This window comes from Micromonospora sp. NPDC049801, from assembly GCF_040656575.1.
Classification (GTDB): Bacteria; Actinomycetota; Actinomycetes; order Mycobacteriales; family Micromonosporaceae; genus Micromonospora.
The window spans coordinates 158,334-216,004 of the sequence record NZ_JBFAMS010000010.1 but is presented as its reverse complement, the minus strand read 5'-3'; the positions used below and the strand labels follow the sequence as shown (position 1 = coordinate 216,004).

Genomic DNA, 57,671 nt, shown 5'->3' with positions numbered 1-57,671 from the left:
TCACGACGGACCCGATCGGCCAGTTCGGGTACGTCGTCGATCAATCGCTGTTGGGCCGCCGCCAGACTGTCGACACTTATCCCGTCGGACGCATAGCGGACGACGACCCGGCGGAACCGCCGCGACGGCCCGTCCCGCAGATCCTGCAGGAATAGATCGACCTCCGGCGGCTCCAGATAGCGCATACGGTGGTCACTCCCCCTCGGCGATGCGGTCCGACGCGGTGGCCGGCGGTCGCTGCTGAAGCCGTCCCACCGACACCACGACCGTCACGACTGTTGTACGAACCATGGCTTTCGCCGGGCTTCCGCCTCGGTCGACCGTCGGCCTGCGATCGCGTCCTCATGACGGCACGAGCCGACAGCACGCCGATAGGCCCGGCAGTGAGTATCGGTGCTGCACCACCCACCGGCTGGTGTGAACCGGCTTGTCGAGAGGGCGGCGGATAGACATGTTCACTATGGCGGCAGCAGCACCAACGCCGTTGTCGGTCTGCGTACTCGGCGGCGCGAACAGCAGTCAGGACCGCAGCGCGCCCGCCGCCGCCGACCGATTCGGGCGCCGGTCGGGTGGACGCGGTCACCGCATCACCTGTGGCGGCAGGTCCGGGCTGACGGATCTCGTGGCGTGGTCCGCGCACCTGGCCGGCCCCGACACCACCTCCGCGCTGACCGCGGTCGAGGGAGTCCAGGCGGCTGGAGGTGCACGGTGCTGAAACTCAACCAGACGGCTTCCATGATCGACCGTCGGCGGTTCCTGTCCCACCTGGCGGAGCTGGCCCGATTCGGCGCGGACGAGCTGGGCGGAGTGTCTCGGACCGGCTTCAGCGAGGCGGATCACGCCGCCCGGCGATACCTCTGCGAGCGCTCGCGGATGCTCCGGTTGCGCGCCACCGTCGACGCGGCCGGGAACCTCTTCATCGGACGCCGGGAGGCGGACCGGGACCGGCCGGTCCTGCTGTTCGGATCGCATCTCGACAGCGTGGTGCACGGCGGCCGGCTCGACGGGGCATACGGCGTCGTGGCCGCCCTGGAGACCTTGGCACGGCTGGACGAACGAGACGGCTCCTTTGCGTACGAGCCGGTGGCGGTCGCCTTCGCCAACGAGGAGGGCGCCGAGTTCGGGTACCCCTTCTTCGGATCGAAGGCGATGGTCGGTCCCATCGAACATGCCGAGCGTCTGGTGGACAGCGCCGGGCTTCCCCTGCGCGACGCCTTGCGGGCTGCCGGGGGCGATATCGACGCCCTGTCCTCGGCCGTGTGGCCGACCGGCCGGCTCGGCGGCTTCCTCGAGCTGCACATCGAACAGGGCCCGGTGCTGCAACGGGCCGGTGTCCCGCTCGGATTGGTCGAGGCGATCACCGGGCGCCACATCTTCGAGATCACGGTCACCGGCGAGCAGAATCATGCCGGAACCACCCCGATGGACGATCGGCACGACGCGCTCGTAGCCGGTGCCCGCCTGACGCTCGCCATCGAGGACATCGCCCGGGTGCGCCGGCTCTGCGCCGTCTCGACGGTGGGCCGTTTCGATGTCCGGCCGAACGTGACCAACGTGATCCCGGGCGCCGTCACCTTGACCGTGGAGATCCGGGACGGCTCACTCGATCGGCTGGCGAACGCCGAACGCGCCGTCCTGGCGGCGGTGGCCGCGCTGGGACCCGGCATCGACGCGCGGGTGGACGTCCGCATGCGCGCCGCTCCCGTCCGCACCGACCACCGGCTCAGCGCCGCGATCACCGACGCCGCGGCCGAGCACGGACTTCCCGTGCTGACGATGCACAGCGGCGCCGGTCACGACGCGCAGATCGTCGCTGCGGCGGGCCCGGTCGGAATGATCTTCGTACCCAGTCGGGACGGGATCAGCCACTCCCCCCGTGAGCACACCGAGCCGGAACATCTGCTGGCCGGGGCGGACGTACTCCTGACCACGGTGCGTCGCCTGTTGGAGGGGGCGGACCGGTGAGGTTCACCGGGCGTGTCGACGCTCCCCCGGCCGACGTCCTGCACGAAGAGATCCTGCGCCCGCAGTTCGAGAAGGAAGCCCGCACGCTCCTGCCCTGGTACGTGCTGATCGAAAAGGTCCTGTTGCTGGAGTACCGGCGAATGGGGTTGATCGACGACACCCAGTCGGCCGCGCTGGTCTCTCGGCTGAACGAGCTGACCCCGGAACAGATCACCGCCGATCCGGAGGGCAACATGTCCGACCTCGCGTTCGCCATCGAACGGTACGTCCAGGGCGGACCGGAACCTGTGCCGGCCGCATGGCACGTCGACCGCAGCCGCAACGATCTCCAGGCCTGCGCCCAACTGCTGTACGGCCGATCGCAGCTCGCCGCGCTCATTGAGAGTCTGGTCGGTCTGGCTCGGGCCGCCGCCGACCGCGCGGCGGCCGGCGTCGACCTGCCGATGCCCGGATACACACACCTGCAGGCCGCTCAGGTCGTCACGCCCGGCTTCTACCTTGCCGCCCTGGTCGAGGAGTCGCTGCGGACCATCCGGCAGATGCGTGCGACCTACGACGCGGTCGACGAGTGCCCGCTCGGCGCCGGTGCGATGGCCGGTCAACAGCTGGACTGGGACCTGCCCCGCATGGCGACGCTCCTGGGTTTCGATCGGCCGACCCGGCACGCCCTGATGGCGGTGGCCTCCCGTGGGTGGGCGCTGCGTGTAAGCGGGGATCTGTCCGCCTACGGGGTGGTCCTCAGCCGCTTCGCCACCGACCTGATGGCGTGGGCCAGCGGCGCCTACCGCCTGGTGGACCTTCCGGACTCGATGGTGGGCATCTCCTCGTCCATGCCGCAGAAGCGCAACTTCCCGGTGCTCGAACGGATCCGTGGCCGGAGCGCACACCTGACGGCGCTGCACCTCGATGTGGCCATGGTCCAGCGCGCGACTCCGTACGCCAACATGGTCGAGGTTTCCAAGGAGGCTGGTAGTCACCTGAATGCGCTGTTCGCCCAGGCTGGATCGGTGTTCCGGCTGACCAGCACCGTGCTCGCCGAGCTCCGCTTCCGGCCCGAGCAGATGCGGGATGCGTGCGCCGGTGACCACCTCGGCGGCTTCCGGCTGGCCAATCTGCTCACCCTGAGAGCGGGACTGCCATGGCGGCACGCGCAGGTGGTGGCCGGCCGGTACATCGCGGCGGCCGTCGACGCGGGCCGCTCCCCCGGCGAGCCCGACGGGCCGCTGTTGCGCAGGCTGGCCGCCGGCTACCCGGTGACGGAGCCGACGGACCTGCTGACCGAGGCGTTCGACGTGGACGCCGACCTGGCGTCACGGACGTCCGACGGATCAACCGGTCCGGACGCGGTACGTCGCCTCCTGGCCGTCCAGTGCGCCGAACTCGACGAGCACGCGGCATGGGGACGGCACCGCCGCTCCGCGACGACCTCTGCGGTGAACGCCGTGGAAGACCAACTGCGAGGACACCATGTTGTTTGACTCGGTGACGGCGGCGATCGGACATACCCCGCTGGTCCGGCTGCGGATTCCGGCAGCCCCCGGGGTGCGGGCGTACGCCAAGCTCGAGATGCAGAACCTGATGGCGATGAAGGACCGGGTGGCCAAGGAGGTCGTCCTGCGCGCACGCGAGGCCGGCACGCTGGTCGACGGCGCGCCGATCGTGGAGAGCTCGTCCGGCACCATGGCGCTGGGGCTGGCGCTGGTGGGCAACCATCTCGGTCATCCGGTCCACATCGTCACCGATCCCCGGATCGATCCGATCACCCTGACCAAGCTCGAGGCGCTGGGCTGCGCGGTGCACGTCGTCGAGGCGATGACCGGAGCGGGCTGGCAGAGTGCCCGGCTGGAACGCCTCGCTCACCTGATGGACGACCTGCCCGGTGCCTTCTGGCCGCAGCAGTACCACAACCCGCACAACCCGCTGGCGTACCGCGCCCTGGCGGACGAGCTCCTGGAGGACATCGATGGCCTCGATGTGCTCGTCGGCGCGGTGGGCAGCGGCGGTTCGCTGTGCGGGACCACGGCGGCGCTGCGCGCCGACCGGCCGGAGCTGACCTCCGTCGGCGTCGACGCCGTCGGCAGCATGCTGTTCGCCCAACCGGACCGTCCCGAGCGCCTGCAGAGCGGACTGGGCAACAGCCTGCAACCGGACAACATCGACTACGCCGTGCTCGACGAGGTGCACTGGCTGTCCGATGACGAGGCGTTCGCCGCGACCCGGGCGCTGGCCCGGGAGCAGCAGATCTTCGCCGGCAACACTTCTGGTTCGGTGTACCGGGTCCTCACCCACCTGGCCCGGCAGGCCGCCGAAGGGACGACGCTGGTGGGCATCTTCCCCGACCGCGGCGACCGGTACGTGGAGTCGGTCTATCGGCACCGGCCGGAGACGCAGCCTCGTAGCCACCCGGTGCAGGTTCCGTACGGCACCGTGGTGACCGCCTGGTCGTTCGCCGAACTCGGGCGGAACCACCGCCGTCAGCTCGGCTTCATCGAGGCGAACACCACGGGCACCGGCATGACGGCCATTCGGACGGCCGCCCGCCTCGACGTGGAGCCGGTGTTGTTCACCAGCTCGCCCCAGCGTTACCGCGGGCTGCCCGACGTCCGCGTCCGCACCGTGGTCTGCGACACCGACGACACTGCGGAGCTGGCCCGGACGATCAAGGCGAACCTCTCGTCGCCCGCCGGCATCGCGACCACCAGCGACTTCTACCTGCCGCAGGTCAGCGAGCTGACCGCCTCGTTCGACCTGCCGGGCAACCCGCCGGAGGCGATCGCCGTGTGCCGCGACAAGGCGGCGACACGGCGGATGCTGAGCGCGGCCGAGGTGCGCCAGCCCGGGTACGCCGTGGTCGCCGCCACCGACGAGATCCCGGCCGCGATCGCCGTGACCGGCCTGCCGTGCGTGGTGAAGCCGATCGACGACTCCGGCTCGAACAACGTCCGGCTCTGCCACGACCTCGCCGAGACGGCGGACCAGGTCGAGTGCATCCTGGCGGTCACCACGAACGTGCGCGGCCAGGCGACCGCCAGGCTGGCACTGATCGAGGAGTACGTGGCGGGGCCGGAGGTGTCGGTGGAGATGTTCAGCCACGACGCCACGGTCACCTGTCTCGGCGTCACGGCGAAGTCCACGCTCGCACCGCCGCACTTCGTCGAGGCACGGCACGTCTTCCCCGCGGCTCTTCCGCCGGCCCTGCACGCCGAGGTGCTGACCTTGGTCACCCGTGCCCTGTCCGCGGCGGGTATCCGGGAAGGCGCGACGCACACCGAGGTACGGCTCGGCTCGGCAGGCCCGTCCATCGTCGAGATCAACGCGCGCCCCGCCGGCGGCATGATCCCCGAGCTCGTGCGGCTGGCCACCGGGGTGGACATCGTCGAGCAACACCTGCGCGCGGCGTGCCGGCTCCCGGTCCAGCTCAGTCCGGCACGGGACCGCACCGCCGGGATCGCGTTCCTCACCGCCGGTCGCACCGGCCGGCTCACCGCCGTCGAGGGCACTACTGCGGCCCGCCGGACGCCGGGCGTGGTCGACGTGGCGGTGACGGCCGCACCCGGGACCGCCGTTCGTCCGCCGCGTAACGCCTATGACCGGCTCGGGCACGTCATTGCGGTGGGCAGCTCCGGCCACGAGGTCAGCAAGGCGCTGGACGCCGCACTCGGATATCTGCGAATCGAGGTCAACCATGATCGAACTGCGTAGTGACACCTTCACGCTGCCCTCTGCCGCGATGCGCTCGGCGATGGCCACCGCCCCGCTCGGTGACGACGTCTACGGCGAGGACCCCACCGTGCTGCGACTGGAGCGACTGGCCGCCGACCGCCTCGGCAAGGCAGCCGCCTGTTTGATGCCGAGCGGGACGATGGCCAATCTGGCTGCGCTGATGGCTCACGCCCCGCGCGGGGCCAAGGCGATCGTCGGGTCGGAATCCGATATCTATCTGTACGAGGCGGCCGGCGCGACGGTATGCGGTGGCATCTCCTACGAGCCGATCCGCAACCTTCCCGACGGCACTCTGCCACTGGCCTCGATCGCCGCGGCGTTCCCGGAGGACGACGAGGATCCACAGTTCGCCCCGGCGGCGGTCATCTGTCTGGAGAACACGCAGAATCGCTGCGGCGGGGTGGTGCTACCGGACGGGTACGCGGCCGAGGTCGCCGCGCTGGCCCGGACCCGCGGCGTCGCGGTGCACCTGGACGGTGCCCGGATCTTCAATGCCGCGGTGGCGCGCGGCGTACCGCCGGCCGAGCTGGCCCAGCACGCCGACACGGTGCAGTTCTGCCTGTCCAAGGGGCTCGCCGCACCCATCGGTTCAATGGTGGCCGGCGACGAGGCCACGCTGCTGCGGGTCCGCCGGATCCGCAAGATGCTCGGCGGCGGAATGCGACAGGCGGGCGTGATCGCCGCTGCCGGCATCCTGGCGATCGACGAGGCGGCCGAGCGCCTGAGCACGGACCACGCCCACGCGCGGCTGATGGCCGAGGGGCTGGCCGCGATCCCGGGTGTCACGCTGGACCCACCACAGACCAACAGCATTCTTTTCCGGGTCGCGGGACGGGACCCGGAAGAGGTCGTGCGGATGGCCGCCAGTGCCGGCGTCGCCGTCAACACCTTCGGGCACGGCCGGATCCGCGCGGTCATCCACTGCGGCGTCACCACCGGTGACGTGCACGAGGCGGTGAGCCGCCTCGCCAAGGTGATCACCCATTCCGAGCCGAGGCTGAACGGCGCCGGGAGCCCACGGTAGACAGTCGTGCGATCACACCGCCCCACCCGTCGAGGAGTGACGACCATGTACTCGATCCCGAACACCCCGGCCCGCTCGCACCACGCCACCGCCCCGGGCCGCACTGACACCAACTGGGGGTGACCGCAGATCTGCCCGGCCCCGCCGGACCGCTCAGGAGGCCTCGCCGACCTGGAACGCCAAGGAGGCCGAGGTGAGCCTGCGTACCAGTTCCTCGGCGAGGTCACGGGCATCTTGTGAATCGACCTTACCGAGTATGGTCAGCGCCTCCCGCCAGGCCGCCATCGCCGTCGCGGTGTCCGCGATGGTGTCGCCGAGCAGGCGCAAACCTCGGGCCTGCCACACCTGGTCGCCCAACTGACGGAAGCTCTGCAGCGCGGCGCCGGCCAGGCGCGCGGCCATGTCCCGCGAACCGATCGCGTACTCGGCCTCTGCCCAGGCGAGCTGGATGCGGGCACTCACCATCCGGTCGCCGCTCTCCGCGGCGACCTTGCCCGCCTGGCGCAGCGTGCCGACGGCACGATCCGCATCGCCGGCCGCGGTCTGCGCCAGGCCCTGGCCGTAGCGCGCGTAGGCCTCGCCGATCCGGTCGCCGTACTCGACGACGATCTCCAGGACATCGTGAAAGCAGTCGAGCGCGGTGCCGATGTCGTCACCCTTCAGGGCCACCTCGCCGAGGCGGTACCGCAACTGTGCCTCCATCCGGCGGCTCCGTCCCTCGGTGAGCCGGATCGCCTCGGTGAGATGCCCGAGCGCAGCACGCCGGTCGTGGGCGATGACGGCCAGCTGGGCCAACCCGGACAAGACGTGGGCCTCCCCGATCACGTCACCGGCGAACCTGAACCACTCACGCGCCTGCTCGTACTTGCGCCGGGCCTCCTCGTGGCGGCCTTGCGCCCGATCGATGAAGGCCAGGTTGCGCAGGACGAGCGCCCGGCCGTACAGCACCCGTTGGTCGACGAAGAGCTCGTCGGCGGCACGGGACAACCGGGCCGCGTCGTCCAGGCGGTACTCCGCGGCAGCCAGGGCGCCCATGGAGTAGAGGACCGCGGCCTCGCCGTACTTGTTGCCCGATCGCCGCACCGCGGCGAGCGCGCTGTCGTGCGTGGCCCGCCACTCGACGAATTCCGACCGCACCTCGAAAATGGTCACCAGCGTCACCGCGAGGTCCCAGCAGAGGTCGTCGGCGCCGAGGTCAGCGGCCTGACCGACCATCGCCACCAGGGCATCCTTCTCGACCGCGAACCATTCGAGCGGGTCGGCCAGTAGTTCTTCGCAGAGAGTCTCATCGACCTTCCAGCGAACCGCGTCACTGTGCAGGACGGTGTGGTCGCCTCCGTACTCGCTGCGGTGGGCCTTTTCCGCGACATACAGCCACGCGCCCAGAGCCCGGCGCAGCGCCTCGGCCCCATCCTCGGCTCGGTCCTCCGCGTCGTGGCGTTCTGCGGCGAAGATCCGGATCAGGCCGTGCATCCGGAACCGGGCTCGGCCGCCGACCGGGGTCTCGACCTCCAGCAGCTGCGCCGTCACCAGCTCGCTGAGCGCCTCCGCACCTGCGTCGTCGTCCGAGCCGAGCAGGGGTGCGCAGATCCATTCCGGGAAATCGCGTGCCTCCAGCACGCCGAGCAGCCGAAGCAGTCGGCGTGCCGGGTCGCTGAGCCACTCGTAGCTGGGAGCGATGTTGGCCCGGAGGCTCTGTTCGCCATGCGACAGTTCGTCGAGGCGCCGGCTCGTGTCGGCGAATCGCTCGGCCATCCGAGCCACTGTCCAGTGGGGCCGGATGAGGAGTCGCCCGCCTGCCGCGCGCAGCGCCAGCGGCAGGTGGCCGCACATACTGCTCAGTCGCAGCGCCTGGGTCGGCTCGGCATAGATCCGACCGGGCCCCGCGATCTGTGCCAGCAACTCGACCGAGTCGCTGGGTTCGAGCAAGGGACATTCCACGTGGTGAGCCGCCGGCAAGGCGGTGAGCCGGCGGCGGCTGGTCAGGATGACCACGCTGGGGGCGGAGTTGGGCACCAGCATGCGGACCTGCTCCTCGTCCGCGACCTCGTCGAGAACCATGAGCACGCGCCGCCCGGAGAGCAGGGCTCGCAATGTCTCGGCACGCTCCTCGATGCCGCCGGGGATCATCACGTGCGGTACGCCGAGGGCACGCAGGAACCGCTCCAGGACCTGGGCGGCGCCCAGCGGGGTGTTGTTGCCGTTGAGCCGGGCGTAGAGCTGCCCGTCGGGAAAGAAGTCCTTCGTCGCGTGTGCCACCCGGATCGCCAGGGCGGACTTGCCGACACCGCCGGTGCCGGAGACCGAGATGATCCGGGGCGCCGCGTTCCCGTCATCCGGTTCCGCGGTGACTATCTCCTGGAGCCGGTCGAGCAACGGCCGGTTGCCCGTGTAGTCACCGATGTCGGGCGGGAGCAGCCGGGCCGGGCGGTAGTCGGCCGGCGTGACGTCGGCAGGCTGGGTCGCGGCCCTCGGATCCAGCTCATAGTCGGTTTCACCGCCCAGGACCGCACGTTCGACCTCGCGCAGCTCGGCGCTCGGCTCGATGCCCAGCTCGTCGACGAGTGTCTGGCGACCGTCGCGGTAGCAGGCCAGGGCCTCCCCCTGGCGACCGCTGCGAAACAGCGCGAGCATCAATTGCGCCCGCAGGTGTTCGCGCAGCGGGTTGGACGCCACCAGGTCGGCGAGTTCGGCGATCATCTCCTGGTGGCCGCTCTGGCGCAGTCTCAGGTCCATGAACTCCTCGACCGCCCGCAACCGCATCTCTTCCAGGCGAGCGCCGGCAGCTGCCACCAGCCGGCTCTCCACCCCGGCCAGCGCGTCGCCCCGCCAGAGCTTCAACGCGCGTTCGTAGCGGCCGATCGCCTCATCGAGCCGCTGCTCCTCGGCGCTCTGTCGGCCCTCTGCCACGAGCCGCTCGAAGACGAGCAGGTCGACCTCGTCGGGCCCGGCGTGGATCAGGTAGCCCGGAGCGCAGGTCTCCAGCCGGTCCGGCAGGCCGACGTCGGCGAGCGCCCGCCGCAGCGCGGAGACGCAGATCTGGATCTGTCCTCGCGCGGTCTGCGGTGGGGCGTCGTCCCAGATGGCTGTGGACAGCCGGTCGACCGGGACGACCCGGCCCGCCTCGAGCAGCAGCATCACCAGGACGATGCGCTGCCGCGCCGCTCGGATGGTGGCTGTGCCTGTCGGGCCTTTCACCCCCAGCGTGCCGAGGATCTCGAAGTTCATCACAGCCGCAGTCCCCCGTGGTCTCGGCTCCGTCTGTTACACCTTGCGACGCGCGGCGAAATCGCCCTCGCACCCCTGGCGATGGGCAAGGGCATTGCCGTTGATCACTGTCCGAATCGTGAGCGTAACAGCTCGGAGCGGGGCCGTCGAGCGTTCAACAATCCGCTGTGTAGGACCAGCGATCACTCTCGGTCCGAATATGAGCCCTGACTACGCGGCGGCGTTATGTATTTTGAGCGGCCGGTATGCCGACCCGAAGATTCGCTTTCCAGAAACCGGGGAGGCTGAGTAGACCCATAGCGATCACCGACCTGACCGGACGACATCGGGCGGCGGACCGACCGGCGAACCGTCAACGGGCTCCCGGCCCAGAGCGGGACCCGGTGGGAAGATCGGTCGACTGCGGCATCGTCGGCATGGATCGGTCGACCCAGGCCCGGCCGGCCAGGGCGCGGCAGCCGTACCGTACCCGGGCGAGCTTGTCCGGGTAGTCGGGGTCGTCGTCGGCGAGCAACAGGCCGAGGATCGTTCCGCTGTGCGCGGCGACCACCCCGAGGGCGCCCGTCGCGGCCGAGAGGGCCACCAGGTCGCCGAGCATCGACTTGGGACGAAGCCGCTGGTTGAGCAGCGCGCTCCGGGTGGCCACGGCGCCGACCGTCGCGAGATCCCCCTTGCCGATCGCCACCGTGATCTCATCGAGCAGGCTGCGGTACTCCCGCCGCTCGGCGCGGCCGAACGGTTTGGGAATGCGGTTGAAGTCGACCGTGTCGACCTGGCCACCCTCGTCCACGCCCACGATCGTCGTTGCCGGCAAATGACCCAGCATCGCTTGCAGCCGGACCTGCCGGTGCAGGAAGGCCACCACACCGGGATACATCACCCCGTCGGTGGGCTCGATCGGGCGCAGCAGTGACTCGATGTCGGCCGGGGTGAGCGTCACCCCGATCGCCTCGCTCACCGCCCGCACGGTGGCCACCAGATCGGCCGAGGAACTCGCCTGGCCCTTGCCCTCGGTGAGATCGCCGTCGAGGGTGAGCCGACCACCGCCCCACACGCCGTACCGGCGCAGCATGGCCTCGGCCACTGCCCGTGATTTCGTCTTGCTCCGTGGTGCGACTTCGACCCTCGATGCGCCTGGGTGTAACTCGAAGTACGCCGAACATCCCCGCCTGATCGGCAGCGTTACCAGGAAATCCGTACCCGGTTCCGGCAACACGCCCTGAAGCAGCTCACCGAAGGTGCCATAGGCCCAGCCACGGCCGACCTGCACCGGCCGGCCATCGAACGCGGCGCGGGCCGATCCCGATGCGATGATCATTTTTCTCCCTTGGTCGGCGCGTTACCGGATCGTTGGTCACAGCGTCGGCGGCATGGGGAATTCCAGTTCCGCGAACAGATCGGCCAGGAATGGCCTCCCCCCGATGTTCGAGAGGACGACCAGACCCGCTCCGTCGTCGAGATCCGTCGCGGTCATGCACTGGAAGCTGTGCCGATCGCCGGGATGACCGAACCACCGGTGACCGTCGACGACCTTGCTGACGCAGCCCAGGCCGTACCGACCGCCCGGCACCTCCGGCGTGATCATGGCTTGCGCGGACGCCCGGTCGAGCACCCGCGACGGTTCGCCGGTGGCAGCTGCCCGGATCTCCACCGCTACCTTGGCCAGATCGGCGGCGGTCGTCCACAGGCCACTCGCGGCCTGCTGGGGGAAGACTCGCCAGCCGCCGGGCAGGTGCGTGCCGTCGTCCCGGTGGCCGTGCGCCACACGGCCCGGCCGCAGGTGCGGGAACGCCTGGTCGAAGCTGCTGTCACGCATGCCGAGCGGATCGAGCACCAACCGTCGCATCGTCTCGGCGAACGGCTCGCCGGTGACCGCCTGGAGGACGCTCTGCACCACGGTGAAGTTCGCTCCGGAATAGCCGAACGTCCCTGCCGCGCCCGTCATCTCGATCGGCGGTGTCGCGGCCGGCGGCCGACCCAGGATCATGTCGGCGAGGGTGGGCAGCGGGTCCGCCTGCTCATGGCCCGGGTGGCCGTACTGCACCAGCCCTGCCACGTGGCCCAGCAGGCCCCGCAGGGTGACCGGTCCCGACGCGCCGCGCAACCCGCCTGTCAGGTGGGTACGCACGTCCGCGTCCAGGTCCAGCACGCCGTCCATGGCCAGCCGCAGCACGCCCACCGTGGTGACGTGTTTGCTCACCGAACAGGCCTGGAAGATCGTTTCGGCATCGACCGCCGCACCCCCACGGGCGTCGGTTGTTCCCTCACCCCAGGCCCGGGCGACCTGCCCGTCGGCGATCACCGCGACACTCACCGCCGGCGCCTGACACCGCCGACGCGCGGCGGCCATCAGTGCCGAGCCCGGCTCGAGGCGCTGCCAGGACGCCGGAACCGGCCGGTCGGCCGGTGCCGCCAGCTTGCGAAGTCGCTGCAGGTGCTCCTGAAGACGCCGGCGGCCCACCCGCTCCTCGACGTTTCCGGCCGGGAAGGTCCAGTCGACGTGCAGCCGGCCGTCTCGCACCCACGACCTGACGTCCAGGAGGTAGCGGCGCTCACCGGCGGGGGCCCGGGCCGTCGAGTCGTCGTCCACGCCGTGGAACAGGCCCGCACCGTCGCCCTGGTCGAGCAGATGACCGAAGTGGGTCAGGCTGACCCACGACCTGGATGCCAGATCGGCCTGGCCCGCCAGGTGACGCAACAGTCCATGTCCGATCCCATGGTGCGGAATCGCCGCCAGGGTGTCGGCCAGGGCGTCCACCGCCGTGTCGACGCCACCCCGGCCGACCGGCCGGACGACCACCGGGTACCTGGCGGTGAACCAGCCGACGGTGCGGGAGAGATCCACATCATCGAACAGCGGCTCGCGGCCGTGGCCCTCGATGTCGACCGAGACCGGGAGGCCGCCGCCGGCCCATTCCACCAGCACGTCCCCGAGAGCGGCCAGCACCAGCGTCTGCATCGGCACCCCGTGCGCCGCCCTGCGGGTCAGCCGGCTCGTGTCCGCTTCATCGAGCACCGCCTCGACCGTGCGGGTCGCCGACTCACGATTGATGCCGCCTACATCAACTGCGGGCGGTGGCGCCACCGGCTCGCGAGCCACCGCCTGCCACAACTCGCGTTCCTCGTCCAGCTTCCCGCTGCTCGCGTACGCGGCGAGCCGCGTGGCCCACTGCCCGAACGAGGTCGGGACCGGCGTGAGCGCGGCGGGATCGTCGGTTCGGTACACGGTGGCGAGGTCGTCGAGCAGGATGCGCCAGGAATACGTGTCCACGGCCCAGTGGTGGACCACCACCACGACGCGGTCGTCGAATCCGTCGGCCCGGATCAGTGCCGCCCTGAGCAGGGGGCCGTCGGCCAGGTCGAGACCGGTGTGCAGCCGATCGGCGATGGCCCGGATCTCGTCCCGTCGCTCATCGGCTGTCCGGGTGCCGAGATCGACCACCCGTAGCGGATTGGTGTCCGACACCGGCGCGACCCGCTGGCGCCGGTCGGGCGCGGCGCGGTCGAGACGCAACCGCAGCGCGTCGTGCTGGGCGGTCAGCGCCCGCAGAGCCCGTCCCAGGCGGCCCGGATCGGCGGCGCCGTGCCAGTCCACCTGCACCGACTGGTTGTAGTGGTCGTGCGGCACACGTTGGTCGAGCAGACGATGCTGCGCCGGAGTGAGCGGTACCGCCGACCAGGGGTCCGGGTGCTCGGCACGCGGGGCCGCCACCTCCACCGCCGCGCCCGGCGCCACGGTGGCGGCCAGGTCTCGCAGCCTGGTGTCGCGCAGCACGTCCTGCACAGTGATCGACAGGCCGGCACGCCGCCCCAGGGTGACAACCTGGAAGGCGAGGACCGAATCGCCACCGAGGGCGAAATAGTCGTCCTCTGGCCCCACCCGGTCGAGGCGCAGCACGCCCTTCCAGATCTCCGCGAGCACCCGCTCGGCCTCCGTGACGGCGGCGGCGAGCCCCGTCCCGGCCGGCCCGGCGGCGCCCGACGACGCGGCCGGAGCCGGTTCCGGAACGACCGGCGCGGGTACGACTTCGCGCCACGCGGCGACCGGGTCGTCGGCGGGCGCAACGGTGACGGCCTCGAGCAGCATTCGGTAGTGCCCGAGGAGTTCCGCGACCGCGTCCCGGTCATAGACTGCGTGCTCGAACTTCAGTCCGAGCTCGAGGTGACCGGCGACGCTCACGGTGAGCACCAACGGGAACGCGGTCTCGCCCGGAGCGCCGTCGCTCTGGTCGACCCGCAGGCCGGCCCACTCGCCCTCCTCCTCGTCGGCGGCGCGCTCCAGGACGAACAGGTTGGTGAACAGCCGTTCTCCGCGGGGCACATCGACGCATCGGGCAATCTCCACCAGGGATGCGCCGGCATGCTCCTGTTGGGTCAGGCGGCCTCGGTGCACCTCGGTGAGCCAGTCGCCGATCGACATGTCCGGGGACACGCCGATCCGGGTGGGCAGGGTGTTCATCAGCATCCCGACCATGCGGTCGATGCCGGGCACGTCGGCGGACCGGCCGGCCAGCGTGGTGCCGAAGACGACGTCATCGGTGCCGCAATGCCGGCTCAGGAGCAACGCCCACGCCCCCTGCAACAGATTCGGCAGGCTGATCCGGTAACGAGCTGCGGTGTCGCGCAGAGCCTGGAACAGCGAATCGGCGAGAGTGCTCTCCTCGACGCCGATGCCGGTTCCCGGGCGTCGACCCGCTGCGACGGCGGGTAGCGGCGTGGGACCGCGCAGGCCGGCCAACGTTCGCCGCCAGTAACCCATGTCCCGGTTCGCCGGGTGGCGGTCGAGCCAGGACAGGTAGTCACGGAACGGTGCCGGCGGATCGGCCGGCAGGGCACCGCCGGTACGCATAGCGGCGTATGTCTCCAGCACCTCACGGCTCACGATCGACCGGCTCCAGCCGTCCAGCACCAGGTGGTGGACGTTCCACAGCAGGCGGTGGCGCGTCGAACCGGTTCGGATCAGAACCAGCCGCATCGGCGGTCCGGCGGTGAGGTCGATCCCGCGCTCCCGTTCGTCCGCGGCCAGCCGCTCCAGCCAGCCCACGCGCTCGCCGTCAGGAGTGGAACGGCAGTCCCAGCGTTCGACCACGATCGGCTGGGCGCGGACGACGACCTGCACCGGGTGCGGCAGGTCCTGCCAGATGAACCGGGTCCGCAGGGCCGCATGCCGGTCGATGACCCGCTGCCACGCCGTCACGAACGTTCCCACGTCGAGATCGCCGTCGAGGTCCCAGATGAACTGGCGGAAGTACTCGTCCCGCTGCGGGTCGGCGAGCCGGTGCAGCAGCATGCCGGTCTGCAGGTGGGTGAGCCGGTACACCTCGGCCGTGTCCAACTCCCTCAGCTGGGTACGCAGGACGGCGGCAGCCTCGTCGTCCAGCCCGGTGAGCGGGTCGGGCCCGGCCACCGGTGGCTCCGCAGCCGATCGCTCCGGAGCGGGCTCCGCCGCTGCCGGCTCCGCGAGGGTCACCACGGCCGCGAGACCGGCGACGGTCGGATGGCGGAACACGTCACGCGGGTTGACGGCGAGACCGTACTCCTGTGCCAGAGCGACCAACCGCACCGAGACGATGGAGTCGCCACCGAGCCCGAAGAAGTCGTCGTGCACGCCGACCCCGGTCACACCGAGCGCCTGTTCCCAGACACTGACCAGGCGTCGCTCGGTCTCGGTGCGGGCAGCGACGTACCCGGCTTCCTCATCCCGGGTGACCGGGCCCGGTGCCGGCAGCCGGCTGCGGTCGACCTTGCCGGCCGCCGTGAGCGGCAGCTCCGGCAGACAGACGAACTGTGCGGGACGCATGTAGGTGGGCAGGTCGCGGGCCAGCCATTCCTGCAGGTCAACGGCGCTCGGCAGCTGCCCATCGGGGCGGGGCACCAGGTACGCGACCAGCCGACGATCGCCTGACTCGTGGGCGAAGGCGGCGACCGCACCCTCGACGATGTCGGGATGAGCCAGCAGCCGGGCCTCGATCTCCCCCAGTTCGACCCGGTATCCGCGGATCTTCACCTGATCGTCGCAACGGCCCAGGAAGTCGAGGTTCCCGTCGGCGCGCCACCGGGCCAGATCCCCGGTCCGGTAGAACCGGGCGCCCGGCTCCGACGCGTACGGATCCGGCAGGAACCGCTCCGCCGTGACCGACGGCCTGCGATGGTAACCACGGGCGACACCGTCACCGCCGATGAACAACTCCCCCGTCACACCGATCGGTACCGGGGAGAGGTGACGGTCGAGCACGTACATCCGGATGTTGGCGATGGGCCGGCCGATCGGGAGCGGCAGCTCCGGATCGACTTCGTCCGGCAGGACATAGGTCGAGCAGCCGACCACCGTCTCGGTCGGGCCGTACTCGTTGATGATCCGTGCCCGTGGAGCCGCCTTACGCCAGCCCAGGGCGGTTTCCGTACGCACCTCGTCGGCGCCCACCACGAAGGTGCGCACCGAATGGACGCTGTCGGGCTGCACCATCCGACGCAGCACGTCGAGATGCCCCGGCGTGATCTTGAGCAGACTGAAGTCGGCCGGCTCGGTGAGCAGGTCGGCGAGATTTCCGAGGCCCTCGTCGGGCGGCAACAGTGTCACGCTCAGCCCGGCCGTCAGCGGCAGGAAGAAATTGGGAACGGAGAGGTCGAACGCGATGGAGCCGACCATCGGAGCGCCGTCCGCGCCGTCGATCCCATAGCCGGAACGCGCCCACCACAGATAGTTGATCAGACCTCGATGGTCGATCAGCACGCCCTTCGGCCGTCCGGTCGAGCCGGAGGTGTACATGATGTAGACCAGGTTGCGCGCCGTGACACCCGTCTGGGGCGACGTGGCCGGTCGCTCTGCGATCTGCGCGGCCTCGGCGTCGAGCAGCACCGCGGGCAGGTTCTCGCCGTCGGTGGCCAGCGCCGCGAGGTCGGCCCGGGTCACCACGAGCCGGGCACCGCTGTCCCGCAGGTAGTACTTCAGCCGGTCACTTGGATGGCCGGGGTCTAGGGGGAGATAGGCGCCGCCGGCCTTGAGCACGCCGAGCAGGGCCACGAACATCTCGACGGAATGGTCCAGGAGCACGCCGACGATCTGCTCGGGGCCGACGCCTCGGGCACGCAGGTGGTGCGCCAGCCTGTTCGCGGACTCGTCCAGGTCGGCGTAGGAGACCGAGGATCCGTCGACATCGACGATCGCCGTAGCGGCGGGATTCTCGCGAGCCGCCTGCTCGAACAACTCGTGCAGGCACGTCTCCGACGGGTACCACGCGTCGGTGTCGTTCCATGTCCGGAGCACACGTTCGCGCTCGACGTCGGGCAACGCGTCGAGCGTGTCGATCGAGCCGGACCGGTCATCGGCGATCGCGGCGAGGATGATCGCCAGGTGCGCGAGCAGCCGCCGGATGGTCTCCGCCTCGCCGCAGGTGCGTTGGTACGCCAGTTGCAGGCACAGCCCGTCCCCCGCCGTCACGTCCAGCACCAGCGGGTAGCCACTGTCCAGCGCGGTGCTACCGGGCACCGGGGACACTTCCGGCGGCAGCGCCGGTTCGCGCTCCTCGTGCTGGAACACCACGATGCTGTCGAACAGGCGCTCGTCCGCCCGCACCGCGCTCTGCCGCTTGGCGTCGACCAGCGAGCAGTGGACGTGCTCGTGCAACTCGGCCATCTGATCCTGGACTGCGCGGGCCACCGCGCCGGCGGTGATCCCCTCTTCGATCCGCATCCGGACCGGGAGGGTGTTCATCAGCAGGCCGACGACCTGTTCGATCCGAGGGAAGTCCCCGGACCGCCCGTTGACGGTGACCCCGACGACCACGTCGTCCCCGCCACCGAACCGACGCAGCAGCAGTCCCCAGGCCGCGGTCACCAGCGAGCCCAGCGACACCCGCCAGCGGCGCGACACCTCGGTCAACCGATCCAGCTGGCCCCGGTCCAGGTTCAGCAGTTCGAGCGCCGTACCCGCCCGGCCGCCTTCCTCCGTCGGCAACCGGTTGACCGGTAGCGCGGTCGGCGTGGTGAATCCGCCGAGCACCTTCTGCCAGTGCACGGCGTCCGCGTCGCGGTCGCGTCCGGCGAGCCACGCCCGATGTGCTGCCGCCGGCACCGGGTCGGGGAGGTCGACGGACGTGCCGTTGCGGAGGCCTCCGACGATCTGGAACAGTTCCCGGACCACTATCTCGGTGCTCCATCCGTCGAGCAGGATGTGGTGGGTCCGCCACACCAGCCGGTAGGACGAGTCACCGGTGCGCAGCGCGGTGAATCGGTTGATCGGACCGGTCAGCTCGATCGGTTCGGCCCGGTCCTCGGCGAGGAAGTCCTCGTACCGCCGCGGAGACGCGTCGGCGCGCCAGTCGAGGACGACCAGTTCCGGCTCTGCGCGACAGTGCACCTCCTGGACCGGATGTGGCCGCCCGCGCCAGGCGAACCGGCTGCGCAGCGCGGGGTGCCGGGCGCAGACCTCGCGCAGCGCCGAGGCCAGCGCCTCCTCGTCGAGCGGCTGGTCCACATCGAAGGCGTGGTACTGCGCGTACCGGTTCTCCGCCGGGAAGGCGATCGTCTCGAACAGCATCCCTTCTTGGAGGGCGGAGAGCCGGTGCACGGACTCCACGCCGTCCGGTAGCGGTTCGGCAGCGCGGGCCGGGGCGGCGCCGTGGCCGTCAGCGGCCGGGCCGTCCGTGGCGCGGAGCGCCGCCACCACCTCGGCCACCGTCTGGTGCCGTAGCAGCAGACGCGGGGTCACCGGCAGGCCGGCGGCGCGAGCCCGGTTGGCGATCCGCACCGCCAGGATCGAGTCGCCACCGATGTCGAAGAAGTTGTCCCGCACGCCACAGAAGTCGAGATCGAGCAGCTCGGCCCAGATCGCGGCCAGCACCCGCTCGGTCTCGTCGCGTGGCCTGGTCGGCTCCGCTCGCGATGCGGCTGCCGGTGACACGTCCGGCAGCGCCTTCCGGTTCACCTTGCCGCTCGAGGTCAGCGGCAGCGCGTCCAGGGGCACGTACGTGGCCGGGACCATGTACTCCGGCAGCGTGCCGCGCAGATGGGCCGTCAGATCGCTCGCCGACAGCACGTGCCCGGGCGTCGGCACCACATAGGCGACCAGCCGCAGAGCGCCGGCCGAGGTCTGCTGTGGCACCACTGCGGCCTGCGCGATGTCGGGGCGGGCCAGCAGGGTCGAAACGATCTCATCGAGCTCGATGCGGTGGCCGTGTACCTTGACCTGATCGTCGATCCGTCCGAGGAATTCGAGGGATCCGTCGGTACGCCACCGCGCGACGTCGCCCGTCCGGTACATCCGGCCGCCGTGGAACGGGTCGGGCACGAAGGAGCCAGCGGTCAGTACGGGCCGGCCGACGTATCCGCGGGCGAGGCCGACACCACCGATGAACAGCTCGCCGGGCACCCCGACGGGCATCGGGCGCAGGGCGTCGTTCAGGACGTACAGCCGCGTGTTGTCGATCGGCCTGCCGATCGGGACGGTCGCCTCGCCCGGCGCAGACACACAGGTGTACGCGGACACGTCGATCGACGCCTCGGTCGGGCCGTACAGGTTGTGCAACTCGGCCGTGAGCCGGGAGCGAGCCTGATCCGCCAGCCCGGCCGGAAGGGCTTCGCCGCTGCAGATGACGTGGCGCAGGCTGGGAAGGTCGTCGACCGTGGGATCGGCGAGGAACTCCGCGAGCATCGAGGGCACGAAGTGCACGACGGTCGCGGCGCTGCGGCGGATGAGGTCCGCCAGGTACGCCGGGTCCTGATGTCCACCAGGCTCGGCGACCACCAGACGCGCGCCGACGGTCAGCGGCCAGAAGAACTCCCACACCGACACGTCAAAGCTGAACGGCGTCTTCTGGACGACAGTGTCGCCGGTGCCGATCGGGTAGGCCTTCTGCATCCACTGCAGCCGGTTGACCACACCCCGGTGCGGTACACAGACGCCCTTGGGCCGCCCGGTCGAGCCGGAGGTGAAGATGATGTATGCGAGGTCGTCCGGTGACACTGCCGTCAGGCCGGAAGTGCCGTCGTCGGTGATCGCCGCCTGCCGGTCCACGTCCAGCACGACGACCTCGTCGCCGGTCCAACGACCGGCGGTCTCCTGGTCGACCAGGACGACGGACATCCCGGTGTCGGCGACGATCATCGCGTGTCGGCCGTCGGGATGATCGGGATCGAGCGGCACGTACGCGCCACCTGCCCACTCGACAGCAAGCAGCGCGGTCACCAGCCTGAACGAGCGCTGCAGGCAGACCCCGACCGGCACATCGGGTCCTACCCCGGCTCGCCGCAGCCCCGCGGCTACCCGGCTCACTCGGTGCGCCAGTTCCGCGTACGTGAGCGTCTCCTGGTCGTCGACGACGGCGCAGGCATCCGGGGTCCGGGCCGCCTGCTCGGCGAACAGGGACGCCAGGGTCGTCTCGCGCAGCGGCACCTCGGTGTCGTTCCAGGACCGGAGCTGCCGGTGCAGGTCGTCGGCCCCCAGCAGATCAAGGTCGCCGGTCCGGCGTGCGGGATCGGCGGCCATCTGCTCCAGGACGGCAACCAGACTGCGCAGCAGCCGCCGTGCGGTATCGGCCTCGAACAGATCCGTGGCGTACCGGAGCTCCAGGCGGATCGCGCCGTCGTCGTCGCGCGCCACCAGCGTGAGTTCGAACTTCTCGGTGGCCTCGTCGAGGTCGACCGGCTCGGTGGTGATACCCGGAAGGTCCCACCAGTCCTCGTGGTCGTCCAGGTATTGGAACAACACCTGGAACAGCGGGTTGCGATCCGGCGCGCGTCGCACGTTCAGCGCGCGGACCACCTCCTCGATGCTGACGTCGGCATGGTCCAGCGCCCCGGCCACGGTCCGGCGCAGGCGGATCATGAGGTCACGCAGCTCCGGCCCGTCAGCCAGATCGACCGGAACGGCGACGGTGTTGACGAAGAGCCCGACAGTCTCGTCGGTGCCGGCCGTGCCACGGCGCGACATGGGCGTCCCCACCGCGAAACGCGTTTGCCCGCTGTAGCCACCAAGGGTGGCCGCGAGCCCCGCCAGCACCGCGACGAAGGGCGTCACGCCGGCCTCGGCAGCGACCTGCCGTAGCCGGTTCGCCGTGTTCGGGGGCACGGTCATCACGACCCCGTCGCCGCGGTATGTCGGTTCGGGCGGGTGCGGCCGGTCGATGGGAAGTTCCAGGTACGGGTCGACATCCGAGAGGGCCCGGCGCCAATGGTCCAGGTGGGTCTGCCGGCCGTCGGCAGCGCCTTCGAGGGCCCGGCGCGCGTAGTCGGTGTAGCGACCCGGCGCCGCGACGTCCGCGACGCCGCGATAGAGCCGGCTGAGGTCGGTGGCCAGGATCTGGCAGGACCATTCGTCGGCGATCAGGTGGTGCAGGTGCAGCACCAGGAGGTGATCGCCGTCCGCCTCGACGAGAGCAGCGCGGAACAGCGGTCCCGCCTCGAGGTCGAAGCGCCGCGCCAGCTCGGCCCGGACCGAGGCCATCGGGTCGCCTCCGTGCTCGGTCCGGTCCACCACGGTGAAGGCGGCCGGCCCCGGGGCGCGGACGATTTGCATCGGTCCGTCCTCGGTCTCGACGACGACGGTACGTAACGCCTCGTGCCGGGCCACCAGACGATCCAGCGCGGTCCGCAATCTGCTGACCTCTACGGCCCCGTGCAGTCGCACGACCTCATGCACGCTGTAGAGCCCCTCGTGTGCGCCGAGCATCTCTCCGACGAGCCACAGAGAATGCTGCTCCGGCGACAGCGGGACGGGCTCCTCGGGCGACCGTGCGGCGTCCGGTGTCTGCACCGGGCTCGCGGTCGGCGCGGCTCCGCGCAGCAGCCGTTCCGTGACACTGCGCCGTGCCGCGGCCAGCAGATCCTCGCGCTCGTCAGGAGTGATGGTCATGGGCCGACTCTCGGCCGGTCGCCTATCGGCCCGCTGTCCCGCCGTTACCGGTTGGAGGCGCCGGTCCGGGATACGTGGACGATAGGGGGTGTCCACCGCGCTCAGGCCGTAGACTCTGGTCGATGCTCGCGACTCTGCTCCCGGCCGCCGTACGCACCGCTGAGGCGTTCTCCGACATACCCGGCGAGCCGGTGTTCCCTGGCGAGGAGGACCTGGTGGCGAACGTCGTCGACCTCCGGCGCCGGGAGTTCGTCACCGCCCGCCGCTGCGCGCGCGAAGCCCTGCGGCGGCTCGGTGTGGCTCCGGCACCGATCCGGATCGGTGCCGAACGGGCGCCGGTCTGGCCGACCGGGGTGGTCGGCAGCATCACGCACTGCACCGGCTACCGAGCGGCCGCCGTCGCGCGCTCGGCCGACCTGATGTCGGTTGGCATCGACGCCGAGCCGCACCAGACACTGCCGGCCGGAACCCAGGACTACATCGTCGCGCCCGGCGAGGCCGACATGCTGCGCGACCTGCGCAGTGCCCATCCTCGGACGCATTGGGACCGGCTGCTGTTCAGCGCGAAGGAAGCGGTGTACAAGGCGTGGTTTCCGCTGACCGGACGGTGGCTCGGACTGCCGGACGCCCGGCTGACCATCGACCCCACTGCGGGCCGGTTCAGCGCGCAACTGCTCGTCGACGGACCGCGGTCCCGGTTCTCCGGACGCTTCCTGGCGACCGACCGGTTGATCCTGACCGCGGTGGCGGTCGGGTCAGGCGATTGACAAGCCCACCCCGCCCGCTCGACGGACGCCCCGAACGGGCGGCCGGTCGACCTCTGAACGCTCCGGTACGCATTGATCGACAGTGGGCGCCGGCGGCGGACGTCCGTTGAACAGACACCCTGGGCCGACCCGGCGGCTGCCCGTGACACGGCCCTCGCGGCAGGTGACCTGGCGGCGGCCGAGGTGCCGCCGGGCGGCCACCCGAGCGGTCGGTCGCACCTCGGTCGGCGGTGTCGCTGTCGTGCAGCATGCGCGGACCGTCGAGGTACGAAGAGTGGGTCACGACCCGCCTATGGGACTCGGCAACCGATGAACTCGGCTCAGAGCCGCTCCGCGTCGACGGCGGCCAGTCCCGCGGTGTGGTTCGCGTGCCTCTCCACGCACCGCAGCGCGTCCTCCGTGGTGCCGGTCACCGAGCAGAGCGAGCCGAGGTCGGGATCGGTGAAGCCCCAGTCGGTCAGCTCCTGCGCCATTCCGAGGAACCGAGCCCAGAACCCGTCGGTGTTGACCAGCACGATCGGCTTGGTCAACACTTTCAGCTGGTTGAGGCTTATCACCTCCAGCACCTCGTCGAGAGTCCCGAACCCGCCGGGCAGGGCGACGAACGCGTCGGCCTGGGTGAGGAACGCCACCTTGCGCTCGCCCAGCGTCGAGGTGACCACCGTCTGCTGCGGTGGTGCCGCGATGCCTCGCTCCTTCTCGACCAGGAACGTGGGAATGACCCCGGTCACGGGCGCACCGTGCCGCTGCGCGGACCACGCCACCTCGCCCATGAGCCCCGAACCACCACCGCCGTAGAGCAACCGGTGACCGCGTCGGCCGATCAGCAGACCCAGGTGCCGGGCCGCCTCGGTGTCGGCCGCCCGCCGGCCCGGCCGGGCGCCGCAGAAGACACAGATGGTCAGGGGACGCGCCGCAGCGCCTCGGGGATCAGGCTCGGTCGGCGCCGCCGACATGACTCGCAGGCTCATGACACTGCATTGGGGACGCCGCGTCTATCACCAAGATATCGACGGCGAGCAGGACGACAAGAGATCGCCGATAGGGCGGCGACAGGTCAGCGGTGGACGGTGATCCCACGATGAAGGAAACCCGACGTCCACGAGCCCCGTCCCTCTCGGGCGCGGTGGAGATCCACTTGGGGATCGCCTCGACTCCTACGCGTTGGCCCTGCCTCGTTGCCGTCGGCATCAGCACGAGACGGGATCCGGCGGCTCGCACCCGATCCGCGCCCCGGGTGGGGAGCTGATCGGGGACGGCCACCGGCTGGACGGCCACCACGATGCGGACATCGACAGGACGACCGACCGACACGTAGGAGGGACGTCATGGGTACCGTGCTCAGCTTCGACCAGTACGGCAAGGCCGAGAACCGCGTCGTGCGCATCTACCGGGACAACCCGCGACACGAGATCTGGGATCTGAACGTCTCCACGGCGTTACGCGGTGACTTCGCCGCGGCGCACGTCGAGGGAGACCAGCGGGATGTGCTACCGACCGACACCCAGAAGAACACCGCCTTCGTGTACGCCAAGAAGCACGGCGTCACGTCTCCCGAGGACTACGCGATCGCGGTCGGCCAACGGCTGATCGAGGCGTCCCCCAAGGCGTCCGGCGCCCAGGTCCGCGTCGAGCAGTACGCCTGGGACCGAATCGACGTCGACGGGGCCGGCCACGACCACGCGTTCCTCCGCCGCGGCGGAGCCGTCCGGACGACCGTGGTCACGCTCTCCGGGCGGAACGCCGAGCAGCTGGTCCGCGTGGTTTCCGGCCTACGTGACCTGGTCCTGCTCAAGTCGACCGGTTCGGAGTTCAAGGGTTTCCTCCGGGACGAATACACGACGTTGCAGGAGACCGACGACCGCATCCTCGCCACCTCGCTCGTCGCGAGGTGGCGGTACGCGGGTACCGAGGTCGACTGGAACTCGACGTACGGCGCCATCAGTGCGTCGCTGCTGGAGACCTTCGCCACCACCTACAGCCGGGCGCTACAGGAGACCCTCTATCTGATGGGAGCGCACGTGCTCAAGGCTCACGAAGAGGTGGCCGAGATCCGCTTCTCCGCACCCAACAAGCATCACTTCCCCGTTGACCTCGCCCGATTCGGCCTGGAGAACAGCGGCGAGGTGTTCACCGCCACCGACCGGCCGTACGGGCTCATCGAGGCCGCCGTGACCCGCGACGACGCGCCCGAGCCGGGCGACGCCTGGCTCGCCGTGCCGTCCTTCCTGTGAACTGACGAGCGACATGGCCGACTCCGGGCGTCACCGCCTCGCCATCTGTTGTCCGCTGATCGCCGGACGGCCCGACGAGGCGCGATCATGATGCTGGATCTCGTCCTTCGCAGTCGACGCGTGGTCATCGAGGGCACCGAGACCGCGGGTGTGATCGGTGTGCGTGACGGGCGCATCGCCGTCGTGGCACCACTCGACGCGAAGCTGGAAGCCCAGGAGTCGATCACTCTCGCTGATGACGAGGTGCTTCTGCCCGGCCTGGTCGACACCCATGTGCACGTCAACGAGCCCGGTCGTACCGAGTGGGAAGGCTATGCCAGCGCGACCCGGGCAGCCGCAGCCGGCGGAGTGACCACCATCGTGGACATGCCGCTCAACAGCATTCCACCGACGACCACGCCCACCGCGCTGGCCACCAAGCAGGGCTGCGCCCGCGGCCAGACCTACGTCGACGTGGGCTTCTGGGGCGGGGCAGTGCCGGGCAACATCACCGATCTGGCGGCCCTGCACGACGGCGGAGTCTTCGGCTTCAAGTGCTTCCTGCTCGACTCCGGGGTGCCGGAGTTTCCACCGCTGGACGCTGCGGAGTTCGTCGCGACGATGGCAGAGACGGCTCGCCTCGGTGCGATGCTGATCGTGCACGCCGAGGACGCCGAGGTGGTCGCACTGGCGCCACGCCCCACCGGGCCGGAGTACGCGGCCTTCCTGCGTTCCCGCCCGCACCAGGCCGAGGATCGCGCGATCGACCAGGTGATCAACGCCGCGCGCGCGACCGGTGGCCGGGCCCACGTCCTGCACCTGTCCAGCGCCCACGCGCTGTCAGGGCTCACCGCAGCCAGGGCTGCCGGTGTCGATGTCTCGGTGGAGACCTGCCCGCACTACCTGACGTTGTCCGATACCGATATCCCGGATGGAGCGACCCAGTTCAAGTGCTGCCCGCCGATCCGCGACGGCGGCAACCAGGACCGGTTGTGGCAGGCGCTCGCCGCCGGAGACATCGACATGGTCGTCTCGGACCACTCACCCTGTACGCCCGAGCTCAAGCTGCTCGAACACGGCGACTTCGGCAAAGCGTGGGGTGGCATCGCGGGCCTGCAGCTGGGACTGCCGGTGGTATGGACGGCGGCCCGCTCGCGCGGGCACTCGCTGGCCGACGTGACGCGTTGGATGGCGCAGCGCCCAGCCGAGCGCGTCGGGCTGCCGTACAAGGGTCGCATCGCCGCCGGCGCCGACGCGGATCTGTGTGTTTTCGCCCCGGACGCCGATTTCGTGGTCGATCCGGCGAGCCTACTGCACCGTCACCAGCTGACGGCGTACTCGGGTCGACGGCTGGCCGGCATCGTCCGGCAGACCTGGCTTCGCGGGCGGCGCGTACGTACGGAGGGACAGCCGCTCGGGAAGCTGTTGATGAGGGGAAGAAGATGACCGGGACGCACCATGCATTCCGACCGGACCTACCCGGTCGGCAGGAGCCGACCGCGGGCCGAGCGGTGTCGACCGACACGCCCCCGCTGCCTGACGACACCACGCGGAGCGGCGGCGACATCACGGTCAACGGCCGGATCACTCCACTCGGGGATGTCACGCCACACACCACGGCGCTGGAATGGCTGCGTGGACGAGGCCTCACCGGCTGCAAGGAGGGTTGCGGAGAGGGTGAGTGCGGCGCTTGCGCGGTGCTCGTCGCCCGACCCGGCGTTGATTCGCCCACCGAATGGGTGGCGGTCAACGCATGCCTGTTGCCGGTCGCCGCCCTGGATGCCCAGGAGATCCGCACTGCCGAGGGGCTGGGCAGCCCCGACCGCCTGCACCCGGTCCAGCACGAGATGGCCGTCCGCGGTGGATCGCAGTGTGGCTACTGCACACCCGGCTTCGTCTGCAGCATGGCTGCCGAGTACTACCGGGCCGGAAGACGGGCGTCCCCGGACGGCGACGTGACCGGACACGACAAGGGGCCCAACGGCTTCGACCTGGACGCCCTCAGCGGCAACCTGTGCCGCTGCACCGGATACCGGCCGATTCGCGACGCCGCGTTCGCACTCGGTCCACCGGTGCCCGACGACCAGCTTGTGCAACGCCAGCAGGCGCCCACGGCGCCGCCCCGGCCCGTTCGGCTGCGGCACGGGGGCCGGGAGTTCGTCCGGCCGGCCTCGCTGCCCGACGCCCTGCGACGGCTTCGCGAGCAGCCCACTGCCACCGTGGTGGCCGGCTCCACCGATTGGGGTGTGCAGGTGAACCTGCAGGGCGCCCGGGCCGAGTCGGTCCTCGCGATCGACCGCCTCGCGGAGCTGCGGAAGCTGATGATCACGCCGGAGAGCATCGAGGTCGGTGCCGGACTGACCCTCAGCGAGATCGAGCGCCGCCTCGCGGGCCGGGTGCCGCTGCTCGCCCACATGTTCCCCCTCTTCGCCTCCAGGCTCATCCGCAACAGAGCCACCATTGGCGGCAACCTGGGCACCGGATCCCCGGTGGGCGACACCGCGCCGGTGTTGCTCGCGCTTGCCGCCGAGGTCATCCTGGTCAGCGTCGACGGCGAACGCAGGGTGCCGCTGGCGGACTACTTCACCGGGTATCGGCGCAGCGTTCGTCGCTCCGACGAGCTGATCCGGGCAGTGCGGATCCCACGCCCGCTCGCCGGCCTCGTCGCCTTCCACAAGATTGCGAAGCGGCGGTTCGACGACGTCACCAGCGTCGCCGTCGGCTTCGCCCTCGACGTCGTCGGTGGAACGGTCACCCGCGCACGCATCGGCCTGGGTGGGGTGGCGGCCACACCGATCCGGGCCCGGGCGACCGAGGCGGCGCTGGAGGGCAACCCCTGGTCCGCAGCCACCGTCGCTGCCGCCGCTCGGTCTTTGCGCCGCGAGGGCACACCGCAGGACGACCACCGGTCCAGCGCCGAGTATCGAGCCGCGATGCTCGGCCAGAGCCTACTCAAGCTCTACGCCGAGAACCCGGCCCCGTACGAGATCGCCGCAGTCCCCGGCGGACGGATCGCCGCGGCCACCGAGCACCAGGCCGAGAGGAGGCCACGGAATGAGCGCGCTGTCTGAGAGGCCGGAGAGTCCCGCGGTGGGTGCAGCGGTCCCGCACGAGAGTGCGCGGCTGCACGTCACCGGTGCGGCACAGTTCACCGACGACCTGATCCCTCGTACCAAGGATGTGCTGCACGCCCACCCGGTACAGGTGCCCCAGGCGCACGCCCGGGTCACCGCGCTGCGAGTCGCCCCGGCGCTCCGCGTGCCAGGTGTCGTCCGGGTGCTCACGGCCGCCGATGTGCCCGGAGTGAACGACGCCGGGATCAAGCAGGACGAGCCATTGTTCCCCGAGGAAGTCATGTTCTTCGGCCACGCCGTCTGTTGGGTGCTCGCCGAGACGTACGAGGCGGCACGTGTGGGCGCGGCCGCCGTGGAGGTCGAGACGGAGCCGTTGCCCTCCTACGTGACCGTGCGGGAGGCGATCGCCGCCGACAGTTTCCAGGGCGCCATGCCGCAACTGGTGCGGGGCGACGTCGAGACCGGTCTGGCCGACGCCGTGCACGTCTTCGGTGGGGAACTCGAAATCGCCGGGCAGGAGCACTTCTACCTGGAGACGCACAGCTCGCTGGCCCACGTCGACGAAGCCGGGCAGGTCTTCGTGCAGAGCAGTACCCAGCACCCCTCGGAGACCCAGGAGATAGTCGCCCACGTGCTGGGCCGGGCCAGCAACGAGGTGACCGTCCAGTGCCTGCGCATGGGCGGCGGCTTCGGCGGCAAGGAGATGCAGCCACACGGCCTCGCTGCCATCGCCGCGCTGGGCGCGACGTGCACCGGCCGCCCGGTACGGGTGCGCCTGACCCGCGCCCAGGACCTGACCATGTCGGGCAAGAGGCACGGGTTTCTCGTCGAGTGGCGGGTCGGGTTCGATGCGGCGGGCCGGCTGCTCGCGCTCGAAGCGACCCTGACCTCGGACGGCGGCTGGAGCCTCGACCTGTCCGAGCCGGTGCTGGCCCGCGCGCTGTGCCACGTTGACAACGCGTACTGGTTGCCACATGTACGACTCAACGGCCGCATCGTGCGCACCCACAAGACATCCAGCACTGCCTTCCGGGGCTTCGGGGGCCCGCAGGGGATGCTGGTCATCGAGGACATCCTCGGCCGCTGCGCCCCACTGCTCGGCATCGACCCGATGGAACTGCGCCGACGCAACTTCTACCGCCGCGGGCAGACCACGCCGTACGGCCAGTTGGTCCGGCACCCGGAACGGCTGGACAGGCTCTGGCGTCAGGTCGTCGACACCGGTGACATTGCCGCCCGGCAGCGGGAGGTCGCGGCCTTCAACGCCGCACATCCGCATGCCAAACGTGGCCTGGCCGTCACGCCGGTCAAGTTCGGCATCTCGTTCAACCTCACCGCGTTCAACCAGGCCGGCGCACTCGTGCACGTGTACCGGGACGGGTCGGTGCTGATCAACCATGGCGGCACCGAGATGGGTCAGGGCCTGCACACCAAGATGCTGCAGGTAGCAGCAACCGAGCTGGGCATTCCACTGGGCCGGGTGCGGCTGGCGCCCACACGTACCGACAAGGTGCCCAACACCTCGGCGACCGCAGCGAGCTGCGGTGCCGACCTCAACGGTGGCGCGGTCAGGCAGGCCTGCGAACAGCTTCGCGAGCGGCTGACCCGGGTGGCCGCCACCATGCTGGGGCTGAACGCCGCCGACATCAGCATCGTCGACGGTGTGGCGCGGGGTACCGGGGCCCCTACCGGCGTCGAGTGGAACGATCTGGTGCGGACCGCGTACTTCCAGCGGGTGCAACTGTTCGCGGCGGGTTTCTACCGCACCGAGGGGCTGTACTGGGACTCAGCGGCGATGCAGGGCTCGCCGTTCAAGTACTTCGCGTACGGGGTGGCCGCCGCCGAGGTCGAAGTCGACGGGTTCACGGGCACGTACCGAACGCGACGGGTGGACATCGTGCACGACGTCGGGGACAGCCTGTCACCGCTCATCGACATCGGACAGATCGAGGGCGGGTTCGTACAGGGCGCGGGCTGGCTGACCCTGGAGGACCTCCGTTGGAACACCGGCACGGGAGCCGCGCGCGGCCAGCTGGCCACGCGAGGGGCCAGCTCGTACAAGCTGCCCAGCTTCTCGGAGATGCCGGAGGTCTTCAATGTGACGATGTTGGCCGACGCGGCCGAGGAGGGGGCGGTCTACGGCGCCAAGGCGGTGGGCGAGCCGCCGCTGATGCTCGCCTTCTCCGTGCGCGAGGCCCTGCGCCAGGCGGCGGCCGCGTTCGGGCCCGCCGGCATCAGCATCGACCTCGCCTCGCCGGCCACCCCCGAGGCGGTCTTCTGGGCGATCGAGCGGGCCCGGGCGTGCGGCGGGCACGGCCCCACGGCGGACGCGGACCTCGCTCCGGGTGGGGCGGCGAACGCCGGGCACCCGACGCCGGAGCGGGCCCCGCGGACGGTGAGTCATGTCTGAGGGAACCTGGCTGGCAGCGGTGGCGCACCTGCGCAGCGTCCGTGAGCCCGGTGTACTCGTCACGCTCGTGACGGTCCGCGGCCATGCCCCTCGCGCGGCCGGCGCGAAGCTCGTGGTGAGCGAAACGCAGACGTGGGGCTCGATCGGCGGCGGCAAGCTGGAAGCGGTCGCGATCGACCGGGCCCGTACGCTGCTGGCCGCAGGCGGCCCGACGCCCGAGCTGTTCACGCTCGCGCTGTCCGACAAAGCGCCCTACGAGCACGGGGTGCAGTGCTGCGGAGGGACCGTCACGGTGTTGCTCGAATCGCTACCCGTGGCGCCGGTGGTGGCTGTCTTCGGCGTAGGGCACGTGGGCCTGGAGCTGGCTCGTGTCCTGGCTCGGCATGATATCGACCTACATCTCATCGACACCCGCCCGGAGCAGCTCACCGAGGACCGGTTGGCGGTCTTCTCCGATGCGGTGGCCCGGGTGCACGTCCACCGGGTGGCAGTGCTGCCGGAGACCGTGCTCGGCGAGCTGCCCACAGGCACCTACGCGTTGATCATGACGCACGACCATGCGGAGGACCTCTCCCTCTGCGACGCGATGCTGCGCGGCGGTGAATTCGGCACCATCGGCCTCATCGGTTCGGCGGGCAAGTGGGCCCGGTTCCGCACCGAACTCGCCGCACAGGGCCACGACGCCACGGCCATCGCCCGCATCACCACGCCCATCGGGCTCGCCGACATCCACGGCAAGGAGCCCGCGACGATCGCCGTCAGCGTCGCCGCCGATCTCCTGGGCAGGATGGAACATCACCAGGCGATGGCCGACGACCGCGCTCCCTCGGCGGCCCGGCCATGACCCTCTACCGCGCTCAGGTCGTCGACACTCCCGACGACCCGTTCCGCGGCGGCGCGCTCCGCTGTGACGGCGATGCGGGGCTGCTCGTCGAGGACGGGCGGATCGTCGAGCGGGATGCCTTTGCCACGCTGCGCTCCCGACACCCGGAGGCACAGCTGGTCGAGCTCTCCGATGGAGTCCTGCTACCCGGCCTGGTGGACGCCCATGTGCACTTCCCGCAGGTCCGCGTCATCGGTGCGCTCGGGATGCCGTTGCTGGAATGGTTGGAACGCTGCGCGCTGCCCGAGGAGGCACGGATCGCCGAGATCGACTACGCGCGCGTGCTAGCCGGCGAGTTCGTCTCGGCCCTCACCTCGGCAGGCACGACCACCGCTCTGGTTTTCGGCTCGCACTTCGCGCCGGCGGTGGACGCACTGTTCCAGGCGGCCGCGGGGCACGGCCTACGGATCACCAGCGGCCTGGTCGTCGGTGACCGGATGCTGCGGCCGGAGCTGCACACGTCCGCAGAGCGCAGTTACGACGAAGGCCGCGAGCTGGCACGGCGCTGGCACGGCGTCGGACGCAGTCGGTACGCGGTGACCCCCCGGTTCGCGTTGTCGTGCAGCGACGAACTGCTCGCGTCATGCGGGGAGTTGCACCGGGATGTGGTGGGCAGCTGGTTCACGTCGCACCTGAACGAGAACCTCGACGAGGTCGCCACGGTCCGGCGACTGTCCGGCACCACCAACTACCTGGACTGCTACGACCGGCACGGACTGGTCGGCCGACAGAGCGTCTTCGCACACAACGTGCATTCGACTGACACCGAGCTGACCCGGCTGGCCGAGGCCCAGGCCAGCGTGGCGCACTGCCCGACGAGCAACGCGGCGCTGGGCAGCGGCATGTTCCCCCTCAACCGCCACCTCGCCCACGGCGTCCTTGTGGCACTCGGCTGCGACGTGGGTGCGGGCACCGGCTTCTCGCTTCTCAAAGAAGGGCTGCAGACGTACCTCCTGCAACGTTTGCGCGGCGCGGACGGCGTGCCACTCACTGCTGCCCATCTGTTGCACATGGCCACGGCGGCGGGGGCACAGGCCCTGGGCCTGCGGGACCAAATCGGCGACCTGAGCGCCGGCAGGCGGTTCGACGCGATCTGGATACGACCCCGTCCGGGCACGGTCCTGGAGATTGGCATACGCCACTCGAACGGACCAGAGGATGCACTTGCGAAGGTATTTGCGCTGGCCACGGCGGACGACCTGGGGCAGGTGTGGATAGACGGAGCACCGGTCAGGGCCAAAGCCATCGACGCTCGCACCCTACGCCCTCGCCCCGTCGGCAACCTGACCATTTTTGCGGCGAACAAGGCAGCCCAGCGCACCGACAGCGACGAGCGGACGCGTCATCGCAGTCGAGCCGGCACCGACGGTGGCGTGAGCCGATGACGACCTGGAGTCTGGATCGGTTAAACACCGCGCCCGAAGACGAGCGCCTCCGGTCGGCCCTACGCCGGTGCTGCTCGGCAGAGGCATGGGTGACCGAGGTCATCGTCGGGCGGCCCTACGCCAATGAGGACGAGCTCTGTGCGGCCTCCGACGCCGGCACCGCCATGCTCGACGAGGCCGGCTTTGCCGAGGCGTTGGCCGGTCACCCACAGATCGGCAAGCCAACGAGCGGCAGCGGTGGACAGTGGTCGCGGCGAGAGCAGGCAGGAGTCGGCACCGCGGACGAGGAGCTGCTGACGAGTCTCGGCCAGGCCAACGCGGCCTACGAAGAGCGCTTCGGGCACCTGTACCTGGTTTACGCGAACGGACGATCAGCGGCGGAGCTGCTCGCCATCTGCCGCTCCCGGTTAGCGAACGACCCGGCGACCGAGCGCCGGGTAGCGCTCACAGACCTGGCCGCGATCAACCGCCTCCGGCTGGGCAAACTCCTGCGATCGGAGGGCTGATGAGTCTCTCGACTCACGTATTGGACATCACCACCGGCCTCCCCGCGCCGGAACTCGCGGTCGTCGTCGAGCGCTGTCATGGCGACGCGTGGCAGCACCTCGCCCGGGCTTGTACCGACGCCGACGGGCGCGTCCGCGAGCTGTACGCACCCCAAGCGGGCGTACACCGACTCCGGTTCGACACTGGGCGGTACTTCGTCGATCGCGGCGTCCATACCTTCTACCCCGAGATCGTGGTCACCTTCCAGGTCGTCAACAAAGGGGCGCACCATCACGTACCACTGCTGCTCGGGCCGTTCGGCTACTCGACCTACCGGGGGAGCTGATGGGCGCGGATGGTCGTCATGAACGACACCTACAACTCAGGAGGTTCCGTGGGCTTCACGACTACTCCGGTGCGATCGTTCTGGCTGACATGGCCAGCAGGAATAATTGCTGCGATCAGCTGGGCCCTCGGCCACTTCACACGAGTTGCGACCTTTGATCTCGCGTTCGTCGCGGGTCTGTCGTGGATGCTCGGCGTGCTCCTAAGCGACGGCGCAAGTCGCTACCTCGTCGCGGGCGACGAGCGTCCTCGCGGCGACACCGACCGTCAGCCGGAGACCGAGCAGTCACCCTGAGCGATCTGGCAGCGCCTGCGGCGGCCGCCCAACAAGTGCCTGTGGGTGGCACCAAGTAGCACGTTGCTCGGCGTGACGCAGCGGACGGCACCCGCACGACCTCGTGAAGCTGTACGCCCGCGAACAGCGGGTCTTGCCGCCTCGATGAGGTAGCTGTGCTCCTCGAGGGCTTCGGGTCGTGGCGCGTAGGCGAGATGGGCGAGACCAGCGATGGTGGCCATGTCGGCAGAGGCAACCCAGGCGCCGGCGTTGTGGTCCTGGTTGGCGGCCGCAAATAGTGCGATCGGGATCCAGTGGCAGTGATCGGGATCTTGGCTGGTCTTGGCGAGCGCGGCGAGAAACCCAGGCAGAACGGCAACGCGCCGAGCAACGCCACCAAGCGCCAGCCGAAGAAGAACCCCGCATACCCGCTCGCCTCAACGAGGATCAGATCATCGCCATTGTCGAGGAGCTCGGAGACCTCGTGGACGCCCTGCGGGACGCCGAGCCGGAACACAAGCTGGAGGTCTACCGCAGCCTCGGGTTGCACCTGACCTACGACCCGGAATCACAAACGGTGCGGGCAAATGTCGATCTTGCCACGCACCGTTGGGATTCGGTTCGTGTCCGAGGGGGGAGCTGAACACATATTTAGAGCATCCACGCTTAGCGTGGGTGTTCATGCATTCAACTTACCAGCTCACGGGACTGAAACAAGCATCCCGCCCAACTCCTTCATAGGGCGGCCCTTGACAGTGCTGTGAACTCTCCGCAAGGAGTCGAACCGCACGACGGGCTTGGTGAATTGTAGTCCAATCAGCAGGATCCTTCCGTCATCGTGTCCGGCCGGCCCGGCCAACGCCGGCCGGATCACCAGCAGGCCGAAGCGGGGCCGCTGCGGCTCGCTTGCAGGCCGCGTTGCTCAATAGGGAGAGAAATTGAGCAACGTCACGCCGCAAAAACATGCTGCGGCCTAGGCGTCGGTGATGCCAGCGAAGGCGACACGCACCTGAGCTGAGATGTGGGTTCGGAGCGGCCGGAGTTCTTCGAAGCCTGCCAGCTGCGGATGTTTGGCCGCGGCGGCCGCCACAGCCTGTGCGACCAGCACTCCACAGTCCTCGATGAGGGACGGAAGTTGTGTCCGCGCAACTGCGTCTCCTGCGGCAGCTCTCTCGGCAATCACGCGCCCTGCGGTTGCCCGCACTCGCGGCTCCGCATCGCCCGACAGGGTGATGAGAACGCCCATGCTCAGCTCGTCACAGGTGCCGTGTGCAAGCAGTGCAGCGGCGCTACGATCGTCGACGTTGCCGCGGGCCAACCTGGAGAGGTGTCCGACCGAGGGCTCTCCCGTGCCATGTTGAAGCGTGGCCTGGAGTCGTCGTGCGAAAGGGCGAGGGTCGGGGCCTGGGATTAGGCTAGGACGTTGGTCCGGGCTGTCTGCAATGGCTTTGGCTAGCAAGGCGAGTTCGGCCGCGACTTCCGGGGCCAAGTCAGTGGCCTTGTTCGCCAATAGGTCGAGGGTGCCAGCGAGGTATTTTCCCCAGCGGACTGAGGCCAGTAGGCGATAAATGATGTCCCAGTTGGCGCATTCGGGGTGCCACAGGTTTAGAAGCGTGATGGTTCGGCCGAGGTCAGGGCCGCCGCCGGATAACCGGCCCTGCGCGGCGTCCTTGATTCGGGTTTCGAGGCTGCTGCTAGTGCTTTCGACCAGCGACCTTACAAGCTCAGCATCAAGCTCTCGGACGTCTCCCAGCGCGGCGAGCGCCTCCAGCGATCCTTCGTGCGCCTCTGTCTTCAGACGATCGCGAACCTCAGGCACGTGTAACGCGGCCGCTCCTAAAAGTGGGTAGGTAAGCTCCCAATTGTCGCCTCCTGCTCGGTCGACTGCGCGCTGTGCACGCTCCGGCGTCCACACCGTCGCGGGGAGGCGTCCGACCAACGACGCCAGGCGGTTGGCGATGCTCTGGTCGAACTGGACTGGAAGATTAAGGACGAAATCGACCATATCGTTTCGGACGGTATCGCCGATGGCATGAATAAGGGAGGTCATCAGGTCGACCAACATGGGACGAAGGACAAAGGTGGGACGGGTGCGGTTCACGTACCCGTCAGAGTCAAGGAAGGTGCGTTGAGCCCACCCGGCCAACTCTTCTGCCCGATCCCGCGGTAGCAGGTCCCCAGCCTCGATCAGCAGACGGATGTCCGCCTGCGCCGAAGTGTGCGTAGATCTTCCCGGTTTGACTTCAAGGGCAGCAGCCCGGGCAGCCGTCGCAGGACCATCGATGACGACGCGTCGGGCTGCAAGCCGGAGCCCCTTATGCTCGCCGCACCGACGCAGAGTGGTCAGCGCCCCCGCCACGACATCTGCGTCCATGCCGTGGTTACGGTGGGTCAACATATGAATGGCCAGTTTCCTGGTCGTGTGACACCAGGCGCTGTGCTGACCCAACAGGCCTGCGAGCAGGGATGCCGATCGCAAGTACCGCCAAGCTTCGTCTCCCCCGCCCAAAGTGACGGCATTGTCGCGGCCCCACGCTCGGAAAAGCTGCTCGGCCTGTTCTGACAGTCCCCAACTGCTGACCTGCTGACGCCACCACGAGGCAGTGGTGTCCGAGGCTGTGATGGTGGCCTGGAGGTCGTTGGCGTTCCAGTCGGAGACAGTAAACACGGTCTCGGCAGCGGCGCCGCCAATCGCTGCTGCGGTGACGTCTCCCGGTGCCCGTCGCGCGACCCTGACAAGACCCAGAGCTTCGTCGCGGGCCTCCTGGCGACGGCCAAGTTCGCCAAGGGCCCTGACGTGTTGGAGCTGAACCCAAGCTTGGTCAACCACGTCCAACTCATCGCGACCAATGAGGACGTCGAGCGCGTCGAGGGCGTCTTCCGCGCGCCCGTCCTCAAGCAGCGCCGCTGCGTATGCCACTGTCGCTGCGGCCTGCTCATGCGGCGGCCGGGTGGTGTCCACGAGCGCTTTGAGGACGTCGGGATCTCCTGACTTGATGAAGTTCGACATGCCGGCCGCGAGCTTCCAATCCCATCCGGCATCCGAGCCCAGGGCGTCAAGGTCCGGCAGGGACGCATGTTCGTCACGCAGCCTGGAGACGTCCCAGAGCCTGACCTGAACGAACATGGCGACCACCTGCACGGCGGTCGGTGGGAGCGTGACGCCACGATTCGGATGCGGTGCGATGAGCCGGGGCACGAGCAAGGCATGACGCAGCTGATGGTTCGGTGACAGTTCGGCACCGGCCCAGGCTGACCCCTCCCAGTTCACGCCGGACGCGTTGCTGGCTGCGACCTCGAGCAGCTTGTCAGCGTTTGCCGCGTCGACGGTGTTGGCAGCCGGAACGAATACCTTCGCGCCCTTATCGGTGTAGGTGACGGATTCGTTCGTGATATGGGCCCAGTAGGAGGCACGCGTCTCAATATTGTGAAGGACAATGAGGTGGGGCAGCTGATGGGTGAGCCAGGCGTCGAAGTGGTCGCGCCGCGACTCACGGAACCACCAGCCGGTGACATTGCCATTCTCGCCGCGGACCTCCTCTTCGAAGAAGGTCGGGCCGCCTTTGACTTGGGCGCCAACTACCATGCCGAGATCGACGAGCCGGTGGTCCCGCGCCATCAGGAACAAGTCCGTGCCTAGGTCATGCTTCGAGTTCTCTGCCACGCCCCAGCCGATGCGCTCGAAGTTGGCTGCGACTTCGTTCGCGCCGATGCCGCCCTTCTGCTCCTGAATCGATGCCCGCATGCTGCTATTCAACCCCGAGCGCTGGCACAGAACGCAGAGGCGCGAGTGCGATCTGGTCATCAGGCTCGGCGCAAGCGGTCGGCGCCGGGCACCTGGCACCTGGCACCTGGCACCTGGCACCGACTAAGTCGACCTCGAGGGTGATGTTGTGTTCCGTCTCGTCGCCGGTCAGACCGGAGTCAGAACTTTCCTGGTCTAGCACATGCACCTACGGGTCTCGATGTTCTGGGACAGTGATTGGGTGAGTGCGGCAGAGTTGATCAGACGGCTTCTTCAGGCCAAGGCGCATCTTGACCGGGCTCGGGAACTGATACGAGCTGCCGGCTCCGAGCTTCACCAAGCGCGGGCGTTGATCCAAGCCGGGTTGCAGGGCGCCGCTGATCAGAGCGCTGCCGGCATGGTGGACCGCAGCTCACAACAGCTCGATGGAGCGGGCATAACGGTTGGTGAGTCAGCGGGCAAGGTTGAGGAGATCCTCACGCGGGTGCGTGGGCTGGGCGGCCTGGGAAACTGACTGCGGGTGGCGGCGGGATCCGTCGACCACCCGCACCTGCTGACCCGCCGCAGGCGGTCCTTCGGGCGGCCGCGAGTCTGGCCCGTCGCAGCGAACCACAGGACAAGACCGAGGCCTTCCTGCTCGCCGACGGGGCGATCATGAGCGATCCTGACTTCTCCGCGGAGCCAGACGGTCGGCTGCGCAGCCGGCAGATCCGGATGGGCAGGCTTCCCGCCGCCGGGGTGGGACTCAAGCCGCCGTTGGCTCAGGCCATCGTGATGGACCACGCCGAGGCGCAGGCCGCGGCCGTGCTGCGCCGTCCGGGCAGCCCGTCAGAGGCCACGCTCGTGCTCAATCACACCCCGTGCGACGATCCGGTCAGACCTCTGGTCTGCGAGAAGATCCTCGCCACGATCCTGCCGCACGGAACACGCCTGACGGTGTTCCTCACCGACGGCGACCGCACGTGGCTTCATAAGCTGTACGTCGGAACAGGAGAAGGGATCCGGCGATGAGCATCGACATCACCTGGGGGCGCGGCGACGGCGCCGCGTCGGTCAGCACCGTCGCCGAACTCGACGTCACACTGGACACGATCAGTCGCGCCCACAGCGCACAGCTGCCCTACTGCGTCACCCTCGTCGCTCCCGGCGGCGGCGAGTTTCCCGTCATGCTCGACATCTGCGTCGGGCACCCCGATCGGTCGTTCGTCTATCACGTCGCTGCCGACGGCAGCAGCGCTTGGGGATACCAGCCAGACCTCGAACCCGGGCCCGCGTTCACCTTCGACTACGCCGGCACGCCCACCGACGCCTGGCCTGAACGCACCCGCGTCACCAACGCGACCGCCCGGCAAGCGGCACGACAGTTCCTCACCAGCGGCGGGCAACGAACCGCCGCGCTGGCCTGGGAAACCGCCGAATAGCTTCGAGCGTGGCCACGGCTCACAGGGCAGATGCCGCGACCACGGTAGGGCGTCAGTCGCGGGGCCGTGCCGCGTGCGGTGCACCCCGGAGCTGCCGACGTCCCGGGAGCACCGCACGCGGCCCCCATCCCTTACTCGGTCGCGGGTGAGACGGCGCCGCTCGCCTGCGACCACCCGTCGACGTGATCCGTCAGACGGGCCAGCGGATGGGGCTGGCCGGTCATGGCTGACAGCGCGCTGGCCACGTCGTGCAGATCAGCCTTGATGTAGGTGGTGGTGGAAGATCCGGGGCTGTCGGTGTGACCGGCGTAGGCGCGGGCGATGCCGTAGCCGAAGTGCCGTTCCACCCAGGTGAGCGTGGTGTGGCGCAGCCAGTGGGTGGATACGCCGTGCACAGCGACCCACGGCAGGCGCTCACCGAGGCGTTTCCACAGGTGGTCGTAGCGGCGGCTCGTAATCGGTTGGCCCGCACGGTTGCGCAGCAGTGGGTCGGCGAGCAGGACCGCGCCGCGGGCGCGGGCGTGCTCGTGCAGGTGCTCGGCGAGGTCGAGGGTGATCGGTTGCCACCGGATGGTGGCGCCTTTCTCGCTGAGGCGGACGAGTCCGTTGGTGTCCAGGTCGACCAGGCGCAACGCGAGGGCTCCGCCGCGGCGGCAGGCGGTTTCGGTGTGCAGGCGCAGGAGCAGTGCATCGAGGATGACATCGTTGCCGCTGGTACGAGCCTCGATATTGATTTCATCCAGCTCGTGTGGGGTCAAGGCGCGGCGCGTGCTGGGCAGGCGGCGGGGTTTCGCGACCCGGTGGGCGGGGCTGGCGGAGGCGTCGATCAGACCGTCGGCGATGGCCCGGGTGTAGAAAGCGCGCGCGGCGGCGACGACATGCTCGCCAGCATGCCGGCCGCTGCGGCTGTTGCGCCGCGACACCGCGCTGGCCATCATCCGTTGTTTCAAGGCCTCGATATCGCTGGCGGCAATGCTGTCCAACGGTCGGTCGGGCCAGGCGGCGGCCATTCGCTCCCAGTAGGTGCCGTACGTGCGGCGCGCTCCAGGCCCGGCTGCAGCAAGAACGCGCGGCAGGTACTCCGCAACCGTGGGTAGGGCGGCCCGAGCGCAAGGGTGGGCTTGGAGGTCGGCCACGGTGACGCCCAGGTGAGCCAAGACCTGGTATGCGGCGGCGACAGCAGACGGGTCAGCGGTCACTGTCGCCTCCTGCCAACTGGCGGTGCAGGTCGGTGAGGAGGCGGGCGACGGTGCCGACGGGATGAACGACGAGCAAGTCATGCGTGATGAAGGCGGCCAGGAGCACAGGCTGGCCGGGCTCGATCCGGCACAAGTGTCGGGCGCTCGCCGGCAGGGGCAGTTCGCCTCGGCTGCCCACCTGGTACCGGTCGTCCTGCGCGGAGGTGATGACGACCATGCCTAGGCGCAGCTGGATGTCGAGGTGATGTCCCGGCGACCAGCCGATCGAGTGCAGGAGGTGCTGCGCAGTCACCCGGCCACAGCGAGTGGGGAGAGCCATCCACAGCAGCAGCCCCGAGGCGTCGATGATTGCCGGCGGGCAAACGCGGGCGGGTAGCGCTGGCAGCGGCATCGGGCGTGGGCTCGGCCGCGCGGGCGAGGTAGCAGGGATGAGCGGACGAACGAGTTGCTCAAGGGCGTGGGTAGGTCGTGTCATGACGACACAACGTCGCGACTGCCGACACACCTACGGCCTGCACGCAGGGGCTTGGATCGGCGATTGGCGCCTGCGACGATGAGTTGGTGTTGCTCTACGTCGATGCCACTGCCGCGTACCGCGACGACGAAAGGTGGGGCTTCCACCTGGCTAACGAGATGGCCCGACGGCTCCGGGTCTCCTTCGGCGCGGACGAGGTGACGCGGATGCTGGAGCGAGCCGCGCTGTTTGCTCCTCCTGAGGGACCGCACTTCGTGTACGAGGAGAATGTGCGGCTCTTCGCGGGACGACGAGGGCGAGGTCCCCTGCATGTCGCCTGGGACACGAATCTGTTGATCGATTACTTCACGTATGGGCATCGGCTCTGGACGGGCGACAGCGTCGTTGGTCTTGTGTCCGGCGAGGATTACGCGACAGACCTGGAATCGCTGCAACTTATTCTTGCCCTGTGGGCGGTTCGAGACATCCGCTTCATCATGCTCGCGGCGTCCGTCGACGATGCGAAGAAGACCCTGTCCCAGGAGCGTCGTGTGCACCGGCTGCTTGCCTTCGAGGAGTTCACCGCCGCGCTACGTCTTCTGGGATGGGGGGAACCGGAGGAGCGCCCCTCCCGCGAAGGGCTGCTGATCCTGCCCGAGCGAGAGATGACGCGAGCCTTGACGGCTGTTCCAGCCGGGAACGACCGCCAGCTGGTGCACGACGCGCTCCAGGTCGGTGCGAACGTGTTCTTGACGCGCGACGTCGGGATCCTCAAAGCCACGAACGCGTTGCGGCCGTTTGGTCTGCTCATCGCGACGCCCGCTGACCTGTTCGAGGAGCTGTTCGCCTGCGGGGCTTTCCATTGCTTCCTCGGTCCGCGATACCTGTACTGGCCGGCACCCGACCAGCAAAGGATCGGACATCTCATCCACGCCCTCGATCCCGACAGACGACCGTAGCGCGACCGCATCAGCGTCGACAGCCCCTCCAGGGGCCTGCTGCTGTTTGGCAGGATGCCTCGGTTACCGGTACGTCGGTCCGATACACCTTCTGACGTCAGGGGTCGCTGTCATCCCTGAAGGGCTAGACGGACCGAACGTCATCACGGCCGGGACGTCGCAGCTTCTCCTCGCCGTGGTCAGTGGAGGCAAGGCCGTTCACCTCGTACGCCGCAACAACCCGGCTGAAGCAGGCCGCGGCGCCCTGTCCGACGCGCACTTTTATCAGGCGGACAGCGACCGGGACCTGGTCGAGCGACGATACGACCTCGCTGCGCTTGAGGAACCGGGCTGGGAGCAGACGACGATGTGTGGTCGGGCCTGGTTGGTGATGGCCGGCGGTGATGATGGACCCGTCGGCCGGTACCGGAAGCCGGCGTTTGCGCCAACGTGTCGACGATGTCTGGCGTTGATGGACCGTCTGTTCCCGCCTCCTGCGGTCGATGAACGGGTGCCGGTCGTGGCGCAATTGGTCGTAGACCTGTTGCGGCAGCACGGGTATGCCGAGGTGCAAAGGGTGCCTGGCGACCAACTTTCCGGACTGCGCAAAGCCATTCAATTAATGATCAAGCAGCAGCTAGGCCAGCCGTGTCGGACGTTCGTACACGACGACCTGCTGATGGTGGTACGCGAGTCACTCGGCGACCGCGAAGCCGAACAGCAGGCTGCCGTCGAAGCAGTCGAAGCAGTGCTGCCGGGGCGAGAACAACTGCCCGCAGCCCGGCCAGGACCGGAATGGGCTGTCTCGTGGAGCGCCTGGAAGCGAGGGTGACGTACCCGTTGCACATCTCCCCTCCCCCTTGTGCCTATGCCCGATTCGCCCGTGCCCCTCATCGTGAGCATCGAGACGCGAAGGATGCTGCCCAATATTGACGTTCAGGTCCTGAGCTCTTATGGGTCAGGCGAGCCGCGTCTAGATGGGTAACATCGTCCCCGCCGGCGACGCACCGTCAATTTCGCTTGGTCGGCAGAGCAATGGTCACTAGCGTCGCGGCCATAATGGACAGGGTGTTCAACGAGCCGCGTATGACTCGATAGCGTGAAATCAGCCCGGCGGAACCGCCGGTGAATTGATTCTTGGAGTGCACCCGGCCGCAGGCCGCGCAGGGGCGGCGCATCATCAACGAGATATACTCGCGGTTCCCCGACCGAAATGGGCGGCTGCACGCCGAGCTGCGGGCGCCGGACGACACGCGGCTGTACCGCGTCGCATCTTCGACCCGGGAAGTCCTCGCCGATGTGCTCACCCCCATTGGCGGAACCGAGATAGATTTGGCGGTCATGGCTTAGATTTTTACTTGCGACGGTTGATGTAGAGAACTCTACCGCTCGCCAGGACCGCGCCACCAGAAAGCAGATTCGCCGTGACGGCGGTTCCGACACTGTGGTCGTCCCAGCTGTCGGTTACGGTCGCGGCTATCACGATGGCTTCGAGAAGCCCGGCGAGGATCCCGAGGGCCCACAGTAGGCCGCGTCCGATTGTTGCCCAAGCGCTGTTCTTGGCTGTTGATGCGCGAAGGGCGCGTGGCGGGATACCGATGGCTGTTTCGATGGCATCTCGCATCTGCTGCATCTCGGCGTTGACGGATCTGGCAAAGGAGACTGAGGCACCGTCCTCCATGGGAGGCCGTCCCGCGCCAGGTCCGAATCGGCTGATCGGTGCTGGCTGGACGCCTTTCTGGATCACCTGAAGGTAGCCATAGTGCAGGGAGGTTGCCGGCTTGAACGAGACCCCGGCGACATCGCTGACGTGTAGGCGGCGCTCGCCCTTCATGACGGGCCCGAAGCCATCCTTGCCGATGACGACGGACTGGCCATCAAACGCCGCATAGCCGAGGACACCTCGCGCTCGAAGGACAGGCGCGGCGGCTCTGCCCGTCGGGGGTGATACCTGGGCGGGTATTCGCACCGGCTGTCCCAGCGGCTCAGCAACCACCATCGTCCCCTCGCCCATTCCAAGCTTGCGTGGGCGTTGGGGCGACGGCCCGTTCACGACGTGGTGGTAGACGTACTCGTACAGTTCATCGACAGTGATCCGACCGTCGCGGTTCAGGTCCGCGGCGCCGGTGGCGACGCCAGCTACAACGGCTTCTGTGAAGTAGGAGGTGCGCGCCGTGGGTGATTCGACGTCTTCGAAACTAGCCTCATGCTCACCCGACGCGGTAAGTACCGCGACCCCGCTGCCCTGAGGTAAGCCTCGGACAAGCACGTCAACGTCGGGTTCGCCGCTGGACCGGGCCTGCATGCCCGTGATGAAACTCCCGCTGAAGCAACAGTCAACAGGGATGAGCGTGGACTTTGAGCGGCTGTCATAGACTCGGTCGCGCACCCACTCGGCGCCCACCGCAGTAGCACTCAGGTATCGCTTCTCAGTGTCAGTGAACGCGAAGTACAACTTACCCTGCCTGTCCTGAAGCCCGTGCGTGGAGAAGTAGATCAAGTTCAGGGCATCATCAACCCGGGCTTCAAGCAGGAATGCTTCGACGGCACGCTGCGCCGCACGGGTGGTGCAGTCAACGTCAGCAAACACCTGCGCGTACCCCGCCTCGTACAGCATGCGGCTCATGTCCTCGACGTCGCGACGAGGCGATCTGAGCTGTGCCAGCGACGAGTCGGTGAACGTCCCGCAACCGATCAACAGCGCCCTACGCTGGCGGGTCACCTCTGTCATGACCCGCTGTTCATCCGGTTCAGGTAAGCGGCGACGAGTTCGTCGCGCTGCGCCTTCGACACACGCCCCTTGAACCGACGGCCGTCGATCTCAATCTCGACGTCGGCCGGCTGCCGGCTCAGCCACGACGCGATGACGCCCATCAGACTCTCGACCACTATCGGCGCCAGCGTCACCGCCAACGCACCAGCCGCGACCGCGATCCCAGACTTAGCCCCGGCCGGTGCATCCCCAGCCGCAGCCCACTCGGCGCCGGCTACGTCCGTGGTGAGAACCTCTCGTCGAAGCCCAGCGGTCAGGCCCTTCACACCATCTGCGTCCAACTCCGAGCAGCCCACTCGCACAGACATCCGAATCTGATTCATTAAATACCAATCCCGCCGGCGTGTCGGGGCCGGACGACCGCGGTCCCGTGGCCTGCGGCGCATACGCCCTCTACTCACCGGCGAAAGGTCTGGCCCCACACGCAGCTCGGGCTACGTGTTCCTGGAGCACGCTGTCGGAGCCAATACTCGATGCAGGATACGCGGCATCCCACCGCAGACGCGCTTCCTGTCGTCGGCCCGCCGTGATGACCGGTGGCCGTCCGCTGTTCACAGCGCTGCGACGGAGAATCGCTCAGACGGGGACGATCATTGGCGTGCCGACGATCGGGACGGGTACGACGAGGCAGCTCGGACCGTAGAGCTGCTTGACGAGGTCGCCGTTCACCAAGTTGACGAGGTCTCTTTCGGATCGCACCGTTGGACATTGCGATGAGGTGGTCGCAGTTCGATTTGGCGAGCCATTCGAGGGCTATATCGACGGTAGGGCTCCCTTTCCGGCCGCTTTCATGATCATCGAGCCGTACAGCTCGTTGTGCTCTGCGTCGAGGATGGCCGGGAGTGGTGGGTGATGTGGACCGGTCGGTCCGACATGGTCACCGGCCAGCAGACCGGTGTGTGGCGTGACGACCTGGCTGGCGTCCACTGCCGTCGAAAGACCTTAAGCCCAGCGAATCCGCTGCACCCCTCGGGGCGGTCTTTTAGGCTGCGTGGGCGGACGGCCGTCCAGTTTCACGCAGGCGTCGCATTGCCGTGTCTGGATTGGCCGGGCATCCTCGTTCACGGCCTGCCCGGCTACCGGTAAGGAGCAGCGGTGACCCAGAGCGAGCGACATCGCCCGGAGATTGTCGTGGGACTGGTAGCAACCCCACCGGACCACCCGGCCCGAGTGGCGGGCAGAGTCACGGCGGAGCTTGCCCGGGTGCTTAGCGAGCGGGTGAGCCCGGACGTGCGGTGGACCGTCCGGGAAGGCTGGGGGGAGGTGGCGCCCCGCCGCGATGGCGGCGCGGAGGCGCTGCTCGACGATCTTGCCCGGCGGCGCACGGACGATCGGTGGGACGTCGCCATCTGCCTGACCGACCTGCCGCTGCATGCTGGGCGGGCGCCTCTGGTCGCTCAGACCTCTGGTCGGCGCTACGTCGGGATGATTTCTCTGCCCGCGCTGGGACTACGCCAGATGCGCTCGGTCCGAGCAGCCGTCCCGGATTTGGTGGGCCAACTGCTGGCAGACGCCGCCGATCACCGGGTGCCGGCGGCCGAGACGACGCGGCGCCTTCCCGCTGTCCGTCGAATGATCGACGGGGCCGACGCCGGTGAGCGGCGCTACGTCGCCTCGGGGCTGATCGGCCGGGCGCGACTGTTGACCGGCATGGTTCGCGCCAACCGTCCTGGACGGGCCCTGCTTGGCCTGTCCAAGCTGTTGGTCGGCGCATTCGGCACGGCGGCGTTCGCGCTCACCACGGACACCATCTGGCAGATGGGCGATGCCCTCGGCGGACTCCGGCTCGCCGTGATCATGGTGCTCGGGTTAGGCGGGTTGGTGGCCTGGTTGATCGTTGCGCACGACCTGTGGGAGAAGCCGAGCCGCGAGACACCGGCCGAGCTGGCACGGCTGTTCAACCTGGGTACGATCCTCACCCTCAGTCTGGCCACAGCGGTGTCCTACGTGGTGCTGTTCGTGGGAACGGTGCTCGTCGGGGCGCTGCTGATCGACACGTCCGTGTTCGAACAGGTTCTGCAGCGGCCGGTGCACGCCAGTGACTATCTGACGCTCGCCTGGATCACCAGCTCACTTGCCACTGTGGGCGGCGCGATCGGCTCAGGGCTGGAAAACGAGAATACAGTGCGGGCCGCCGCATACGGCTATCATCTCCACCCCGGCGGCTGGCAGGACGAGAAGAGCAGGGAGCGGTCCAGCGGCGCGAGCTGAGCGGGGCCACGCTGCCGGGGCCGCGGTAAGCGCGACGGGTACTGGCGACGGTATCCTTAGTTGGTGGGCTGGAAGACGGCGCGCACGCATCCGTCGAGTTTCTGTTTGAACATCTCGTAGCCGCGCGGCGCCTCGTCCAACGGCATCGTGTGTGTCGCGAGATGTTCGGTGACCAGTTCGCCGCGGGCCATCCGCTCCAGCAGCATGGGAATGTAGCGCTGTCCGTGCTGCTGTGCGCCACGCAGCGTCAGCCCTTTGTTCATCACCGCACCGAGCGGAAACTTGTCGACCAGGGCGGCGAACACGCCCAGGATGAACACGCTTCCACCTTTGCGGCAGTTGTAGATCGCCTCCCGGGCGGCGATCGGTCGGTCGGACTCGATGCGCAGCTGCTGCTTGACCTGGTCGTACCAGAATTGCGGACCGCTGCTGTGCGACTCCATCCCCACTGCCTCAATGCACACGTCGGGGCCTCGGCCACCACTGCGCTCCAGCAATTCGCCGCTGACGTCCTGCTGCTCGTAGTTCAGCGTCTCGACACCGAGATGTGTCTGGGCCATCTGGAGCCGGTTGTCGAGCCGGTCGATCACGATCACCCGATCGGCACCAAGCAGCACGGACGCCCGAGCCGCCATCTGTCCTACCGCACCGGCACCCCAGACCGCCACGACATCGCCCGGCTTCACCCCGGCGAGGTCAGCGCCCATCCATCCCGTCGGCGCCGAGTCGGAGGCGAAGAGCGCGCGCTCGTCGCTCACCTCGTCCGGGACGGTGAAGGCGCCCTGGTCGGCGTAGGGGACGCGGATGAACTCGGCGTGGCTGCCGGCGAAGCCCCCGAGCGCGTGCGAGTAGCCGTAGCAGCCTCCGGGCGCGGCGCCCCAGACGTTCTCGGTGATCATCGGGTTCGTGTTCCCGTTGTCGCACAGCGAGAACTGTTGTTGCTGGCAGTACCAGCACTTGCCGCAGGAGACGAACGAGCAGACGACGACGCGGTCGCCCACTTTGTGGTTGCGGACCTGAGAGCCGACCTCGACGACATCGCCGAGGAACTCGTGCCCGAGGACGTCACCGCGTTCCATGAACGGGATGTACCCGCCGAGCAGGTGCAAATCCGAACCGCAGGTCACCGTCCGTCGGACCCGCACGATGATGTCCTGCTTGTTGCGGATCTGCGGCTCCGGCACCTGCCGCACCGCGAGTTCGTTGGCTCCCTCCCACACCAGCGCCTTCACAGCCGTCCCTCCCGTCGACCCTGTGCGGTGGCCACTCGCAGTGGTTTGTTGATCGGAGTCGGCTCGGTCGTGGGCGGATAGTCCGGATGCAGGACCTCGCTGGTTTCGATCAGCTGCTTCGACTCTCGCAGCGCAGCCCGGATGGCCTGGTCGGGATCCCGGCCGATGACCCGTCGGGCCGCGACGGCAACAGGGAGTCGGGCGCCGTCGCGCAGCCGTACGGCGATCTCGGTTCCCCGGTCACCGGGGGCCGGCCGGACCTGGACCTCGACGGCGTCGCCAAGCCCGGCAAGCGGCTCGGGGAACCGGCCGCCCGGGGCGACATCACCCGCCGGGCGGTTCACCGTCGCCACATGCCACCGCGTCCCGCGCCGCCGGCCCTGAACCCGTTGCCACTGGTCACTGCCCCGGCCAGCCCCACCGAGCAGGCGCCGGACCACCATCCCTCCGGCAATCGCGACCGCACCACCGATCAGCCATCTCATGTCCGCCCCTGTCACCTGGTCTGCTCGTTCGGCACCGTCGAAGATCGGTAACCTTCAGAGCAAACCCTTTCATAAAGGGCGAGCCCCGCAGGGGCGTTTGTGACACTCGCGGAGTTCGCGCTGGTCAGGGCACTGGCACTGCTCCCGCTGGAACGGCCACCGGCCCTACAACATCTCCAACGGTTGCGCGCCAGCAGGTGGCGGAAACGCCCTGTCGAGGGCCGCGGTGTCGTCCTCGGTCAGGTGCAGGTCGCGCGCCTCCGCGTTCTGGCGGGTGTGTTCCGACTTGGACGATCGGGGAATGGCCGCGACCATCCCCTGCCTCAGCACCCAGGCCAGTGCGACCTGAGCGGGCGTCGCCCCGTGCCGGGCGGCGACCTCTGCGACCTGGTCGTGGCCGAGTAGTCTGCCCTGCTCGATCGGGGAGTACGCCATCACCGGGATCCGGTGTTCACGGAGCCACGGCAGCAGGTCGTACTCAGGCCCGCGCCGGGTGAGGTTGTACAGGATCTGGTTGGTCGCGCAGTGGTTCCCGCCCGCTTCGAATAGCTCGGTCATGTCGGAGAGGTCGAAGTTGCTCACACCCCACTGCCCGATGTCGCCGGCGTCGATGAGTTCAGCGAACGCCTCGATCGTCTCCGCGAGTGGATGCGTGCCGCGCCAGTGCAGCAGATAGAGGTCGATGTGGTCGACGCCGAGTCGTTGCAGGCTGCGGCGGCAGGCCTGCACGGTCCCCTGCCGGCTGGCGTGTGACGGCAGCACCTTGTCGACCAGGAACACATCGCCCCGTCGTCCGACAATGGCCTCGCCGACAAGCTCCTCCGAGGCGCCGTTGCCGTACATCTCCGCAGTGTCGATCAAGCTCATGCCCAGGTCCAGGCCAGCCTGCAGGGCGGAAATCTCATCCCGTCGCCGCGCAGGGTGCTCACCCAGGTACCACGTGCCCTGGCCGAGCACGGGCATGCTCTGGCCGGACGGCAGTTCGATGGAAGCGGTAGGGAGAGTCATGTCGGCCTTTCGGGGGCCTCGGCGCCAGTGGTTCAGTGCGTTACCCGCTTCGAGCGAGGGCAGTCTCGTTGGGCGACCCATCCTCCGTCGCCCGCCGCATCGGCGGGCGCACCTATCCGTCCATCCCTGAGCGACCTTCGGTGACCTGTTTCCCGGTTCCAACACCGGGAAGGCGGCCCGCGAGCGAACGATGCGCCGTCGACGGGGCGGCGCCGCGAGGGAGAGGCCACCCGATATGGCGCAGAGCCAGCAGCCACTGACCGGCAAACGAATCGCTTGTCTCGCCGCCGACGGAGTGGAGGACGTGGAGTACACCCAGTCCCGGGCCGCCGCGGAGCAGGCGGGCGCCGAGGTCCACCTGATCTCCTTGAACTCCGGCGAGATCCAGTCGATGAACCAGGACATCGACCCGGCCAACCGCTATCGGGTGGACCGGACCGTGAACGAGGCCAACGCGGCCGACTACGACGCCCTGCTGCTGCCGGGCGGGACGGTCAACCCCGACCGGCTCAGGATGAACCCGCAAGCCATGGACTTCGTCCGGGCGTTCTTCCAGCAACAGAAGCCGGTGGCGGCGATCTGCCACGGCCCCTGGTCGTTGGTCGAGACCGGCATGGTCAGCGGCCGGACCGTCACCTCGTTCCCCAGTCTGCGCACCGACATCCGCAACGCGGGCGGGAACTGGGTGGACCAACAGGTACAGGTCGACAACAGCCTGGTCACCAGCCGCAACCCCAGTGACCTTCCGGCCTTTTGCGCCAAGATGGTCGAGGTGTTCGCCCAGGGCGAGAACGTCCGCCAGATGGCGACCGCCTGACGCGGTGAAGGGTCAAGACCCAGAGGATCAGAACCGGGCTCCTAAGCCCGCACACAGCGGCGGCGCTCTGCCGGTCGAAGCGCCGCCGCTGCGAGGCTCTTGGGCCGACGTCCGGATACGGGCGCTTGGCAGGGGTCGACGACGACCTGGACGTACCGCTGCTAGCGGTAGCGGCCCGCACGCCCTGCTGAGCCGCAGGACAGGGATCACCTCCGTGCCGCGACCGATGCGCGGATTGAGGTGATTTTCGAGGGGTATGCGGGGCCTCTGTGGGTCGGGTCCGGGACCTCTTGAGCCGGAATGGCTCGGCCGGGCTGCGACCGGATACGGAGGCGACCCGTGACTCAACTAGCAACCCGAGAGGCCGCGCAGGCCAGGCAGGAAGACGTACGACGGCGAGGGCGCCGGCTCGGCTGGATGAGTCTCGGTCTGGGGGTGGCACAGCTGGCGGCACCGGACACGGTGCGCCGGATCAGCGGGGTGGATGACTCCTCGACCTCCCGGGCCGTGGTGCCACTGGTCGGAGCACGGGAGTTGGTCCATGCGGCCGGACTACTGACGAGCCGGCGCAAGGGCATCTGGGCGTGGACCCGGGTCGTGGGCGACGCGATGGACCTCGCCTCTCTCGGGGTGGCCATCGCCCACCGTAGCGGGCACCGCCGGCGTCGCCTCGTCGGTGTCACCGGCGCCATCGTCGGGATCACGGTGGTGGACCTGCTGACCGCCGTGCAAGCCACCCGCGACACGAGGATCGGTTCGGCGCTGCCGGTACGAGGCCCACGCGAAGGAGGATCCATGGAGCTGACAGCCACGACAACCATCCGCAAACCCCCACCCACGGTCTACGCGTTCTGGCGTGACCTGGACAACCTCCCCACGTTCATGGCACACCTTGAGACGATCCGCCCCACCGGCGACCGTACGAGCCACTGGTCCGCCAGCGCGCCCTTCGGCAAGAACGTCGAGTGGGACGCGGAGATCATCGACGAGGCACCCGGGAAGAAGATCGCGTGGCGGTCCACCGGGAACGCCGACGTGCCGAACGCCGGCACGGTCCGGTTCGTCCCTGCCCCGGATGGAGTCAGCACCGAGGTGCACGTCGTCATGTCGTACGACATCCCGGGGGGCGCGGTCGGCAAGGCGGTCGCCAAGTACTTCGGTGAGGAACCGCTCCAGCAGCTCGACGACGACCTGCGCCGGCTCAAGCAGGTGCTGGAGACCGGGCAGGTCGTCCGATCCGAGGGCGCCCCGTGGGGCAAGCGGGCCCGCAAGGAGTTCCCGCAACGTCCGGCGCAACCGCTGTCGGACTCCGAGCTCGCGAAGGGGGCAGACGCGTGAGGGCGAACACCTGGGCAGGCCGCAACAAGGTCAAGGTCCGTGACGTACCGGACCCGAAGATCCTCAACGACCGCGACGCCATCGTACGGATCACCTCCACCGCGATCTGCGGCTCGGACCTGCACCTGCTCGATGGGTACGTGCCCACGATGCAGGACGGCGACGTCATGGGCCACGAGTTCATGGGCGAGGTGGTCGAGGTCGGCCGGGGCGTCGACCCAGGTCGGCTGCGCGTCGGGGATCGGGTCGTTGTGCCGTTCCCGATTGCCTGCGGCGCGTGCGGTGCCTGCGCCGCCGAGCTGTGGTCGTGCTGCGAGAACTCCAATCCGAACGCCGGGATCGCCGAGAAGATGTTCGGCCACCCGGTCGCCGGGATCTTCGGCTACTCGCATCTGACCGGCGGCTTTGCGGGCGGTCAGGCGCAGTACGCGCGGGTGCCGTTCGCCGACGTCGGCCCCCTGAAGATCGAGTCCGACCTCACCGACGAGCAGGTGCTGTTCCTGTCCGACATCCTGCCCACCGGCTACATGGGCGCCGAGATGTGCGACATCCAGCCCACCGACGTCGTCGCCGTGTGGGGCGCTGGTCCGGTCGGGCAGTTCGCGATGGACAGTGCCCGTGCGCTCGGCGCCGCGAAGGTCATCGCCATCGACAAAGAGCCGTACCGGCTGCAGATGGCCGAACGGGCGGGCCACACGCCGGTGAACTTCGAGGAGGTGGACGTGCGGTCCCGGCTGCTGGAACTCACCGGTGGGCGGGGACCGGACAAGTGCATCGACGCGGTCGGCATGGAATCCACCCACGGTGCCACGCACGTGCACGCCTACGACCGGATCAAGCAGGCAGTCCGCTCGGAGACCGAGCGGCCGCACGCGCTGCGCCAGGCGATCCTGTCCTGCCGCAGCGGCGGCATCGTGTCGGTCATCGGCGTGTACGGCGGCTTCCTCGACAAGTTCCCGGCCGGAGCGTGGATGAATCGCGCGCTGACGCTGCGTACCGGTCAATGCCACGTGCAGCGCTACATGAAACCGCTGCTACAGCGCATCGAACGGGGGGAGATCGACCCGACCCGGGTCATCACCCACACCCTGCCACTCGACCAGGCAGAACGCGGCTTCGAGATCTTTAAGAACAAGCAGGACAACTGCGAAAAGGTCGTCCTCAAACCCTGACCACCACCCGCATCCGGCCACCGCGGCACGCCCGGTGGCTGGATGTGGCGTCTGTCCGCGGGCACCCATCTTTAAGGACGGCCTGCATTCGCAGCCCCGGCTCTCCATCTGTTTGCCATAGACGACCCTGGGTAGGCGCAGTCGGTGAGCGGGCCAGAGGCAGACCTAGGCACCCGGTCAGACACCAGCCGCGCGGTGGCGTTCAGCGACGCCATATTCGCCATCATCATCACGTTGCTGGTCCTGGACCTTCGGGTACCGGACGTTCCCCCTGGCCGCCTCCTGTCCGGCCTCCTCGAGCAGTGGCCCTCGTACGCCGCGTATCTCGCGTCCTACTCGTATGTGGCCGTCGTCTGGCTCAACCACAAGGCGGCGTTCAACCGCATCCAGCAGGTCGATCGCGGCCTGCACTGGATGAACCTTTTCGTGCTGTTCAGCACGGCGCTACTGCCGTTTCCGACCTCCGTCGTGTCGGACGCGCTGCAGAAGCACAACAACGCGGACCAGCGGGTGGCAGTCGCCTTCTACGCGCTGATCGGCGCGTTGCTGTGCGCTACCTGGCTGGCGTTCTACCACTACCTGGCAAAGAACCCGGACCTGCTCAAGAACCAGGCCAAGCGCGGCTTCTTTCCCGTCGAGCGGTTCAGAGCCCTCGCCGGGGTCGTCCTGTACGTCCTCGCGGGGTTGGTCGACTACCTGGTCGCACCGTTGATCGGCCTGGCCATCTTCATCCTCCTGCCCGTCTTCTACGCCATCACCAGCGCTGGCCTGTACCAGTCGCCCGTGACCCGACGTATCACCCACAGTCCTCCGCCACGGCCCTGAGGGCGGAGGAACCGCCGTTTCACCCCGACGGCGGCGGGCACCCGCCGCAATCCGGTTCGAGAGAGGATCCGAGGTGAACTACAGCGAGTTCATTCAGTCTGTGGCAGCACGACCCACGGTTCCGCACGAAAAGGCCGAACCGATCACCCGCGCCACGCTGGAGAGCGTGGCAAGACGGGTCACCGGTGGCCAGGCGAGGGACCTTGCCTCCCAACTCCCCCAGGAGCTACGCGGCCTGGTGTCCAGGCCCACCGAAGATCCGGATCGGTTCGGCTTCAGCAAATTCCTGGAACGGGTGCAGTCCCAGGCAGGGGTGGATCACCAGGTGGCCACCGATGGAGCGCGAGCCGTGTTGGACACCCTCCGTGAGGCTGCCAGCGCGAAGGAGTACGGGGACTTCGTCGACCAGTTGCCGCAGGAGTTCTGGCGGTCGACCGGGCCGGGGTCGGGACAGCTCCAGCCCCGCCGGATCGGCACCTAATCCCGTTCGGACGGTAGGCGAGGCCCGAGGAGTACGTGATGACCGAACCGAAGAGCCGGGACACGGGCGCACAGGAGCCGCCGACGCAACCGCGTGAGCGGGTTGATGGGCAGCGCAACGCCGGGGACGGCGCGGAATCCGCCGTTCCGAGCGAGAACCGCGGTGTCGGCGCCGGGCCGACGGATGCCGAGCCCGGCGAACGCCCCCTCGCCCCGGAGAGTGGTGCGCACGGCCTTCCTCAGCCGGCTGGCGGGCGCAGCAGCAAGACGATGTCAGACCCGGACGTCGTCCTCCAGATCCCGCAGGTCAAGGTTGAGCAGATCTACGTCGAGGTAGACGATCTGGACACCTCTGTTTCCCTGCGAGCACGGCTGGGCAGCCTGCTCCAGCTCGACGTGGGCGTTCAGGCGCATCTCGGCACGGTGAAGGTCGACATCAAGGGCGTAGAGGCCGAGGCGATGCTCGAGGTTCGCCTCGATGAGCTCCGGGGCATTCTCGACAGCGCCCTGCGTACGATCGAGCGCAACCCCCAGATCATCGAGTCGCTGGTGAAGACGGTGGACAACGCCGTCAACGAGGTCGGGCAGACGGTGCAGGAGGCGCTGGGACCCGATGGACCGCTGTCGCAGACGCTGCAGCAGGCGACCCAGCAGGTCGGCCAACAACTCGGGCAGGCCACCCAGCAGCTCGGACAGAGCACCCAACAACGTGCGCAGAGCAGCGGGACGGTGGCTGGCGGCGGCGTGGGGGGTCTCGGCGGAGTGCTGGGAGGGTCTCCGGCCCACGCCTCGTGGCAACGGATGAAGAAGATCATCAACAGTAGCCAGCCACTGAGGCAGGTCACGAGGTGGCTGGGCGGACCGCAGGGGCAACAGCCGCCGAGCTGACCGGCGCCTGCCGTGGTGGTGGCGGCAGAGCAACTGACCAGGTCACACCCACTGCCCGCAGGTCACGACTGGCCCAGATTGGTGACCAGGTTGACCGCGACGGCCAGGATGCCGGTTCCGAAGGTGTAGGAGAGCAGCGCTTGCCCGAGCGCGATCCGGCGCACCCGGTTGCTTGTCGGTTCGTTCTCGCCCGGGGCGTAGGACATGCCGACTGTGAAGGCGACGTACGCGAAGTCGGCGTACGCCGGCGGATCCTCCTGCTTGAAGTCGATGCCGCCATCGTGACGGTAGTACAGCCGGGCGTACTTCAGCGCGAAGACCGTATTCACCAGCGCCCACGCCAGGACCACCGCGACGACGCTGAGAATCACCAGCGTGACAGCCACCACGTCCTGCTGGTCTGAAGCGCGGATGAGCGCCTCGGCCACGGCGGCGAGGCTGATGGCGGACGCGATCAGGATCGCCGCGTCGGTGGACCGGGACTGCTGCTCCGCCTCGGCAAGCTGCTCGGTACGCCGTGGGTCCGCCGACCAGCACACCCGCCACACCCAGACAAGGATCGTGCCTGCCGCGATCGTCCACATCACCAGCGGCGCCAACTCCGGTGCCCCGACCAGCGCGGTGGCGGACCCTGCGACGACACCGACGGCTAACGACCACAGGGCACGCCGGACCGACAGCAGCCGTCCCCACGCCGGTCGTCCCGATTGCTGCTCCACCTACTCAGCGTTCCAGGTCGAGCGGATCATATGGGACATACCCGACGGGATTACCGGTTCAGGGTGTCAACACGCCTGAACCGTGCAGGCACCCCGGGCAGACTGACCATCACCCGCCAGAAGCTGCTCAGCCTCACGACGCGAGTACGAGGGCAGCGACGCTCAGCCGTCTACTCCGTTGGAGGTGTGCGCCGCGCCAACCGGCTTGGACTGCGAGGACCCCCGTTGTCGCAGGTAGATCGACAGCACGACCATCGAGGAGACGGCCAGTAGCTCCGACTGCCAGTTCTCCAGCGTGCGGTTCCAGAAGTCGGGCCGGAGGAGGTACTGGCCCCAGGACACCGGATCTTGGAGATTGCCGAGCTGATGCTCGTTGTAGGCGGCGACCCCGGTGACGGACTGGGCCAACCACGACAGCATGAAGATCGCGCCGAGAACCAGACCCAGCGAGCGGGAGAACAGTGCCCGTCGCAGGCCACCGACCCGGGCCCACGTCGGCGCGGGGGCGTGAGCGCCGACCATCTGCTCCTCGTCCGATTCGCGGCCTGCCTTGTCGAGCTCTTCGGATTCCGGTGATCCCTTCTGCAGCAGCCAGACGGTCAGGAGGATGTAGAGGAAGAACTGCAGGTACTCCGATTGCCAGTTCTCGGTGACGTCGACGGCGAAGCTCGCCGACGTGAGGTAGCGGCCGAGCGAGATCGGTCGCAGGCCTTCGCTGAGTTGCTGCTGGTTGAAGTCGGCATGTCCGGCGAACGCCTGGCCAACCAGCGCGATGAGGAACAGGAGACCGAACACCAGACCGAGGGAGTTCTCGTACAGGAATCTCCTCACCGGTGCAGCACCCCCAGCGCGCAGAAGTAGACCAGGCCCACCGCCACCACGAGCAGCAACATCACGAACTGGGCGCGCATGAGTCAACCACCCTGCAGCACGCAGTCATATGGCTTGTCGCCTCGAGCGGTGCACCCGGCGGCGACAACGCGCCAGCCACCGGGGAAGACGGCAAGGAAGACGGTGTCGCCGTCGAGTCGCACCTGCGCCTGCTGGCCGTACACCTCGCTGGCCAAGACCTGCCCGGCCCCGGGCAGGTCCTCGTCCAGGATGGCCTCGGCACACGGCCTGTCGACGGAGTGCTCAAGCCCGGCTGCGGTATCGGGTGCCAGAAGAGAGCACGCCCCAACCCCGTCCTTCTCGGCGATCGCGCTCAGCATCCGCAGAGCGACGTCAGCCGCCGCGTCACCCCGAGCGGTTACCAAGCCGCATCCTCCGGTCGCCACCGCCACCGCCACCGCCAGCGCCGCGCCCATTGCCACCCGCACGGCGCGCCAGTGGGATGCGTCGAGTGACGTTCGACGTGATCGAGCAGCGCCCCACACCGGGTGCTCCGATGCTCTGGCATCCGCCCCGTCGAAGGCTCCAGGCGGGGTCAGCCGACCGGCTCGCTTACATCTGATCCGGCATAAGCGTCGGCGAGGAACCGTCGATAGACCGCCTCGTAGCTGTACGCCATCCGGGTGGTCGAGAAGTTTTCCGCCACGTGCGCCACGCAGTCCGCCGGATCGAGCCGCTCCACGGCGCGCAGGGCGTCCGGTAGCTCATCGGAGTGTTCGCAGACCAGCCCGGTCACCCCGGAACGGACCAACTCCGGTACCGCGCCTCGGGCGAGCGCGACCACGGGTGTTCCGGTTGCCATCGCCTCCACCATGACCATGCCGAACGGCTCGTCCCACCGAATGGGCATGATCAGGCACCGGGCCTCCAGCAGCATCCGCAGGGTGGCATCCCGGTCGGCGTTGAAAACCACGCTGACGTCGTCGTCGAGCATCGGCTCGATCACCTCGTCGTAGTACTGGCGTTCGGCCGGCTCGTTGCGCTTGCCCGCGAGCAGCAGCGGCAACCCGGCCGCCCGGCACGCGCGAATCGCCACGTCCGGGCCCTTGTCAGGGCTGAACCGGGCCAGCCACAGCACCGGTCCGGCGCCGGGTTCGGCCTTGTACGGGATAAGCCGGGGGTCCAAGGCATTATGCACAGTGCCGGCCCACGGCAGCCCCGGATTCAGCCGACGCTGCCCATGAGAGATGGCGACCAAGCCGACTCGTCGGTCGGTGTCGCTGAGCACGTCGCCGTGCTCGCCCACCGGATTGCCGTGCACGGTGGCCACCGTCGGCACGGCGCGGCGCCCGGCGACCAACGGACCGACCACTGTGTGATCGTGGATCAGATCGAAGTCCGCCGCCCTGATCAGGTGGTTCACCCGGGCCAGGTGAGCCAGCTCCGGCAGAGACTCGCCGAGCCGCGCGAACTGCAGCTCGGGCGCGGTGGAGACGAAGCTAGGGGC

Annotated in this window: 44 protein-coding genes (2 of these 44 cut by a window edge); 27 read left to right on the top strand and 17 right to left on the bottom strand. The window is 68.8% G+C overall.

Annotated features, from left to right (window positions below; genetic code table 11):
- Window positions 1-185, bottom strand: the 5' end (the start) of a protein-coding gene (locus AB0I89_RS19735) for a hypothetical protein (RefSeq protein ID WP_141714744.1). 292 nt of this gene lie to the left of the window's left edge; 185 of the gene's 477 nt are visible here — the first part of the coding sequence; it begins with the start codon at window positions 183-185; its stop codon lies beyond the left edge, outside the window.
- Between the two features lie 550 nt (window positions 186-735).
- On the opposite strand from AB0I89_RS19735, the gene AB0I89_RS19730 reads away from it, so the two are divergent.
- Genes AB0I89_RS19730 through AB0I89_RS19715 form a run of 4 tightly spaced genes read left to right on the top strand, consistent with a single transcriptional unit; the run spans window position 736 to window position 6,712 of the window.
- The gene (locus tag AB0I89_RS19730) at window positions 736-1,965 is read left to right on the top strand and encodes a Zn-dependent hydrolase (protein WP_357128451.1); all 1,230 of its coding nucleotides are present in this window, start codon (window positions 736-738) and stop codon (window positions 1,963-1,965) included.
- Window positions 1,962-3,443, top strand: coding sequence for a lyase family protein (locus tag AB0I89_RS19725; protein WP_357128448.1), 1,482 nt, complete (start codon window positions 1,962-1,964; stop codon window positions 3,441-3,443). Before AB0I89_RS19730 ends, AB0I89_RS19725 begins: the two co-directional genes overlap by 4 nt.
- Window positions 3,433-5,667 carry a pyridoxal-phosphate dependent enzyme gene (locus AB0I89_RS19720; protein WP_357128445.1) on the top strand — a complete coding sequence of 745 codons (2,235 nt, stop codon included), beginning with the start codon at window positions 3,433-3,435 and terminating at the stop codon, window positions 5,665-5,667. The genes AB0I89_RS19725 and AB0I89_RS19720 overlap by 11 nt, the downstream gene beginning before the upstream one ends.
- Window positions 5,651-6,712 (top strand): GntG family PLP-dependent aldolase, encoded by a 1,062-nt coding sequence (locus tag AB0I89_RS19715; RefSeq protein ID WP_281593044.1) that lies wholly within the window; start codon window positions 5,651-5,653, stop codon window positions 6,710-6,712. Before AB0I89_RS19720 ends, AB0I89_RS19715 begins: the two co-directional genes overlap by 17 nt.
- A 153-nt stretch (window positions 6,713-6,865) precedes the next feature.
- Here the strand turns inward: AB0I89_RS19715 and AB0I89_RS19710 are convergent, their stop codons facing one another.
- The 3 genes from AB0I89_RS19710 to AB0I89_RS19700 all read right to left on the bottom strand — a co-directional run bounded on the left by AB0I89_RS19710 (window position 6,866) and on the right by AB0I89_RS19700 (window position 21,791).
- The gene (locus tag AB0I89_RS19710) at window positions 6,866-9,940 is read right to left on the bottom strand and encodes a BTAD domain-containing putative transcriptional regulator (protein WP_357128442.1); all 3,075 of its coding nucleotides are present in this window, start codon (window positions 9,938-9,940) and stop codon (window positions 6,866-6,868) included.
- A gap of 352 nt (window positions 9,941-10,292) precedes the next feature.
- The gene (locus tag AB0I89_RS19705) at window positions 10,293-11,024 is read right to left on the bottom strand and encodes a kinase (RefSeq protein WP_357128439.1); all 732 of its coding nucleotides are present in this window, start codon (window positions 11,022-11,024) and stop codon (window positions 10,293-10,295) included.
- Window positions 11,025-11,294: 270 nt separating this feature from the next.
- On the bottom strand, window positions 11,295-21,791 hold the full coding sequence (locus AB0I89_RS19700; RefSeq protein ID WP_357128436.1) for an amino acid adenylation domain-containing protein: 10,497 nt from the start codon (window positions 21,789-21,791) through the stop codon (window positions 11,295-11,297).
- 122 nt (window positions 21,792-21,913) lie between these two features.
- On the opposite strand from AB0I89_RS19700, the gene AB0I89_RS19695 reads away from it, so the two are divergent.
- Complete coding sequence (locus tag AB0I89_RS19695) at window positions 21,914-22,558, top strand: 4'-phosphopantetheinyl transferase superfamily protein (protein ID WP_357128433.1); 645 nt, start codon at window positions 21,914-21,916, stop codon at window positions 22,556-22,558.
- A 320-nt stretch (window positions 22,559-22,878) separates the two neighbouring features.
- Here the strand turns inward: AB0I89_RS19695 and AB0I89_RS19690 are convergent, their stop codons facing one another.
- Window positions 22,879-23,529 carry a TIGR00730 family Rossman fold protein gene (locus tag AB0I89_RS19690; RefSeq protein ID WP_357128430.1) on the bottom strand — a complete coding sequence of 217 codons (651 nt, stop codon included), beginning with the start codon at window positions 23,527-23,529 and terminating at the stop codon, window positions 22,879-22,881.
- A 357-nt stretch (window positions 23,530-23,886) separates the two neighbouring features.
- Here AB0I89_RS19690 and pucL point away from each other — a divergent pair, with 357 nt between their 5' ends.
- From pucL to AB0I89_RS19645, 9 genes are all read left to right on the top strand, one after another.
- Window positions 23,887-24,792 (top strand): factor-independent urate hydroxylase, encoded by a 906-nt coding sequence (gene pucL / locus AB0I89_RS19685; RefSeq protein WP_091606513.1) that lies wholly within the window; start codon window positions 23,887-23,889, stop codon window positions 24,790-24,792.
- Between the two features lie 87 nt (window positions 24,793-24,879).
- Window positions 24,880-26,217, top strand: a complete 1,338-nt coding sequence (gene allB, locus AB0I89_RS19680) for an allantoinase AllB (protein ID WP_357128426.1) — start codon at window positions 24,880-24,882, stop codon at window positions 26,215-26,217.
- Window positions 26,214-27,842 (top strand): FAD binding domain-containing protein, encoded by a 1,629-nt coding sequence (locus tag AB0I89_RS19675; protein ID WP_357128424.1) that lies wholly within the window; start codon window positions 26,214-26,216, stop codon window positions 27,840-27,842. Before allB ends, AB0I89_RS19675 begins: the two co-directional genes overlap by 4 nt.
- Window positions 27,843-27,861: 19 nt before the next feature.
- Complete coding sequence (gene xdhB / locus AB0I89_RS19670) at window positions 27,862-30,255, top strand: xanthine dehydrogenase molybdopterin binding subunit (protein ID WP_357128421.1); 2,394 nt, start codon at window positions 27,862-27,864, stop codon at window positions 30,253-30,255.
- Between the two features lie 19 nt (window positions 30,256-30,274).
- Entirely contained in the window at window positions 30,275-31,099 is an 825-nt protein-coding gene (gene xdhC, locus AB0I89_RS19665) for a xanthine dehydrogenase accessory protein XdhC (protein ID WP_357128417.1), read from the top strand.
- Window positions 31,096-32,523, top strand: coding sequence for a guanine deaminase (locus AB0I89_RS19660; RefSeq protein ID WP_357128414.1), 1,428 nt, complete (start codon window positions 31,096-31,098; stop codon window positions 32,521-32,523). The genes xdhC and AB0I89_RS19660 overlap by 4 nt, the downstream gene beginning before the upstream one ends.
- Complete coding sequence (gene uraD / locus AB0I89_RS19655; protein WP_281593052.1) at window positions 32,520-33,029, top strand: 2-oxo-4-hydroxy-4-carboxy-5-ureidoimidazoline decarboxylase; 510 nt, start codon at window positions 32,520-32,522, stop codon at window positions 33,027-33,029. The genes AB0I89_RS19660 and uraD overlap by 4 nt, the downstream gene beginning before the upstream one ends.
- Entirely contained in the window at window positions 33,029-33,355 is a 327-nt protein-coding gene (gene uraH, locus AB0I89_RS19650) for a hydroxyisourate hydrolase (RefSeq protein WP_281593054.1), read from the top strand. The genes uraD and uraH overlap by 1 nt, the downstream gene beginning before the upstream one ends.
- A gap of 18 nt (window positions 33,356-33,373) precedes the next feature.
- Entirely contained in the window at window positions 33,374-33,649 is a 276-nt protein-coding gene (locus AB0I89_RS19645; RefSeq protein ID WP_281593055.1) for a hypothetical protein, read from the top strand.
- Window positions 33,650-34,601: 952 nt separating this feature from the next.
- Here the strand turns inward: AB0I89_RS19645 and AB0I89_RS19640 are convergent.
- Window positions 34,602-37,373, bottom strand: a complete 2,772-nt coding sequence (locus tag AB0I89_RS19640) for a DUF4365 domain-containing protein (RefSeq protein WP_357128410.1) — start codon at window positions 37,371-37,373, stop codon at window positions 34,602-34,604.
- 241 nt (window positions 37,374-37,614) lie between these two features.
- On the opposite strand from AB0I89_RS19640, the gene AB0I89_RS19635 reads away from it, so the two are divergent.
- From AB0I89_RS19635 to AB0I89_RS19625, 3 genes are all read left to right on the top strand, one after another.
- Window positions 37,615-37,887: a DUF6244 family protein gene (locus AB0I89_RS19635; protein ID WP_357128407.1), complete on the top strand. Its 273-nt coding sequence runs from the start codon at window positions 37,615-37,617 to the stop codon at window positions 37,885-37,887.
- 140 nt (window positions 37,888-38,027) lie between these two features.
- The gene (locus AB0I89_RS19630) at window positions 38,028-38,384 is read left to right on the top strand and encodes a DddA-like double-stranded DNA deaminase toxin (RefSeq protein ID WP_357128404.1); all 357 of its coding nucleotides are present in this window, start codon (window positions 38,028-38,030) and stop codon (window positions 38,382-38,384) included.
- On the top strand, window positions 38,381-38,794 hold the full coding sequence (locus AB0I89_RS19625) for an Imm1 family immunity protein (protein WP_357128401.1): 414 nt from the start codon (window positions 38,381-38,383) through the stop codon (window positions 38,792-38,794). The genes AB0I89_RS19630 and AB0I89_RS19625 overlap by 4 nt, the downstream gene beginning before the upstream one ends.
- Window positions 38,795-38,925: 131 nt before the next feature.
- Here AB0I89_RS19625 and AB0I89_RS19620 read toward each other — a convergent pair whose 3' ends face one another.
- Complete coding sequence (locus tag AB0I89_RS19620) at window positions 38,926-39,993, bottom strand: site-specific integrase (protein ID WP_357128398.1); 1,068 nt, start codon at window positions 39,991-39,993, stop codon at window positions 38,926-38,928.
- Window positions 39,983-40,384, bottom strand: coding sequence for a hypothetical protein (locus tag AB0I89_RS19615; RefSeq protein WP_357128395.1), 402 nt, complete (start codon window positions 40,382-40,384; stop codon window positions 39,983-39,985). The genes AB0I89_RS19620 and AB0I89_RS19615 overlap by 11 nt, the downstream gene beginning before the upstream one ends.
- Before the next feature lie 170 nt (window positions 40,385-40,554).
- Between AB0I89_RS19615 and AB0I89_RS19610 the strand changes: the two genes are divergently transcribed.
- Window positions 40,555-41,406, top strand: a complete 852-nt coding sequence (locus AB0I89_RS19610) for a hypothetical protein (protein ID WP_357128392.1) — start codon at window positions 40,555-40,557, stop codon at window positions 41,404-41,406.
- A gap of 175 nt (window positions 41,407-41,581) precedes the next feature.
- On the top strand, window positions 41,582-42,217 hold the full coding sequence (locus AB0I89_RS19605; RefSeq protein ID WP_357128389.1) for a hypothetical protein: 636 nt from the start codon (window positions 41,582-41,584) through the stop codon (window positions 42,215-42,217).
- A 522-nt stretch (window positions 42,218-42,739) separates the two neighbouring features.
- On the opposite strand, the gene AB0I89_RS19600 is transcribed toward AB0I89_RS19605, so the two are convergent.
- The 3 genes from AB0I89_RS19600 to AB0I89_RS19590 all read right to left on the bottom strand — a co-directional run bounded on the left by AB0I89_RS19600 (window position 42,740) and on the right by AB0I89_RS19590 (window position 44,857).
- Window positions 42,740-44,116: a caspase family protein gene (locus AB0I89_RS19600; protein ID WP_357128386.1), complete on the bottom strand. Its 1,377-nt coding sequence runs from the start codon at window positions 44,114-44,116 to the stop codon at window positions 42,740-42,742.
- The gene (locus AB0I89_RS19595; protein WP_357128383.1) at window positions 44,113-44,424 is read right to left on the bottom strand and encodes a hypothetical protein; all 312 of its coding nucleotides are present in this window, start codon (window positions 44,422-44,424) and stop codon (window positions 44,113-44,115) included. Before AB0I89_RS19595 ends, AB0I89_RS19600 begins: the two co-directional genes overlap by 4 nt.
- Window positions 44,425-44,734: 310 nt before the next feature.
- Window positions 44,735-44,857, bottom strand: a complete 123-nt coding sequence (locus AB0I89_RS19590) for a hypothetical protein (RefSeq protein WP_357128380.1) — start codon at window positions 44,855-44,857, stop codon at window positions 44,735-44,737.
- Between the two features lie 396 nt (window positions 44,858-45,253).
- Here AB0I89_RS19590 and AB0I89_RS19585 point away from each other — a divergent pair, with 396 nt between their 5' ends.
- A complete protein-coding gene (locus AB0I89_RS19585; protein ID WP_357128377.1) occupies window positions 45,254-46,369 on the top strand; it encodes a hypothetical protein in 1,116 nt (371 codons plus the stop codon).
- Window positions 46,370-46,425: 56 nt separating this feature from the next.
- Here the strand turns inward: AB0I89_RS19585 and AB0I89_RS19580 are convergent, their stop codons facing one another.
- Window positions 46,426-47,601 carry a zinc-dependent alcohol dehydrogenase gene (locus AB0I89_RS19580; RefSeq protein ID WP_357128374.1) on the bottom strand — a complete coding sequence of 392 codons (1,176 nt, stop codon included), beginning with the start codon at window positions 47,599-47,601 and terminating at the stop codon, window positions 46,426-46,428.
- A gap of 86 nt (window positions 47,602-47,687) precedes the next feature.
- Between AB0I89_RS19580 and AB0I89_RS19575 the strand changes: the two genes are divergently transcribed.
- Window positions 47,688-48,137: a hypothetical protein gene (locus AB0I89_RS19575; RefSeq protein WP_357128371.1), complete on the top strand. Its 450-nt coding sequence runs from the start codon at window positions 47,688-47,690 to the stop codon at window positions 48,135-48,137.
- 114 nt (window positions 48,138-48,251) lie between these two features.
- Here AB0I89_RS19575 and AB0I89_RS19570 read toward each other — a convergent pair whose 3' ends face one another.
- Complete coding sequence (locus AB0I89_RS19570) at window positions 48,252-49,094, bottom strand: aldo/keto reductase (protein WP_357128369.1); 843 nt, start codon at window positions 49,092-49,094, stop codon at window positions 48,252-48,254.
- A gap of 235 nt (window positions 49,095-49,329) precedes the next feature.
- Between AB0I89_RS19570 and AB0I89_RS19565 the strand changes: the two genes are divergently transcribed.
- From AB0I89_RS19565 to AB0I89_RS19540, 6 genes are all read left to right on the top strand, one after another.
- Window positions 49,330-49,911 carry a type 1 glutamine amidotransferase domain-containing protein gene (locus AB0I89_RS19565; protein WP_357128367.1) on the top strand — a complete coding sequence of 194 codons (582 nt, stop codon included), beginning with the start codon at window positions 49,330-49,332 and terminating at the stop codon, window positions 49,909-49,911.
- A 417-nt stretch (window positions 49,912-50,328) separates the two neighbouring features.
- On the top strand, window positions 50,329-51,249 hold the full coding sequence (locus AB0I89_RS19560) for an SRPBCC family protein (RefSeq protein ID WP_357128364.1): 921 nt from the start codon (window positions 50,329-50,331) through the stop codon (window positions 51,247-51,249).
- On the top strand, window positions 51,246-52,421 hold the full coding sequence (locus tag AB0I89_RS19555) for a zinc-dependent alcohol dehydrogenase (RefSeq protein WP_357128361.1): 1,176 nt from the start codon (window positions 51,246-51,248) through the stop codon (window positions 52,419-52,421). Before AB0I89_RS19560 ends, AB0I89_RS19555 begins: the two co-directional genes overlap by 4 nt.
- Window positions 52,422-52,616: 195 nt before the next feature.
- Entirely contained in the window at window positions 52,617-53,246 is a 630-nt protein-coding gene (locus tag AB0I89_RS19550) for a TMEM175 family protein (RefSeq protein ID WP_357128358.1), read from the top strand.
- A gap of 100 nt (window positions 53,247-53,346) precedes the next feature.
- Complete coding sequence (locus AB0I89_RS19545; protein WP_357128355.1) at window positions 53,347-53,727, top strand: DUF2267 domain-containing protein; 381 nt, start codon at window positions 53,347-53,349, stop codon at window positions 53,725-53,727.
- Between the two features lie 38 nt (window positions 53,728-53,765).
- Window positions 53,766-54,614, top strand: a complete 849-nt coding sequence (locus AB0I89_RS19540; protein WP_357128352.1) for a hypothetical protein — start codon at window positions 53,766-53,768, stop codon at window positions 54,612-54,614.
- Between the two features lie 62 nt (window positions 54,615-54,676).
- Here AB0I89_RS19540 and AB0I89_RS19535 read toward each other — a convergent pair whose 3' ends face one another.
- From AB0I89_RS19535 to AB0I89_RS19520, 4 genes are all read right to left on the bottom strand, one after another.
- Window positions 54,677-55,333: a DUF1345 domain-containing protein gene (locus AB0I89_RS19535; protein ID WP_357128349.1), complete on the bottom strand. Its 657-nt coding sequence runs from the start codon at window positions 55,331-55,333 to the stop codon at window positions 54,677-54,679.
- A gap of 162 nt (window positions 55,334-55,495) precedes the next feature.
- Window positions 55,496-56,164, bottom strand: a complete 669-nt coding sequence (locus AB0I89_RS19530) for a DUF6766 family protein (protein ID WP_357128346.1) — start codon at window positions 56,162-56,164, stop codon at window positions 55,496-55,498.
- A gap of 83 nt (window positions 56,165-56,247) precedes the next feature.
- Window positions 56,248-56,544 carry a hypothetical protein gene (locus AB0I89_RS19525; protein ID WP_357128343.1) on the bottom strand — a complete coding sequence of 99 codons (297 nt, stop codon included), beginning with the start codon at window positions 56,542-56,544 and terminating at the stop codon, window positions 56,248-56,250.
- A 215-nt stretch (window positions 56,545-56,759) separates the two neighbouring features.
- Window positions 56,760-57,671, bottom strand: partial view of a glycosyltransferase family 4 protein gene (locus AB0I89_RS19520; protein ID WP_357128340.1) — the 3' portion only. Its footprint extends 195 nt past the window's final position; only the last 912 of its 1,107 coding nucleotides appear in the window; its start codon lies beyond the right edge, outside the window; it ends in the stop codon at window positions 56,760-56,762.

Coding starts and splice junctions, on each gene's coding strand:
- AB0I89_RS19730 (WP_357128451.1), top strand. CDS start 736: ATGATCGACCGTCGGCGGTTCCTGTCCCACCTGGCGGAGCTGGCCCGA.
- AB0I89_RS19720 (WP_357128445.1), top strand. CDS start 3,433: ATGTTGTTTGACTCGGTGACGGCGGCGATCGGACATACCCCGCTGGTC.
- AB0I89_RS19715 (WP_281593044.1), top strand. CDS start 5,651: ATGATCGAACTGCGTAGTGACACCTTCACGCTGCCCTCTGCCGCGATG.
- AB0I89_RS19710 (WP_357128442.1), bottom strand. CDS start 9,940: ATGAACTTCGAGATCCTCGGCACGCTGGGGGTGAAAGGCCCGACAGGC.
- AB0I89_RS19700 (WP_357128436.1), bottom strand. CDS start 21,791: ATGACCATCACTCCTGACGAGCGCGAGGATCTGCTGGCCGCGGCACGG.
- AB0I89_RS19695 (WP_357128433.1), top strand. CDS start 21,914: ATGCTCGCGACTCTGCTCCCGGCCGCCGTACGCACCGCTGAGGCGTTC.
- AB0I89_RS19690 (WP_357128430.1), bottom strand. CDS start 23,529: ATGAGCCTGCGAGTCATGTCGGCGGCGCCGACCGAGCCTGATCCCCGA.
- pucL (WP_091606513.1), top strand. CDS start 23,887: ATGGGTACCGTGCTCAGCTTCGACCAGTACGGCAAGGCCGAGAACCGC.
- allB (WP_357128426.1), top strand. CDS start 24,880: ATGATGCTGGATCTCGTCCTTCGCAGTCGACGCGTGGTCATCGAGGGC.
- AB0I89_RS19675 (WP_357128424.1), top strand. CDS start 26,214: ATGACCGGGACGCACCATGCATTCCGACCGGACCTACCCGGTCGGCAG.
- AB0I89_RS19660 (WP_357128414.1), top strand. CDS start 31,096: ATGACCCTCTACCGCGCTCAGGTCGTCGACACTCCCGACGACCCGTTC.
- uraD (WP_281593052.1), top strand. CDS start 32,520: ATGACGACCTGGAGTCTGGATCGGTTAAACACCGCGCCCGAAGACGAG.
- uraH (WP_281593054.1), top strand. CDS start 33,029: ATGAGTCTCTCGACTCACGTATTGGACATCACCACCGGCCTCCCCGCG.
- AB0I89_RS19645 (WP_281593055.1), top strand. CDS start 33,374: ATGAACGACACCTACAACTCAGGAGGTTCCGTGGGCTTCACGACTACT.
- AB0I89_RS19640 (WP_357128410.1), bottom strand. CDS start 37,373: ATGCGGGCATCGATTCAGGAGCAGAAGGGCGGCATCGGCGCGAACGAA.
- AB0I89_RS19630 (WP_357128404.1), top strand. CDS start 38,028: ATGAGCGATCCTGACTTCTCCGCGGAGCCAGACGGTCGGCTGCGCAGC.
- AB0I89_RS19625 (WP_357128401.1), top strand. CDS start 38,381: ATGAGCATCGACATCACCTGGGGGCGCGGCGACGGCGCCGCGTCGGTC.
- AB0I89_RS19615 (WP_357128395.1), bottom strand. CDS start 40,384: ATGCCGCTGCCAGCGCTACCCGCCCGCGTTTGCCCGCCGGCAATCATC.
- AB0I89_RS19600 (WP_357128386.1), bottom strand. CDS start 44,116: ATGACAGAGGTGACCCGCCAGCGTAGGGCGCTGTTGATCGGTTGCGGG.
- AB0I89_RS19575 (WP_357128371.1), top strand. CDS start 47,688: ATGCAGGACCTCGCTGGTTTCGATCAGCTGCTTCGACTCTCGCAGCGC.
- AB0I89_RS19570 (WP_357128369.1), bottom strand. CDS start 49,094: ATGACTCTCCCTACCGCTTCCATCGAACTGCCGTCCGGCCAGAGCATG.
- AB0I89_RS19565 (WP_357128367.1), top strand. CDS start 49,330: ATGGCGCAGAGCCAGCAGCCACTGACCGGCAAACGAATCGCTTGTCTC.
- AB0I89_RS19560 (WP_357128364.1), top strand. CDS start 50,329: ATGAGTCTCGGTCTGGGGGTGGCACAGCTGGCGGCACCGGACACGGTG.
- AB0I89_RS19540 (WP_357128352.1), top strand. CDS start 53,766: ATGACCGAACCGAAGAGCCGGGACACGGGCGCACAGGAGCCGCCGACG.
- AB0I89_RS19525 (WP_357128343.1), bottom strand. CDS start 56,544: ATGCTGAGCGCGATCGCCGAGAAGGACGGGGTTGGGGCGTGCTCTCTT.